This window comes from Roseibium sediminicola (genome assembly GCF_023156505.1).
GTDB classification, from domain to species: domain Bacteria; phylum Pseudomonadota; class Alphaproteobacteria; order Rhizobiales; family Stappiaceae; genus Roseibium; species Roseibium sediminicola.
The window spans coordinates 1-57379 of sequence record NZ_JALNMJ010000001.1 but is presented as its reverse complement, the minus strand read 5'-3'; the positions used below and the strand labels follow the sequence as shown (position 1 = coordinate 57379).

Annotated in this window: 50 protein-coding genes and 1 pseudogene (1 of these 51 cut by a window edge); 22 read left to right on the top strand and 29 right to left on the bottom strand. The window is 61.2% G+C overall.

The genetic code is table 11. The features are described from left to right. Positions 1-463, top strand: the final stretch of a protein-coding gene (locus tag M0H32_RS00255; RefSeq protein ID WP_248149260.1) for a DUF3369 domain-containing protein. Its footprint begins 1079 nt before the window's first position; the window shows 463 of its 1542 coding nt (coding positions 1080-1542); the start codon falls outside the window, past its left edge; it ends in the stop codon at positions 461-463. A gap of 9 nt (positions 464-472) precedes the next feature. On the opposite strand, the gene M0H32_RS00250 is transcribed toward M0H32_RS00255, so the two are convergent. The 5 genes from M0H32_RS00250 to cysG all read right to left on the bottom strand — a co-directional run bounded on the left by M0H32_RS00250 (position 473) and on the right by cysG (position 5304). Next, positions 473-1006: a DUF934 domain-containing protein gene (locus M0H32_RS00250; protein WP_248149257.1), complete on the bottom strand. Its 534-nt coding sequence runs from the start codon at positions 1004-1006 to the stop codon at positions 473-475. Positions 1007-1040: 34 nt separating this feature from the next. After that, positions 1041-1802 carry a phosphoadenylyl-sulfate reductase gene (locus M0H32_RS00245; RefSeq protein WP_248149254.1) on the bottom strand — a complete coding sequence of 254 codons (762 nt, stop codon included), beginning with the start codon at positions 1800-1802 and terminating at the stop codon, positions 1041-1043. Then, on the bottom strand, positions 1789-3447 hold the full coding sequence (locus M0H32_RS00240; RefSeq protein WP_248149251.1) for a nitrite/sulfite reductase: 1659 nt from the start codon (positions 3445-3447) through the stop codon (positions 1789-1791). Before M0H32_RS00240 ends, M0H32_RS00245 begins: the two co-directional genes overlap by 14 nt. Before the next feature lie 73 nt (positions 3448-3520). Then, positions 3521-3820 (bottom strand): DUF2849 domain-containing protein, encoded by a 300-nt coding sequence (locus tag M0H32_RS00235; RefSeq protein ID WP_248149249.1) that lies wholly within the window; start codon positions 3818-3820, stop codon positions 3521-3523. Between the two features lie 20 nt (positions 3821-3840). Then, a complete protein-coding gene (gene cysG / locus M0H32_RS00230; protein ID WP_248149247.1) occupies positions 3841-5304 on the bottom strand; it encodes a siroheme synthase CysG in 1464 nt (487 codons plus the stop codon). A gap of 280 nt (positions 5305-5584) precedes the next feature. Here cysG and M0H32_RS00225 point away from each other — a divergent pair, with 280 nt between their 5' ends. Both M0H32_RS00225 and M0H32_RS00220 read left to right on the top strand, forming a co-directional pair. Further along, positions 5585-6097, top strand: a complete 513-nt coding sequence (locus tag M0H32_RS00225; protein WP_248149244.1) for an invasion associated locus B family protein — start codon at positions 5585-5587, stop codon at positions 6095-6097. Positions 6098-6207: 110 nt separating this feature from the next. Beyond that, positions 6208-7302: a hypothetical protein gene (locus tag M0H32_RS00220; RefSeq protein WP_248149242.1), complete on the top strand. Its 1095-nt coding sequence runs from the start codon at positions 6208-6210 to the stop codon at positions 7300-7302. A gap of 641 nt (positions 7303-7943) precedes the next feature. Here the strand turns inward: M0H32_RS00220 and M0H32_RS00215 are convergent. Beyond that, positions 7944-9110 (bottom strand): acetyl-CoA acetyltransferase, encoded by a 1167-nt coding sequence (locus tag M0H32_RS00215; RefSeq protein WP_248149239.1) that lies wholly within the window; start codon positions 9108-9110, stop codon positions 7944-7946. Positions 9111-9682: 572 nt separating this feature from the next. On the opposite strand from M0H32_RS00215, the gene M0H32_RS00210 reads away from it, so the two are divergent. Both M0H32_RS00210 and M0H32_RS00205 read left to right on the top strand, forming a co-directional pair. Continuing rightward, complete coding sequence (locus M0H32_RS00210) at positions 9683-11353, top strand: alpha-glucosidase family protein (RefSeq protein WP_248149236.1); 1671 nt, start codon at positions 9683-9685, stop codon at positions 11351-11353. 94 nt (positions 11354-11447) lie between these two features. Continuing rightward, on the top strand, positions 11448-12236 hold the full coding sequence (locus M0H32_RS00205; RefSeq protein ID WP_248149235.1) for a glycosyltransferase family 2 protein: 789 nt from the start codon (positions 11448-11450) through the stop codon (positions 12234-12236). 89 nt (positions 12237-12325) lie between these two features. Here M0H32_RS00205 and M0H32_RS00200 read toward each other — a convergent pair whose 3' ends face one another. Next, positions 12326-13519: an HD domain-containing phosphohydrolase gene (locus M0H32_RS00200; RefSeq protein ID WP_248149233.1), complete on the bottom strand. Its 1194-nt coding sequence runs from the start codon at positions 13517-13519 to the stop codon at positions 12326-12328. A gap of 173 nt (positions 13520-13692) precedes the next feature. On the opposite strand from M0H32_RS00200, the gene M0H32_RS00195 reads away from it, so the two are divergent. Beyond that, on the top strand, positions 13693-14907 hold the full coding sequence (locus M0H32_RS00195) for a TIGR03862 family flavoprotein (RefSeq protein WP_248149231.1): 1215 nt from the start codon (positions 13693-13695) through the stop codon (positions 14905-14907). Next, positions 14907-15368 carry a YaiI/YqxD family protein gene (locus tag M0H32_RS00190; RefSeq protein ID WP_248149229.1) on the top strand — a complete coding sequence of 154 codons (462 nt, stop codon included), beginning with the start codon at positions 14907-14909 and terminating at the stop codon, positions 15366-15368. Before M0H32_RS00195 ends, M0H32_RS00190 begins: the two co-directional genes overlap by 1 nt. 457 nt (positions 15369-15825) lie before the next feature. On the opposite strand, the gene M0H32_RS00185 is transcribed toward M0H32_RS00190, so the two are convergent. Continuing rightward, positions 15826-16185, bottom strand: coding sequence for a BA14K family protein (locus M0H32_RS00185; RefSeq protein WP_425607278.1), 360 nt, complete (start codon positions 16183-16185; stop codon positions 15826-15828). A gap of 443 nt (positions 16186-16628) precedes the next feature. Here M0H32_RS00185 and M0H32_RS00180 point away from each other — a divergent pair, with 443 nt between their 5' ends. Continuing rightward, the gene (locus M0H32_RS00180) at positions 16629-16841 is read left to right on the top strand and encodes a cold-shock protein (RefSeq protein ID WP_006934329.1); all 213 of its coding nucleotides are present in this window, start codon (positions 16629-16631) and stop codon (positions 16839-16841) included. A gap of 372 nt (positions 16842-17213) precedes the next feature. On the opposite strand, the gene choV is transcribed toward M0H32_RS00180, so the two are convergent. The 3 genes from choV to M0H32_RS00165 form a co-directional block, all read right to left on the bottom strand. Continuing rightward, positions 17214-18257 (bottom strand): choline ABC transporter ATP-binding protein, encoded by a 1044-nt coding sequence (choV, locus tag M0H32_RS00175; RefSeq protein WP_248149225.1) that lies wholly within the window; start codon positions 18255-18257, stop codon positions 17214-17216. Beyond that, the gene (gene choW / locus M0H32_RS00170) at positions 18254-19096 is read right to left on the bottom strand and encodes a choline ABC transporter permease subunit (protein ID WP_248149223.1); all 843 of its coding nucleotides are present in this window, start codon (positions 19094-19096) and stop codon (positions 18254-18256) included. The genes choV and choW overlap by 4 nt, the downstream gene beginning before the upstream one ends. Before the next feature lie 80 nt (positions 19097-19176). After that, a complete protein-coding gene (locus tag M0H32_RS00165; RefSeq protein WP_248149220.1) occupies positions 19177-20121 on the bottom strand; it encodes a choline ABC transporter substrate-binding protein in 945 nt (314 codons plus the stop codon). 192 nt (positions 20122-20313) lie between these two features. Here M0H32_RS00165 and betI point away from each other — a divergent pair, with 192 nt between their 5' ends. The 4 genes from betI to M0H32_RS00145 all read left to right on the top strand — a co-directional run bounded on the left by betI (position 20314) and on the right by M0H32_RS00145 (position 25814). Further along, positions 20314-20916 carry a transcriptional regulator BetI gene (gene betI, locus M0H32_RS00160; RefSeq protein ID WP_248149218.1) on the top strand — a complete coding sequence of 201 codons (603 nt, stop codon included), beginning with the start codon at positions 20314-20316 and terminating at the stop codon, positions 20914-20916. A gap of 18 nt (positions 20917-20934) precedes the next feature. After that, positions 20935-22593, top strand: coding sequence for a choline dehydrogenase (betA, locus tag M0H32_RS00155; protein ID WP_248149214.1), 1659 nt, complete (start codon positions 20935-20937; stop codon positions 22591-22593). Positions 22594-22641: 48 nt separating this feature from the next. Then, positions 22642-24105, top strand: a complete 1464-nt coding sequence (betB, locus tag M0H32_RS00150; protein ID WP_248149211.1) for a betaine-aldehyde dehydrogenase — start codon at positions 22642-22644, stop codon at positions 24103-24105. A 425-nt stretch (positions 24106-24530) separates the two neighbouring features. Next, on the top strand, positions 24531-25814 hold the full coding sequence (locus M0H32_RS00145; protein WP_248149208.1) for an adenylate/guanylate cyclase domain-containing protein: 1284 nt from the start codon (positions 24531-24533) through the stop codon (positions 25812-25814). A 205-nt stretch (positions 25815-26019) separates the two neighbouring features. Here the strand turns inward: M0H32_RS00145 and hemP are convergent, their stop codons facing one another. The 11 genes from hemP to M0H32_RS00090 form a co-directional block, all read right to left on the bottom strand. Next, positions 26020-26235: a hemin uptake protein HemP gene (gene hemP / locus M0H32_RS00140; RefSeq protein WP_248149205.1), complete on the bottom strand. Its 216-nt coding sequence runs from the start codon at positions 26233-26235 to the stop codon at positions 26020-26022. Between the two features lie 535 nt (positions 26236-26770). Beyond that, positions 26771-27235, bottom strand: a complete 465-nt coding sequence (rirA, locus tag M0H32_RS00135) for an iron-responsive transcriptional regulator RirA (protein WP_248149201.1) — start codon at positions 27233-27235, stop codon at positions 26771-26773. 102 nt (positions 27236-27337) lie between these two features. Then, positions 27338-28951 carry a glycoside hydrolase family 43 protein gene (locus M0H32_RS00130; protein ID WP_248149198.1) on the bottom strand — a complete coding sequence of 538 codons (1614 nt, stop codon included), beginning with the start codon at positions 28949-28951 and terminating at the stop codon, positions 27338-27340. Between the two features lie 49 nt (positions 28952-29000). Beyond that, on the bottom strand, positions 29001-30056 hold the full coding sequence (locus M0H32_RS00125; protein ID WP_248149195.1) for a LacI family DNA-binding transcriptional regulator: 1056 nt from the start codon (positions 30054-30056) through the stop codon (positions 29001-29003). A 101-nt stretch (positions 30057-30157) separates the two neighbouring features. Further along, positions 30158-31336 carry a BaiN/RdsA family NAD(P)/FAD-dependent oxidoreductase gene (locus tag M0H32_RS00120; RefSeq protein WP_248149193.1) on the bottom strand — a complete coding sequence of 393 codons (1179 nt, stop codon included), beginning with the start codon at positions 31334-31336 and terminating at the stop codon, positions 30158-30160. Positions 31337-31647: 311 nt separating this feature from the next. Continuing rightward, the gene (locus tag M0H32_RS00115; RefSeq protein WP_248149190.1) at positions 31648-32853 is read right to left on the bottom strand and encodes an ABC transporter substrate-binding protein; all 1206 of its coding nucleotides are present in this window, start codon (positions 32851-32853) and stop codon (positions 31648-31650) included. Between the two features lie 95 nt (positions 32854-32948). Beyond that, on the bottom strand, positions 32949-33911 hold the full coding sequence (locus tag M0H32_RS00110; protein WP_248149186.1) for a branched-chain amino acid ABC transporter permease: 963 nt from the start codon (positions 33909-33911) through the stop codon (positions 32949-32951). Between the two features lie 11 nt (positions 33912-33922). Further along, positions 33923-34795, bottom strand: a complete 873-nt coding sequence (locus tag M0H32_RS00105) for a branched-chain amino acid ABC transporter permease (protein WP_248149183.1) — start codon at positions 34793-34795, stop codon at positions 33923-33925. 5 nt (positions 34796-34800) lie between these two features. After that, positions 34801-35508 carry an ABC transporter ATP-binding protein gene (locus tag M0H32_RS00100; RefSeq protein WP_248149179.1) on the bottom strand — a complete coding sequence of 236 codons (708 nt, stop codon included), beginning with the start codon at positions 35506-35508 and terminating at the stop codon, positions 34801-34803. Continuing rightward, the gene (locus M0H32_RS00095) at positions 35505-36275 is read right to left on the bottom strand and encodes an ABC transporter ATP-binding protein (RefSeq protein ID WP_248149175.1); all 771 of its coding nucleotides are present in this window, start codon (positions 36273-36275) and stop codon (positions 35505-35507) included. Before M0H32_RS00095 ends, M0H32_RS00100 begins: the two co-directional genes overlap by 4 nt. A 60-nt stretch (positions 36276-36335) precedes the next feature. Next, positions 36336-36839 carry a cyclase family protein gene (locus M0H32_RS00090; RefSeq protein ID WP_282448958.1) on the bottom strand — a complete coding sequence of 168 codons (504 nt, stop codon included), beginning with the start codon at positions 36837-36839 and terminating at the stop codon, positions 36336-36338. Between the two features lie 520 nt (positions 36840-37359). On the opposite strand from M0H32_RS00090, the gene M0H32_RS00085 reads away from it, so the two are divergent. Next, a complete protein-coding gene (locus tag M0H32_RS00085) occupies positions 37360-39438 on the top strand; it encodes a putative bifunctional diguanylate cyclase/phosphodiesterase (protein WP_248149168.1) in 2079 nt (692 codons plus the stop codon). On the opposite strand, the gene kynU is transcribed toward M0H32_RS00085, so the two are convergent. Then, a complete protein-coding gene (kynU, locus tag M0H32_RS00080) occupies positions 39431-40651 on the bottom strand; it encodes a kynureninase (protein ID WP_248149166.1) in 1221 nt (406 codons plus the stop codon). The genes M0H32_RS00085 and kynU overlap by 8 nt on opposite strands. A 251-nt stretch (positions 40652-40902) precedes the next feature. Between kynU and M0H32_RS00075 the strand changes: the two genes are divergently transcribed. After that, a complete protein-coding gene (locus M0H32_RS00075) occupies positions 40903-42297 on the top strand; it encodes an L-serine ammonia-lyase (RefSeq protein WP_248149164.1) in 1395 nt (464 codons plus the stop codon). 104 nt (positions 42298-42401) lie between these two features. On the opposite strand, the gene M0H32_RS00070 is transcribed toward M0H32_RS00075, so the two are convergent. Then, positions 42402-42686: a hypothetical protein gene (locus M0H32_RS00070; RefSeq protein WP_248149162.1), complete on the bottom strand. Its 285-nt coding sequence runs from the start codon at positions 42684-42686 to the stop codon at positions 42402-42404. 289 nt (positions 42687-42975) lie between these two features. Here M0H32_RS00070 and aspT point away from each other — a divergent pair, with 289 nt between their 5' ends. Together aspT and M0H32_RS00060 are read left to right on the top strand one after the other, a co-directional pair. Beyond that, positions 42976-44685 (top strand): aspartate-alanine antiporter, encoded by a 1710-nt coding sequence (gene aspT / locus M0H32_RS00065; RefSeq protein WP_248149161.1) that lies wholly within the window; start codon positions 42976-42978, stop codon positions 44683-44685. Between the two features lie 18 nt (positions 44686-44703). Beyond that, positions 44704-46299 carry a bifunctional aspartate transaminase/aspartate 4-decarboxylase gene (locus M0H32_RS00060; RefSeq protein WP_248149160.1) on the top strand — a complete coding sequence of 532 codons (1596 nt, stop codon included), beginning with the start codon at positions 44704-44706 and terminating at the stop codon, positions 46297-46299. Positions 46300-46320: 21 nt separating this feature from the next. Here the strand turns inward: M0H32_RS00060 and M0H32_RS00055 are convergent, their stop codons facing one another. After that, positions 46321-46938, bottom strand: coding sequence for a GntR family transcriptional regulator (locus tag M0H32_RS00055; protein WP_248149159.1), 618 nt, complete (start codon positions 46936-46938; stop codon positions 46321-46323). Positions 46939-47196: 258 nt separating this feature from the next. Here M0H32_RS00055 and M0H32_RS00050 point away from each other — a divergent pair, with 258 nt between their 5' ends. Continuing rightward, on the top strand, positions 47197-48354 hold the full coding sequence (locus tag M0H32_RS00050; protein WP_248149157.1) for a hypothetical protein: 1158 nt from the start codon (positions 47197-47199) through the stop codon (positions 48352-48354). 277 nt (positions 48355-48631) lie between these two features. After that, positions 48632-49426: pseudogene (locus M0H32_RS00045) on the top strand (substrate-binding domain-containing protein); the annotation flags it as partial. Positions 49427-49715: 289 nt separating this feature from the next. Here the strand turns inward: M0H32_RS00045 and M0H32_RS00040 are convergent. Then, positions 49716-50801, bottom strand: a complete 1086-nt coding sequence (locus M0H32_RS00040) for an anhydro-N-acetylmuramic acid kinase (RefSeq protein ID WP_248149155.1) — start codon at positions 50799-50801, stop codon at positions 49716-49718. Continuing rightward, the gene (locus tag M0H32_RS00035) at positions 50798-52150 is read right to left on the bottom strand and encodes an aspartate aminotransferase family protein (protein ID WP_248149153.1); all 1353 of its coding nucleotides are present in this window, start codon (positions 52148-52150) and stop codon (positions 50798-50800) included. The genes M0H32_RS00040 and M0H32_RS00035 overlap by 4 nt, the downstream gene beginning before the upstream one ends. Before the next feature lie 506 nt (positions 52151-52656). Between M0H32_RS00035 and M0H32_RS00030 the strand changes: the two genes are divergently transcribed. The 3 genes from M0H32_RS00030 (at position 52657) to M0H32_RS00020 (ending at position 54349) form a co-directional block, all read left to right on the top strand. Further along, the gene (locus M0H32_RS00030; protein ID WP_248149151.1) at positions 52657-52866 is read left to right on the top strand and encodes a cold-shock protein; all 210 of its coding nucleotides are present in this window, start codon (positions 52657-52659) and stop codon (positions 52864-52866) included. A 130-nt stretch (positions 52867-52996) separates the two neighbouring features. Further along, a complete protein-coding gene (locus tag M0H32_RS00025) occupies positions 52997-53230 on the top strand; it encodes a hypothetical protein (RefSeq protein WP_248149149.1) in 234 nt (77 codons plus the stop codon). A 90-nt stretch (positions 53231-53320) separates the two neighbouring features. Further along, entirely contained in the window at positions 53321-54349 is a 1029-nt protein-coding gene (locus M0H32_RS00020) for a fatty acid desaturase (protein WP_248149147.1), read from the top strand. Positions 54350-54432: 83 nt separating this feature from the next. Here the strand turns inward: M0H32_RS00020 and M0H32_RS00015 are convergent, their stop codons facing one another. Continuing rightward, a complete protein-coding gene (locus M0H32_RS00015) occupies positions 54433-54726 on the bottom strand; it encodes a hypothetical protein (RefSeq protein ID WP_248149146.1) in 294 nt (97 codons plus the stop codon). 563 nt (positions 54727-55289) lie between these two features. Beyond that, positions 55290-56186: a transglutaminase family protein gene (locus tag M0H32_RS00010; RefSeq protein WP_248149144.1), complete on the bottom strand. Its 897-nt coding sequence runs from the start codon at positions 56184-56186 to the stop codon at positions 55290-55292. Between the two features lie 99 nt (positions 56187-56285). On the opposite strand from M0H32_RS00010, the gene M0H32_RS00005 reads away from it, so the two are divergent. Then, positions 56286-57197 (top strand): transglutaminase-like domain-containing protein, encoded by a 912-nt coding sequence (locus tag M0H32_RS00005; RefSeq protein WP_248149142.1) that lies wholly within the window; start codon positions 56286-56288, stop codon positions 57195-57197. Positions 57198-57379: the final 182 nt, after the last annotated feature.

Genomic DNA, 57379 nt, shown 5'->3' with positions numbered 1-57379 from the left:
AGAGGAAGCGGAAGTCATCCGGCTGGCCTCGCCGCTCCACGACATCGGCAAGATCGGCATCCCCGACGCAATCCTGAACAAGCCGGCCAAGCTGACCCGCGACGAGTGGGAGATCATGAAGACCCACACGACGCTAGGCTACGACATGCTGAAATCGTCAAGCCGGAAAGTGCTTCAGGCCGGCGCGATCATCGCGCGCGACCATCACGAGAAATGGGCGGGTGGCGGGTATCCGGCCGACAAATGCGGCGAGGACATCCATCTCTACGGCCGCATCACGGCCGTAGCCGATGTCTTCGACGCACTCGGCAGCGAGCGCTGCTACAAAAATGCCTGGCCGCTCGAGCAGATCCTGGAACTGATGAGGACCGAACGCGGTCGCCATTTCCAGCCCGAACTGGTCGATATTCTGCTCGCCAATATCGACGCGGTGGTCGACATCTGCCGGCAGAACAGGGACTGAGCGTGCCGGCTACTCCGCAGCGACGGAGATGTCGCGCTGGGAGCGGCGTGCCCAGGGGCGGGTGCCTTCCGGAATCTCGTCGACCGTGCCAACCGGCTGCAGGTATTTGGTGACTTCCGGCCATTCACCGGCCTTCAGCGCCTTCAGCACTTCCGGCTTGGAAATGTCGAAGGAAGAGACGCCGCAGCGCCGTGCCAGAGGCACCTGGTCGAGAATGTATTTGCCGACGGCCCGGATATCGCCCTTGTAGCCGATCTGTTCACGCAGGACGCGGGCGGCGGAAAAGCCGCGGCCATCCGCAAAGCTCGGAAAGTCCACGGCAACCAAGGCCAGGCCGTCCAGATAGGGCACCAGCAATTCGACATCGTCGCCGGCCTCGACAAGGACCGCCGTCCTGCCGTCCTGGTCCAGCCAAGTGGCCGCCTCGGCCAGGAACAGTGTCTGCGGCACCAGCGCATCGCCTCGAACGGCCGTACCCGTTTCGGCGTCCACGCTGATCCAGCTTTCCTCGACGAACTCGCCGTCCTTGTAAATCGTTGCCATTCTTCGTGTCCTCAAACGTATCTGTCGGTGGCGGTCAGATACCGCTGCCGTCAATTTCCTTGCCATGGGTCGGCCAGTGAATGCCGCATTCGGTCTTGTCCTGACCGCGCCAGCGACCGGCGCGCGGGTCTTCGCCCGGCGCCACCTTACTGGTACAGGGCATGCAACCGATGGACGGGTAGCCCTGCGCGACCAGTGGATGCGGCGGCAGCTCGTGGGCCCTCGCATAATCCAGAACCTCGGTAGCTGTCCAGTCAGCCAGCGGGTTGACCTTCACCCGGCCCTCGTCGATCTCGAATTTCTCCAGACTGGCGCGGGTCGAACTCTGGTGGCGCTTGCGGCCAGAGATCCAGGCCTCGAAACCGTTAAGCGCCCGTTCCAGCGGCACGACCTTGCGGATGTGGCAGCAGGCATCGGTGTCGCTCATCCAGAGCATGCCGGCCGGATCCTGTTCGGCAAGGTCGTCCTTCGCCGGCTTGAAGGTACGCACGTCGGTCAGGCCGAGTTTTTCGATAAGCTCATCGCGGTAGAGAAGCGTTGCCGGAAACAGTTTCACCGTGTCGATGAAAAGAACCGGCGTCGTCGGATCGATCTGGGAAACCATGTGCAACAGCACCGCCGAGTCGGCCCCGAAACTGGAGACCATGGCAATGCCATCGGCAAACTGGTGCCGGATGGCTGCGCGCAGGATCTCGTCCGCGGTTGCATCCTCGAACTGGGCATTGAGAGCGGCGACTTCCGCCTGCAATCCCAGCTCCGGGTCAACGCCTAGGCTGAATGTCTCATGCAGCGCCATAAAGGGCCTCCTTGAAGGGTACCTCCCCGATCCGCCGATAGGCTTCCAGGAAAGTCTCTTCTTTGCCGACACGCAGGCCGAGATAGGTATCGACCAGCTTCTCGATTGCATCGACCACTTCCTCTGAAGAGAAGCCGCGGCCGATGATTTCACCGATGGACGCGTTTTCATTGGCGGAACCGCCAAGCGTCACCTGATAGAATTCCTCGCCCTTCTTCTCCAGGCCGAGAATGCCGATGTGACCCACATGGTGGTGGCCGCAGGCGTTGATGCAGCCGGAGATCTTGATCTTCAATTCGCCGATCTCCGCCTGACGTTCCGCCGTGCCGAAGCGCTCAGAAATGCGCTGCGCCACCGGAATGGAGCGGGCGGTTGCCAGGGCGCAATAATCCATGCCCGGGCAGGCGATGATGTCGGTAATGAGACCGGCATTGCCTTCGGCGATCTCGGCGGCGACCAGCCGGTCGAACAGCGCGGGCAGATCGTCCAGCTTCACATGCGGCAGAATGACGTTCTGCTCGTGGCTGATACGCAGTTCGTCATGGCCGAATTTCTCGGCCAGGTCCGCGATCACGTCCATCTGGTGGTCGGATGCATCGCCCGGAATACCGCCGATCGGTTTCATCGACAGGGTCACCGACGTATAGCCCGGCACCCGGTGCGGGTTGAGATTGTGCGCGACGAACTGGGCGAAAGCGGCATCGCTCGCCTTACGCGCCTCTACCGCGCCGGAGGTGGCGGCACCGACTTCCAGCGGCGGCGGCGCAAAGTAGGCTTCGATGCGGCGCACCTCCTCGTCCGGCAGACGCAGGACGCCGTAGCGGATCTTCTCGAATTCGGCCTCGATATCCGCCTTCAGTTCGTCAAGACCGGTCTCGTGGACCAGGATCTTGATGCGGGCCTTGTACTTGTTGTCGCGGCGGCCATAGCGGTTATAGACGCGCAGGATCGCTTCCGAATAGGCCAGGAGGTCTTCTTCCGGCAGGAAGTCACGCACCTTGCGGCCGATCATCGGCGTGCGGCCGAGACCACCGCCGACAAAGACTTCAAAGCCGATCTCGCCATTCTCGTTCCGCGTCAGCTGCAGGCCGATGTCATGGACCTGGACGGCGGCGCGGTCATTCGGGGCGCCGGTGATGGCGATCTTGAATTTGCGCGGCAGGAACGAAAATTCCGGGTGCAGCGACGACCACTGGCGCAGGATCTCGGCATAGGGACGCGGGTCGGCGATCTCGTCGGCGGCAGCGCCGGCGAAATGGTCCGCGGTCACGTTGCGGATGCAGTTGCCCGACGTCTGGATGGCGTGCATTTCGACTTCCGCCAGCTCTTCCAGGATCTTGGGCGTGTCTTCCAGCTTCGGCCAGTTGAACTGGATGTTCTGGCGCGTGGTGAAGTGACCATAGCCCTTGTCATAGGTGCGGGCGATATGGGCGAGCTTGCGCATCTGGCGGCCGTTGAGCGTGCCATAGGGGATGGCAACGCGCAGCATGTAGGCGTGGAGCTGCAGATAGAGCCCGTTCATCAGGCGCAGCGGCTTGAACTCGTCCTCGGAGAGTTCGCCTGCGAGCCGCCGGCGGACCTGGTCCTTGAACTGCTCGGTGCGCTGGTTGACGAAACTGGCGTCGAATTCATCGTAACGGTACATGTTCTGCTCCTTGCCGGGCGCTGCCATACGCATTTCTGCGTTTTGGGCGCTGCCCTGACCTTGCTTGTTCTGATCAGGCCGAGACGGCCTGGGCCTGCTTGCCGAATTGCGGATGGGTGGTCGGGCCCTTGGCGCGGATTTTTTCGCGCAGGCGCACCGGAACGATGACGCCATCCTCGACGGTGACATCCATCTCGTAGACGCCGACCACTTGCTGGTTCTTCTCGGCTTCAGCGCCTTCGGCAAGCCCTTCGGCGACGGCGTCCTTGCCGTCAAAGGTACTGGCCAGCGTGATCCGCTCGACCCAGGCGCCGCCTTCCGCGAGCCAGACAACATCGCCGTTCAAAAGGCGGTTGGCGGTGATGACTTTCATTGCGTCCACTCTCTTTAACTTCAGGCAGCCACGACCCGGGCCGCATCCAGCGGCGCCAGAGGTTCGGCCTTGTCCAGTGCGGCATGGCCGACGGCCTCGCCGATCACGATCAGAACCGGTCCATCGATCTCTTCGCGGTTCGACAGCACCGCGAGTTCGTTGAGGGTTCCGGCAAATTGACGTTCGTCCGGATGGGCGGCGTTTTCGATCACCGCCACCGGGGTCTCGGCCTTGAGGCCGGCGCCGATCATCTTTTCGGCAACGGCGGCGGCAACGGTCCGGCCCATATAGACGGCAACGGTCGCGCCTTTCAGTGCCAGACCGGCCCAGTCGGGCAGGGTTTCGGACTTGGCGTTGTGACCCGTTGCAAACACAAGGTTGGAGGCGACACCGCGAAGGGTCAGCGGGATCTGGGCAGAAGCGGCCGCGGCGAAGGCTGCTGTGACGCCGGGGACGATTTCGAAACCAACCCCGCCTTGGCGGAGTGCCTCCATTTCTTCCGCGGCCCGGCCGAAGATCATCGGATCCCCAGCCTTGAGGCGCACGACCTTCAGGCCCTTGCGGCCCAGCTCGACCAGCAGGTCAGAGATCTCCGACTGCGGCACGGAATGCGCGCCCTTGCGCTTGCCGACGGAGATCCGGTCCGCATCGCGCCGGCCCATGGCAACCACGCTTGCCGGCACCAGGGCGTCGTGGACGATGACATCGGCTTCCTGCAAAAGGCGCTGCGCGCGCAGGGTCAAGAGGTCTTCCGCGCCAGGACCGGCCCCGACCAGCCAGACAAAGCCCGGCTCGTCCGCCATGGAATTCAGCAGCCGCTGTGCCTCGGCGCGCGCGACATCGGCCTTGCCGGCGTAAAGATTGCTGGCGACGGCGCCGGAAAAGAACCGGGCCCAGAAATTGCGGCGCAGGGCACCGTCGCGAATGACCTTGGTGGCCGCATCACGAAAGCTCTCGGCCAGACGGGCCAGCTCGCCGGTGGCGCGCGGCAGCATCGCCTCGATGCGCGCGCGGATGTGGCGGGAGAGCACCGGCCCGACGCCGGTGGAGGTGATCGCAACCGCGATCGGCGCGCGGTTGACCAGCGCGCCTGTGTAGAAATCGCAGAGCTCGGGTTTGTCGACCGCGTTGACCGGCACACCGAAGATGCGGGCGGCATCGACAACGGCCTTGTCGAGATCCCAGTCTTCCTGCGCGGAGAAGACCAGGGCCGCGCCGTTCAGATGCGCCGGCTTGAACGCCTCGGCAACATGCTCTGCCTCGAACAGTTCGATCGCTTCCGCCAGATCCGCTTCGACGGTTTCCGCGACAACGACGATTTTCGCATTTGTTTCGCCGAGGAGACGCACCTTGGCGGCAGCCTCGCCGCCATGGCCGACCACCAGCACACGCTCGCCGGCCACCTTCATGAAGGCCGGAAACACGTCGAGCCGGTCCTGAGCCCGTTTCAGTGTTTTATGCGTGTCGCCACGGCGGGTTGCCATCTCAAGGGTCTCCAATCCCAGTTTGATGGACTTAATGTAATGAGATGCCGAGGAGAGCGCCGGGCACCGGTTTTCAAAGCTGATCGCCCGAGCGGAATAGTTTTTTCCAAAACAGACGGTTTGACCAATTCCAGTTCACGGCCGCTGCGCGAGGCAGGCGCCCCGCGTTTTGCCCGATTGGCGGCCAAGATGGAAAGAGCAATGCAAGGATTGCGGGTGACGAACGGCATGCGAACGGGTATGGCTTGCGCGGGGGCAGCAACTCAAAAAAGCAAGAGACATGGCATTTTTTAGAAAACAACTCATTCTCGCCGCGTCGATCGCGGCTCTCGTTCCGGCCGGCGGCGCCCTCGCGCAGGAAACCGCCCAGGAAAACGCACAGGAAGCGCTGTGGCAGACACGGTGCGGAGGCCCTGCGCGCGCGGCGGAAACGCTGATCTGCGAGGCCAGCCAGATCCTGCGCATCAAGGAAAACGGACAACTGCTGTTCAAGGTGGATGTCATCTATCCCGCCAACAAGGGCACGCCGGTTTTCCAGATGCAGGCGCCGCTCGGCTTCTACCTGCCCGGCAAGGTCAAGCTTGCCGTTGACGGCACGCCGCTCACCGAGCTTGAGGTCGGCACCTGCGACCAGCGCGGCTGCTACATCTCCGCCGATGCGACGCCCGAGATGATCGATGCCATGAAGGCCGGCACCAAGCTGCAGATCGATTTCGCTCCAGCCGCCGACCGCCGCCAATCGGTCGATGTGCCGCTGACCGGGTTTACCAAGGCCATGGACGCCATCCAGTAAGCCTGGGCTCAGCGCGCTTTTGACGCCGAGCTTTCTTGATGCCGCAACGGAATTCGCTTAGCCTTTCCAAATGACTGGCGGCTGGTCCGCCGCGGCATCAGGGGGGTACGATGCGTCTTGTTCAATTGCTGGCTGCGGCCGGTGTGGCACTGCTCATAAGTCTGGCATCGGCACAGGCTGCGATCGTCGAGAATTTCCGCCTTGGCGGCTGGAACGGCAGCGCCTTCACCGACGACCAGAGCGGCCGGTTTTCAACCTGCGTCGCCTCGGCCAGCTACAAGAGCGGCATCACCCTCTATGTCCAGGTCGACACCACCTACAGCTGGGCCATCGGCTTTTCCGCGCCGCACTGGAACATGGATGTCGGTTCGGACATTCCCCTGCAATACCGCATCGACCGGGGCGCCTGGCAAAGCGGCGTCGCCAAGGCGACCTCAAAGGACCTGGCGCGCATGCAGATGCCCCAGGGCGGCTATATCATCACCCGCTTCCGGCGCGGGCGCACACTCTATGTCTATGACGGCGCCTATAACTACCAGTTCCGCCTGACCGGCACCGCCAAATTGATGGCAAGGCTGGCCAAATGCGTTGAACGCAACATCGCTCGCTACGGTGCCGCGCCCGGCATGGGCGACGTTGCCGCCGCGCCCGTGCAGGGCGGTCTCGGCACCAACCCTCCGGCCAAGGCCACCACCACCCCGTCCACGTCCGCCAATGATCCGCAGCTTGCCGTCGAGGCCACCCAGGCCCTCTTCAACCTGATGGGCAGCGCCGGAATTTCCGGCCTGAAGCTGATCCCGGACGGCCAGCGCGCGGAGGATCTGAACGGCCTGCACGCGGTCGCCGCCAATGACTCGCGCACGCTGGTTGCCCATATCTTCCCGGCGGGCAGCTACACATCGGAAGAAGAGCTGATGTCGCTGGCGGTCGCCGACAGCCAGAAATCCTGCACCGAAGGCAGTTTTTCCTCCGGCACGGAACGGATCACCGAAGGCGGCAAGCAGCTCTATACCAGCTACGCCAATTGCGAGACCGGCGATCACCAGCTGATCGAGCGCATCGCCATTCTGAAGCGGAACGCCGGCGGTGTCTTCGTCTATGGCGTCGCGGACACTTATGTCGGCGAAGGCGGCGGCGCACCGGTCAGCCCGCCGGAACTGACTGATCCGGATTTTTATGCCGCTGCGGCAGGCGCGGCGCAGTAAGGCTGAGAGCTGCGCCACCTCGCAACTGTCATCCCCGCGACAGCGGATCCAGTAGCCTTCATCGGCCGCGGTTCTGCTCGGCGACCGGAAGCTCAACTCGTGTCGTTCAGTTACCGACTCCTTCACTCGTCATCCCATGGCTTGACCCACTGGTGTCCGGTTTAGACTTTCACACTTTCCTTAAGCAGTTGGGATCTTTTGACAATCAACAAATTCGTGCCTTTCGGACATGAAGCAGATATGCCGCTTTCTGCCGTCTCCCCCCTTGCGGGGGAGATGTCCGGAAACCGGACAGAGGGGGGTGAAGCGGGCACCGCGAATTCGGAAATGCCGAATGATATCGGGAGGTTGACACCCCCTCTGTCTCCTGACGGAGACATCTCCCCCGCAAGGGGGGAGACTGGAACAAGCCGCAAGGCCCGAGTAAGAACTGCGAACACTGCTTAAACCTGACACCAGTGGGCTTGACCATGGGATTCATGCCGTTTCCTTGCCGTCTGAGAGCAAGTTCCTTTGGGGCGCTGCCACGGCATGGATTGCAGGGGCAAGCCCTGCAATGACGAACCTGAGGAGGGATGAACGGTGAAAAACAAAAAAAGCCGGCGTTTCCGCCGGCTTTCTCACTTTTAAACGAACTGCGCTTACCGCATTGCCTGCATCACCGAGACGAAGTTCGCCACAGCGGCGCCGCCCATGTTGAAGATGCCGCCGATCTCGGCGTTCTTCACCTGGATGTCGCCGGCCGTGCCGGTGAGCTGCATGGCGGTGAGCACATGCATGGAAACGCCGGTGGCGCCGATCGGGTGACCCTTGGCTTTCAAACCGCCGGACGGGTTGACCGGCAGCTTGCCGCCCATCTCGGTCCAGCCTTCGAGCACGGCGCGGGCGCCCTCGCCTTCCCTGGTCAGGCCCATCGCCTCGTATTCGATCAGCTCGGCAATGGTGAAGCAGTCATGGGTCTCGACAAAGGAGAGATCCTCCAGCGCCAGGTTGGCGTCGCCGAGCGCCTCGCCCCAGGCCCTGGAGCAGCCCTCGAATTTGAGAATGTCGCGTTTCGACATGGGCAGGAAATCCTGCACATGGGCCAGGCCACGGAAGGCGACCGCCTTTTTCATGCCGAGCGCGGTGGCCGGATCGGTCAGGACCAGGGCGGCGGCACCGTCGGAAACCAGCGAGCAGTCGGTGCGTTTCAAAGGACCGGCGACAAACGGGTTCTTTTCGCTTTCCGCGCGGCAGAACTCGAAGCCGAGATCCTTGCGCATCTGGGCGTAAGGGTTACCGACGCCGTTCTTGTGGTTCTTGGCGGCGATCTTTGCCAGCGCGTCGGATTGGTCGCCGTGTTTCTGGAAATAGGCATCGGCGATCTTGCCGAAGACACCGGCGAAGCCGGCCGGCGTGTCGCCCTCCTCCTTCAGATAGGAGGCCTTCAGCAGGTTCCTGCCGATCTCCGGTCCCGGAGTGGTGGTCATCTGCTCGACGCCGACGACCAGCACGAAGCGGGCATCGCCGGAAGCGATGGCGCGCACGCCCTGGTGCACGGCGGCGGACCCGGTGGCGCAGGCGTTTTCAACCCGGGTCGCCGGTTTGAAGCGCAAGCCGGGATCGGCCTGAAGCACGAGGGACGCGGTAAAGTCCTGGGCAGAGAAGCCGGCATTGAAATGGCCGAGCAGGATCTCGTCGACATCTTCCGGCGCGATGCCGGCATCGTGAATGGCATCGACCGCGACCTTGACGATCATGCTTTCAACGGTTTCTTCCGAATGCTTGCCGAAGGGCATATGCGCCCATCCAACCATGGCTGCCGTCATGACATTTCCTCCAAGTTTACCCGGCAAGGTGGCGGTCTGGATCGGTTTGTCCAGGCCTGCGACATTTCACGAGGGATTGCCTTGCCGACGTTTCTGCGTGACGAGACAGTTCCAGCTTCCATGCTGCTTTGCAAGAGGAAATTGACCTTAACGTCATAACTTTATTTTTCCGACTTTTAATACAATAACTTATCTAAATCAACCAAACCTTGCTTTGTGCCGGCTCGAAGCCCGATTGTTCCACTGCCGCGCATGCTCCCTGCCATTGTTCACAGGCGTTAAAGGTGTGTTCACATATCTGTCACGCGCACGGTGTACAAAGACCTCGTTCCGGACAAAATCGTGTTTCGACACTTTTCAGTTGCTCCACCGGTCCTGCTTCTTGCAGGGCCGGTTTTTGCTTTGCGGACCCGCCTGGTCTTTGCAGTCGCGCATTCAGATTTCGTTGACGCCATCCACCGATCACATGACTTTTTCACGAAAGGTCTCTTGACCAAAGAGGCCGCGGGATATAGCCATTCAAAGCGCTTTGAAACCCATCACACCGCCATAGAAGCGGACGGAGACCGGCAATGTTCGAAGAAGCCGAAGCGGGCCTGGAGGCTGATGTGCCAGCAAACCTGATCAAAGACCCGGACTGGTGGAAGGGCGCGGTGATCTATCAGATCTATCCGCGTTCCTTCAACGACAGCAATAACGACGGCATCGGCGACCTGAACGGGGTCACCGAGCGCATGGACTACATCGCATCGCTCGGCGTCGACGCGATCTGGCTGTCGCCGTTCTTCACGTCGCCCATGGACGATTTCGGCTATGATGTCTCCGATTACGAGGATGTCGATCCGATGTTCGGCTCGCTGGCCGATTTCGACCGCATGCTGGCAGCCGCCCATGGCCGCGGACTGAAGGTGATCATCGACCTGGTGATCTCGCACACGTCCGACCAGCATCCCTGGTTCGTGGAAAGCCGCTCCTCAAAAGACAACGCCAAGGCCGACTGGTTCGTCTGGGCCGACGCCAAGCCGGACGGCACAGTGCCGAACAACTGGCTGTCGATCTTCGGCGGCGCTGCCTGGGAATGGGACAGCCGCCGCTGCCAGTATTACATGCATAATTTCCTGGCCAGCCAGCCGGACCTCAACTTCCACAACGAGGAAGTCCAGGACGCCGTGCTCGGCGCCGCGAAGTTCTGGCTCGACCGGGGCGTCGACGGGTTCCGTCTCGACACGGTGAATTTCTATGTTCACGACAAGCAGCTTCGGGACAACCCGCCGCTCAGTGCCGACGAAGCGCCCTCGACCGTCGATCCGACCAATCCTTATGGCTATCAGGATCATGTCTATGACAAGACCCAGCCGGAAAACTTGGTCTTTCTGGAAAAACTGCGTGATCTGCTCGACAAATATCCCGGCACCACCTCCGTCGGTGAAATCGGCCATGACGGCCTCGCCGTTGAGCTGACCCGGTCCTATACGGAAACCGGCAAGCGCATTCACATGGCCTACAGCTTCGATCTGCTGACGCCGCAGCATTCGGCCCGCTATATCCGCCGCATCGTCGAGGAGATGAATGCCGGCATCGGCTCGGGCTGGGCCAGCTGGGCGCTGTCCAACCACGACGTCAAACGCGTCGGCAGCCGCTGGGGCGACGGCAAGGATCTGCAGAAATTCGCGCCGCTCGAGACCGCGCTTTGTGCGTCGCTGCGCGGCACACCCTGCCTCTACCAGGGCGAGGAACTGGGCCTGACCCAGGCCGATGTGCCTTTTGAAAAACTGCAAGACCCCTATGGCATCCGCTTCTGGCCGGAATACAAGGGCCGCGACGGTTGCCGCACGCCGATGCCCTGGACCAAGGACGCGGCAAACGGCGGTTTCTCAGACGCCGAACCTTGGTTGCCGGTGGCGGAGGACCATCTGGCGATGGCCGCTTTCGAGCAGGACAAGGACGACACCTCAATCTTGAACCGCAACCGCGCCTTCTACGCCTGGCGGCAGCAGCATGAACCTTTGAAAAAGGGTGATATGGCTTTTCTCGACAGCGACGGCGAGACACTGGTCTTCACCCGCAGCCACAATGGCGAGACGATCCTGTGCGCGTTCAATCTCGGCGCGGAACCGGCCACGATCACTGTCCCGGATCTTGACCTGTCGGACCTGAAGGCACCCGGGTTCACCGGGGCTGTCGAAGGCTCCACGATCACGCTTCTGGGCCTCGATGCGGTCTTTGCCCGTGTAAAATCCTGACCGCGGCGCTTCAAAACACGCGCCGGCGCGGCTAATACGAGTTGGTATCTGCTGCGCCGGTCCGTTCCGGCCTCACCTTCTGACCGGACATTCCATGACCGACCGCCTGCCCCTTTCCGCTTTCATCATTGCCAAGGACGAGGCCGACCGGATTGCCCGGCCGATCGAAAGCGTCATCGGCTGGGTGGACGAAGTGATCGTCATCGACAGCGGTTCTTCCGACGACACGGTCGCGGTTGCCAAAGATCTTGGCGCTCGCGTTGTCAAAAACGACTGGCCCGGTTACGGCCCGCAAAAGCGCTTCGGCGAGGACCAGTGCCGCAACGACTGGCTGCTCAATCTGGATGCCGACGAAGAGGTGACACCGGAGCTGGCGGCGGAAATCCAGGCCCGCTTCGCGGACGGCAGCTACACCGATGCCGACGGCTGGCGCATCATGATCCGGGACATGTACGCCCACGAAACCGCGCCGGCCTCCTGGGCCTATGGCTATCACCAGATCCGGCTCTACGACCGGCGCAAGGGACGGTTTTCAGAGTCCATAGTTCATGACACGGTGCGCCCGGAACCCGGAGCCCGGATCGACAATCTGGACGGCATCATGGCGCACCGCTCGATCCGTTCGCTTGAATTCCAGGTCGGCAAATACAACCGCTATTCGGACATGCAGGTCGCCGACATGCGCGCCCGTGGCCGCAAGCTGCCGAGATCCCGTCTTCTGACCGAATTTCCAGTCAGCTTCTTCAAGGCCTATTTCGTGCGCAAATACCGCAAATACGGCTGGTGGGGCTTCATTCTCTCGATGAACTACGCCCACGCCCGTTTCCTGCGTGTGGCAAAAGCCTACGAGGCGGAGCTGGCGGAGAAATCGGGCAAGGACTGAATCCAACGGATCCCCCACCCCTCCCCCTTGTAGGAAGGGTTATGGTTGGGGTCGACGGTGCAGCCGTCGTTTCCAAATTGCCTTTCGCCTCACGCCGTATCTATCATCACCTCTTCCGGCACCTCGTGCCGTTCAACGCGGATCGGCTGGCGGACGCCGGAGGTCTGGTGGAAATGCTCCAGGCGGCGGATGGTGGTCGGGGTCAGCATGTGTCCGCGTGAGAGCACCAGTTCGTGGCTGCTTTCGGTGAGCGCGTCATCGACCAGGACGTCCCCCGGCCGCAAAGAGCGGATGTAGCACTGGGCAATATGTTTCTTGCGGGCTTCCGGCAGATCGTCCATCAGAACGGTCTTGGCAAGCTCGAGCAGTTTCGGATCGTATTTGCGCCAATTGATGGTCAGGGCTTCGAAGGAGGCAGCATCCGGCCCGTTTTCCGGGCTGGCGTACCAAAGATCCGTCAAAAGCTTCAGGATCCGCGAGACCAGCGGAATGTCCTGGCCAACCGGTCCGTCTTTCGGAAAACCGGAGCCATCGTAACCGCGCGCCGACAGGAACAGGTAATCGGACACCTTTTCCAGCTGGGGGATATTCTTCAAGAGCTCACGGGACTGGGCTGGCGCGCGGTCGAGCACGTCGCGCTCCTGTTCGGTCAGGCTGCGGGCTGCCCGGTAGCGGGCCAGGATCTGTTTCGGCAGCAGCGCCTCACCAAGCGGCGACAGCATGGCCGCCATCTCCAGCTCCCAGGTCTTTTTCATGCCCAGCTGCCGAGCGAGTTTCAGGGCCTGCTTGCGCACGGTCGCGGTACGCCGGAAGGCTTCCGGATGAAACAGCGCCAGCATGTCGATCAGCAGTTTGACGGAGCCGGCCAGCGTACGCTCCAGCAAGGCCCGTTCCTTGGCAAGTTGCCGATGATGGGCAAGCGCGGTTTCCATGGCGGAAACCAGATCCTTCGACTGGCAGGGCTTTTCCAGATACAGGAAAGCATGGCCTTCATTGAGCGTCTTCTTGATAGCCTCGGCGGACTTTTCCCGTGTCAACATCACCCGGGTTGCCTGCGGCACGATCGTTTCCGCCGCGCGCAGGAAAGCCGTGCCGCCACGGCCTGGCAGATTGAAACAGGAAAATACAACCGCGGTGTTGTGGTTTTGCTTCAGGAAGACCAGAGCCGGATCGGACTCGGAAAAGCAGACAACCTTCATATGTCCGCCAAACAGGCGCTGGAAACCTGTCTGAACGTCCTTGTCCGGATCGGCGATAACAATCAGGTCCGTGGTTTTCTCCATTCACGGCTCCTTTCCGAAGATCAGCTTCCGCGAACTTTCGCCGGTGCTCAACTTCAACGTGATCTTCCCACAAGACCGATAACAAATACTTGCGGAATTCGTTGGAATTTTGTTTCCGCTGTTTGCCAGATTCAGCTGTGGTCTTTTGACGCCCGGCTGAACTATAAGGCCGCATGCGCGATGTCCTGATCATTGGAGCCGGTCCGGCCGGTCTGTTTGCCGCGGAGCGATTGTCCGCAAAGGGGTTTTCGGTGACCGTTGCGGACCGCATGCCGTCGCCGGCGCGCAAGTTCCTGATGGCCGGCCGCGGCGGTCTCAACCTCACCCACGGTGAAAACCTGGACCGGTTTCTGAAAAGGTACCGGGAAGCCGAACCGTTTCTGGCTCCACTGATCCGGGATTTCCCGCCGCAGGCGCTGCGCGACTGGTGCCGCGGTCTCGGCGAGGAAACGTTTGTCGGCAGCAGCGGCCGGGTGTTCCCGACCTCCATGAAAGCCTCGCCTCTTCTGAGAGCCTGGCTGCGGCGCCTGGACCAAAATGGCGTCGAGCTATTGCCCCGGCGGACATGGACCGGCTTCGGCGCGGATGGCACCGTCCAGTTGCAGGGTGCCGATGGCGAGACATCTGTCTTTCCTGCCCGTGCCGTGCTTCTGGCCCTTGGCGGCGCCAGCTGGCCGAGGCTTGGTTCCAATGCAACCTGGGTGCCGTTGCTTGAAAACGAAGGCATTCACGTGCACCGGTTCCAGCCCGCCAATTGCGGTTTCCAGATTGCCTGGAGCGCATTTCTGAAAGACCGATTTGCGGGTTCGCCGCTCAAACGGATCGCACTCCACCATCAGGGCCAGCAAGTTGCCGGCGAAGCTGTGCTGTCGGCCCAGGGGATCGAGGGTGGCGCGGTCTATGCCCTGTCGGCGGAGCTGCGCGAGGCCCTCAACAGGGACGGCAGCGCCACGCTGACAATCGACCTGCGCCCGGACATGAGCGAAGACGATCTCGCGCGCAAACTTGCGCGGCCGCGCGGCAAACAATCCGCGGCGACCTTTCTGAAAAAGGTGCTCAAGCTGAAGCCGGAAGAACAGGCGCTCCTGCGCGAGGCCGGCGCCCTGCCCGCCGAACCGCTTGACCTGGCCCGGCGGATCAAGGCCGTTCCGCTGACCTGCCTTGCCCCCTACGCGATCGACCGGGCGATTTCCTCAGCGGGCGGCATCGCACTTTCGGAACTGATAGACGGGCTGATGCTGGCAAAACGCCCAGGCCTGTTTGCCGCCGGGGAAATGCTGGACTGGGAAGCGCCCACCGGCGGTTATCTGCTGCAGGCCTGTTTTGCCACGGGCGCGCGGGCGGCCGAAGGCATTGCTGCCCATCTGGCTCAATCTGGAGACAAATGATGACAGTGCTTTACGTGGATGCGGACGCCTGTCCCGTGAAAGACGAGGCCATCCGGGTCGGAGAGCGGCACAAGGTGATGATCAAGTTCGTCTCCAACAGCTGGATGCGCCTGCCCGAGGGCGACCTGATCGAACGGGTGATCGTGCCCGAAGGCCCGGACGAGGCCGACAACTGGATCGCGGAACGGGCCCAGCCCGGCGATGTGGTGGTGACCGCCGACGTGCCCCTGGCATCGCGCTGCGTCAAAGCCGGCGCCCTGGTGATCGGCCCGACCGGCAAACCCTTCAGCGAGGAGGCCATCGGCATGCGCCTCGCCATGCGCGATCTGAAAACACATTTGCGGGAAATCGGCGAGATCCGCGAAGGCGGTCCGTCCTTCGGCAAACAGGACCGGTCGCGGTTTCTCAACCAGCTGGAAACGATCATGCGCGCCGCCAAGCGGATCACGGACCAGGGTTAGGGCAGCTCCAGATACCGTGAATACATTTGGTGCTTGCACCAGCGGCTGCGCCGTTCACCCCTACCCTTAATCCCTCCACACAAGGGGGAGGGAGGCGCAAGCGGCGGACGCCTGAAAAGGAAACGAAGTTATCGAATGCCATTTCGCTCCGTCTGTAGTGAGCTGGCACAGCCTGATCCCCCTCCCCCTTGTGGGTGTACAGACCGGGGAGGGGTTAGGGGTGGGGGCCACGGCACCAGCCGTACGAAAGTCAACGGTTAGCCAGAAGACGCGGCCGCGCTCACCCGGCCTTGCAGGCCGACCTCTCCCTGAGTGCGATGGAACTGGCGGCAGATGAGGTGCAGCGCGGCCAGCACAAACAAAAACTCCCTGCAAGGCGGGGAGGAGCACCTTGCAGGGAGTGTGGCCGGATACCCTATTGAGGGGATTGCGCCCCGGCTCTGAGCGCGTTTGCCGATTAGCGGCAGAACGTATATTGGCCGGAATAGGCCAGGAAATACCCAGTGTTCGGGTTGAAGGACCGGTACTTGCGGCTGCAGTAGTCGTACCAGGCCGGGGTCCACGGCGCCGGGCGGTAGACCACCACCGGGGCCGGAGCCGGATAGTATGCAGGCGGCGGGGCGTAGTAGCGCGGCTGCGACAGGGCGGAGCCGAGGATCGCACCGGCGGCAAGGCCACCTGCAATGCCGACGCCGACCTGCCAGCCTTGCGCGGCGTTTGCGGATTGGGTCTGCGTGGTCAGGGCGGCACCGGCAACAAGAGCCAGCGCGACGGTGGTGGTAGCGACTTTCTTCAACATGACGGTGTCCCTTCTCATCTACGAGGCGTGTCCTGACCGCCTCCTTTCATGACACCAACATAGGGAGAGTGTGGCGATGCCGCTGTGACCCGGGTCACAGGCATGCGGGTTTGCAGAAACGCTGTCATTCCGGCCGGAAAGGCGCGTTCAGCAGACAGATCCAGAGGAAGAAAGGCGGACAAAAGGGAGGCAACTTCCGGTTCCAAAGCGCCGGAACCTGGGCGTTTTGAGCTAGAATACAAGTTTCACTTGCCGGAAGACGCAGAGGCACCTACATTACGCACCATCGGTACGCGTTGTGCCGTACGGGACTGAAGAAAGACCCGGTAAGACTGACTTCGGCGGTGGCTCCATCAAGCTCCGCTCTGAATTTCCGAGCTTTCCGTTTCTTATTGACTTCTCGTTTATCCGCGCCTTGCCGGAAACGGGACGGCGCATTCTATCTACGGAAAGGCTTCTCCATGCGTGAGAATGGCACCATCAAATTCTTCAACCACGACCGCGGCTTCGGCTTCATCACGCCGGAAAACGGCTCCAAGGACGTGTTTGTTCACATCACCGCTTTCGAGCAGGCCGGTATCGGTACGCCCGTTGAAGGCGCGAAGATCTCCTTCGTTGCCGAAGACGACCGCCGCGGCCGCGGCAAGCAGGCTGCTCAGCTCGAGCTGCTCTAAGTCTCCGATCGCTGCCGCCGTCCTCAGGATGGCAGGCGCGGAAGACTTGAAGGAAAACGGGGCCTCACGGCCCCGTTTTTTGTTGGGATAATACTGTCCCTCAGACGTCATCCCGGACATGCGCAGCGCCGATCCGGGACCGGGGTGCCGAGGCTTGTCTGGAAGCGTCCGGCACCAGAAGACGTCTGAAGCTCCCCGGTCCCGGCTCGCACTGCGTTTGGCCGGGATGACGACGGAGAGGATTGTTTGGAGCCGGGCTTGACGCCGTCGCCTTCACAGCAACCGCAAAAACAAAAACCTCATCCTGCGGAGAACCGAAGGCCGGTCTCGAAGGATGAGGTCTGCATTTTTATTCGGTGCGCGGAAACCCGCTCAAATCATGCAGTCGAGCAGCTCGTTTTCGCCGATGACGCCGACAATGGCGCCATCCTTTTGAACGACAACCGGTTCCGGACTGGACTTCTTCAGCCTGGCGACTTCCCGGATCGGCGTGTTGGCGTCGCAGCTCATGCCATTGGCGAACGACCCCGACAGGCTGCCCGGAGGCACCATGATGTCGCGCGCGCGAAGCACGTTCAGCGGGTTCATGTGGCTGACAAAGTCAGCGACATAGTCCGTTGCCGGTGTCTTGACGATCTCCTGCGACGTGCCGAGCTGGATCACCCTTCCGCCTTCCATGATCGCGATCCGCGAGCCGATCTTGGCCGCTTCATCCAGGTCGTGGCTGACGAAGATGATGGTCCGGTTGAGCTCTTTCTGCAGGTCGAGCAACTCGTCCTGCAGCTTGTCCCGGATCAGCGGATCGAGCGCGGAGAACGGCTCGTCCATCAGAAGGATCGGCGCGTCCGTGGCGAAAGCCCGGGCCAGGCCGACACGCTGCTGCATGCCACCGGAGAGTTCGTGCACGTATTTTTCGCCCCAGCCGGTGAGGCCAACCAGCTTGAGCTGGGTTTCCACCTTGGCGGCCCGTTCCTTGGCCGGCATGCCGGCCAGCTCCAGGCCGAAGCCGACATTCTCGGCCACCGTGCGCCAGGGCAGAAGACCGAATTGCTGGAACACCATGCCGATGCGGTGGCGGCGCAATTCGCGCAGCTCGTTGTCCGAACAGGTTTCCGGATTGACATAGCGGCTGCCGTCATGGACCTGCACCTCGCCCCGGATAACCGGGTTGAGGCCGTTGACCGCGCGCAGCAAAGTCGACTTGCCGGAGCCGGACAGGCCCATCAGCACGATGACCTCACCCTCGTAGATATCGAAGGAAGCGCCGGCGACACCCAGGATCTGGCCCGTTTCGGCCTGGATCTCCTGACGGGTCTTTCCCGCGTCGATCAGGGGCAAGGCCGTTTCCGGCTTTTCGCCGAAGACGATGTCGACATCCTTGAAGGAAACGACGGGGCTGGAGTTGGCACCGCTCATTTCTTGCCTCCTGCCGGTACACGGAAGAACCGGTCGAGCACGATCGCGATCAGAACGATGCAGACGCCGGCTTCAAAACCGAGCGCGACATTGGCGGTGTTGAGCGCGCGCAGCACCGGCACGCCGAGACCGTCCGCGGCAACCAGCGCCGCAATCACCACCATCGACAGGGACAACATGATCGTCTGGGTCAGTCCGGCCATGATCTGAGGAAGCGCATAGGGCAATTCGATTTTCCACAGCAGCTGGGACTTCGTTGCGCCGAAGGCCTGGCCCGCTTCCAGCAGGGCCTGCGGTGTCGACGAGACACCGAGCTGCGTCAGGCGGATCGGGGCCGGAATGGCGAAGATCACCGTCGCGATCAGGCCGGGCACCATGCCGAGGCCGAACAGGATCAGCGCCGGGATCAGGTAGACGAAGGTCGGCAGCGTCTGCATCAGGTCGAGGATCGGACGCAGGAAGGCATAAAAGCGCGGATTATGCGCCGCCACAACGCCGACCGGCACGCCGATGACCATACAGACAAGCGTGGCGGCCATGACCAGGGCAAGGGTTTCCGTCGTCTCTTCCCAATAGCCCTGATTGATGATGAGCAGCAGTGAGATCGCCACCAGCGCCGCAAAGGTGAAGGTGCGGTGAACGAAATAGGCCAGTCCGGTGAACAGGGCGACCATCACAAGGGGATGCGGTGCCTGCAGCAGCCACAAGATCCCGTCGATGATGCTCAGCAGGAAGGCGGAAATGCCGTCGAACAACCAGTATGCGTTGTCGGTCAGCCAATCGACGCCGGCTTTCGCCCATTTGCCGATCGGGATCTTGTGTTCAGTCAGCCACTCCAACGTCAGCCCCTTTGTGAAAACGTGTTGCCTCTAAAAAACGGACGCCGTCGCAAGCAACGGCGTCCGTTCCGTAGGAGATCTTAAAGGCCAAGAGCGCCTTTTACGGCCGCAAAACTGTCGCCACCGTCAAAGGTTTTCACCCCGACGAGCCAGTTTTCGAACGTTGCCGGATGCTCTTTCAGCCAGGCGGCGGCAGCCTTGTTCGGGTCTTCGCCGTCGATCAGGATCGCACCCATGATCTCGTTTTCCATCGGCAGGGAGAATTCCAGGTTCTCCAGCAGTTTGCCGACATTCGGGCATTCCTTGGTGTAGCCCGCACGCACGTTGGTGTAGACGGTCGCACCGCCGAAGTTCGGGCCGAAGATGTCGTCGCCGCCTTCAAGATATTTCATCTTGAAGTTGGCGTTCATCGGATGCGGTTCCCAGCCGAGGAAGACGACGTCGTTCTCGCGGCGGTTGGCGCGTGCCACCTGTGCCAGCATGCCCTGCTCGGAGGACTCGACCACTTCGAAGCCTTCCAGGCCAAAGAGGTTCTCGTCGATCATGCCGATGATCAGGCGGTTGCCGTCATTGCCTGGCTCGATGCCGTAGATCTTGCCGTCCAGGTCGTCCTTGAACTTGGCAATGTCCTGGAAGCTCTTCAGGCCTTTTTCGTAGGTGTAGTCCGGCACGGCCAGGGTGTATTTGGCACCTTCCAGATTGGCCCGGACGGTTTCGACGGAGCCGTCTTCGCGATAATTCTTGATATCGCCTTCCATGGTCGGCATCCAGTTGCCGAGGAAGATGTCGATGTCCTTGTTCTTCAGCGACGCATAGGTCACCGGCACGGACAGAAGCTTGACGTCCGGCTCATAGCCGAGCGCTTCCAGGACAACAGAAGTTGCTGCGGTGGTGGCAGTGATGTCGGTCCAGCCGACGTCGGAGAAGCGGACGGTCTTGCAGCTTTCCGGATCGTTGGCGAGTGCCGTTCCGGTGAGCAAAAGCCCGAGCACAATGCCTCCAGCGAGTTTCGCTGCTACTTTCATGGTAATACCTCCTAAGGAAAGTCGATCTTCTTGATTTTTTTGCAGGGCGTGGATGTGACGTTTTAAAGCCTTCCATTTGCGCTTCCCACAGCCTGCCCAATCCCGATCCAAACATCCACCGCAAAAATTTGCAAGTTTTCATTGATTGATTGATCAATTAAAAATAAGACCAAGGGAGGAATGGAGGTCGAGATGCCCAAGGTCGGAATGGAAGCAGAGCGCCGCCGCAGCCTGATTGACGCAACTGTGGATGCAATCCACGAGCGCGGATACTCGGACGTGACCATGGCGCAGATCGCCAAGCGCGCCGGTGTCTCCGGCGGACTGGTGCATCACTATTTCGGCTCGAAGGATCAATTACTTGCGGCAACCATGCGGCACCTCCTGACCGAGCTCGGCCGGGCGATCCGCGATGGGCTGGTCCGGGCTGAGACACCGCGGGAGCGCATCACCGCGATCATCGCGGGCAACTTCGCCGTCGATCAGTTCAAGCCTGCCGTGATTGCCGCCTGGCTGGCCTTCTATGTGCAATCGCGCACCACCGACAGCAACAGCCGCCTGCTTCGAATCTACGCCGCGAGGCTCGCCTCCAACCTGACCCACAACCTCCGGGCCTTCATGCCGCAATCGGAAGCCCGTCGGGTGGCCGAAGGCACGGCCTCAATGATTGACGGCGTCTGGATCCGCCAGGCGCTGTCCGGAACCAAGACCGACCGGGACGCGGCGATCGCCATGGTCGAGGACTATGTTGAAACCCAGATTGCCGCGCATCTCGCGCGTGACGCGAAACGCTGACCGGCGCGGAGATTTTTCATGACCGACCAATTCGATTTCATCATCGTGGGCGCCGGATCCGCCGGCTGCGCGATGGCCTACCGGCTTTCCGAAGACCCGGCCAACAAGGTCCTGCTGCTGGAATTCGGCGGCACCGATATCGGCCCGCTGATCCAGATGCCCGCGGCCCTCTCCTACCCGATGAACATGCCGCTCTATGACTGGGGCTTTCAGAGCGAGCCGGAACCGCATCTCGGTGGCCGGCGCCTGGCGACCCCGCGCGGCAAGGTGATCGGCGGCTCGTCCTCCATTAACGGCATGGTCTATGTGCGCGGCCATGCCTGCGACTTCGACACCTGGGAAGAGATGGGCGCGACCGGCTGGGGCTACCGCCACGTGCTGCCCTATTACAAGCGTATGGAACACAGCCATGGTGGCCAGAGCGGCTGGCGCGGCACCAACGGCCCCCTGCATGTGCAGCGCGGCACCAAGTGGAACCCGCTGTTCCATGCCTTCCGCGATGCCGGTGCGCAGGCGGGTTATGGCGTCACCGAGGACTATAATGGCGAGCGCCAGGAGGGCTTCGGCGACATGGAAATGACGGTCCACCGGGGCCGCCGCTGGTCCGCCGCCAATGCCTATCTGAAACCGGCGCTGAAACGCGGAAACCTGAGCCTGATCAAGGGTGCCCTGGTGCGCAAGGTCCTGATCGAGGACATGCGCGCGACGGGCGTCGAATTCGAGACCGGCGGCGAGATCCGCGTGGCCGGAGCCAACCGCGAGGTTATCCTCGCGGCCTCCTCGATCAACTCACCGAAGATCCTGATGCAGTCCGGCATCGGCCCGGCAGGTGATCTCGGTGCCCTCGGCATCGACGTTGTCGCCGACCGGCCGGGTGTCGGCGCCAACCTTCAGGACCATCTGGAGCTTTACCTGCAGCAGGCCTGCACCCAGCCGATCACGCTCTACAAGCATTGGAACCTTTTCTCCAAGGCCCTGATCGGCGCGCAGTGGCTGTTCTTCAAGCAGGGTCTCGGCGCGTCCAACCAGTTCGAGAGCGCCGCTTTCATCCGCTCCAAGGCCGGGGTCAAATACCCGGACATTCAGTATCACTTCCTGCCCTTCGCCGTGCGCTATGACGGCCAGGCGGCTGCGGAAGGCCACGGCTTCCAGGCCCATGTCGGGCCGATGCGGTCCAAGTCGCGAGGCCGGATCAAACTCACGTCCAGCGATCCGAAAGACAAACCGTCGATCCTGTTCAACTACATGTCCCACGAAGAGGACTGGGTGGATTTCCGGACCTGCATCCGCCTGACCCGGGAAATCTTCGGCCAGGAAGCCTTTGCCGACTATCGCGGCAAGGAGATCCAGCCGGGCGACCATGTCCAGAGTGACGAGGACCTCAACGACTTCATTCGAGAGCATGTTGAGAGCGCCTACCATCCGTGCGGCACCTGCCGCATGGGCGCCAAGGACGACAAGATGGCCGTTGTCGATCCGGACTGCCGGGTGATCGGCGTTGACGGCCTGCGCGTCGCCGACAGCTCGATTTTCCCGCAAATCACCAATGGCAATCTCAACGCGCCGTCGATTATGGTGGGCGAAAAGGCCTCGGACCATATTCTCGGCAAGGACCCGCTGCCGGCCTCCAATCAGGAGCCGTGGATCCACCCGGACTGGGAATCCAGCCAGCGCTGAATTTAGCCGGCGAACCACCGGCTGTAGATATTACCAAGGAGCCCTTCCATGCGCGCCCAACCGCAAGCGTCCCACTATGTCGGCGGATCCTATCTGGAAAGCCAGAGCGGCACCCCGTTCGACAGCCTTTATCCCGCCACCGGTGAGGTGATCGCCCAGATCAAGGCCGCGGACGATGCCGTCATCGATGCCGCCATCGCCTCGGCACAGGCCGGCCAGAAGGTTTGGGCGGCGACCTCTCCGGCCGAGCGCGGCCGGGTGTTGCGCCGCGCTGCCGAAATCCTGCGCGCGAAGAACCATGAGCTCTCCGTTCTGGAAACGCTCGACACCGGCAAACCCTTGCAGGAAACGCTTGTCGCGGACGCAGCCTCCGGCGCGGATTGCCTGGAATATTTCGGCGGACTGGCCGCGACGCTGACCGGCGAGCACATCGATCTCGGCGGCTCCTTCGCCTATACCAAGCGCGAGCCGCTCGGCATCTGCTTCGGCATCGGCGCCTGGAACTACCCGATCCAGATCGCCTGCTGGAAATCGGCCCCGGCGCTCGTCTGCGGCAATTCCATGATCTTCAAGCCGTCAGAGGTGACGCCGCTCAGCGCGTTGAAACTGGCCGAGGCGTTCACCGAAGCCGGTCTGCCGGACGGTGTCTTCAACGTCATCCAGGGCTTTGGCGATGTCGGTGCCAAACTGGTCGCCCACCCGGCGATTGCCAAGGTCTCCCTGACCGGTTCGGTGCCGACCGGCGCCAAGGTCGCGGCCCTTGCCGGCGAGCATCTGAAGAAGACCACGCTGGAACTCGGCGGCAAGTCGCCGCTGATCATCTTCGACGATGCCGATGTCGAAAACGCGGTGTCCGCCGCAATCAACGCCAATTTCTATTCCACCGGCCAGATCTGCTCCAACGGCACCCGTGTCTTTGTCCAGAAGGGCATCAAGGAAGCCTTCCTGGCGCGTCTGGCGGAACGCACCGGCAATGCGGTGCTCGGTGATCCGCTCGACGAGACCACCTCGATCGGCCCGCTGGTCTCCCGGCAGCAATTCGACAAGGTGATGCACTACATGCAGATCGGCGCGCGTGAAGGCGCCCGGCTTGTCTGCGGTGGCGGCGCGGCCACCGTCGAAAGCTTCCCGGACGGCTATTTCGTGCAGCCGACGGTGTTTGCCGACGTCACCGACGACATGACCATCGCCCGCGAGGAGATCTTCGGCCCGGTGCTAAGCGTGCTCGATTTCGCCGATGAGGACGAAGTTGTCGCCCGCGCCAATGACACCGAATTCGGCCTCGCCGCCGGCGTCTTCACCAGGGACATCCAGCGTGCCCACCGGGTGATCGACGGCCTGCAGGCCGGCACCTGCTGGATCAACACCTATAATCTGACCCCGATCGAGATGCCCTTCGGCGGCTACAAGAAATCCGGTATCGGCCGCGAGAACGGTCATGCCGCGATCGAGTATTACAGCCAAACCAAGAGCGTCTACGTGGAAATGGGCGGCGTCGAAGCCGCGTTCTAGTGTGGTGAATTTGAAATTCGCCTCATTGTTGCAGCGACCATCGAAGCGAATTTCAAATTCGAAAACCACACTAGAAACATATGCTTGCTAGTCACCCTTTTGAATCTGAAGCTCGTTCCGAGTGTGCCGGGAAATAAGACGAACTTCAGATTCGGGTGACTAGGGATTGTTGGCGTTAAGTGGCCGATCCTTCGAGACACGCGCAAGCGCGCTCCTCAGGATGACGCTGTGGGTGTGGCTTGGCTTGTAGAGCCTCACCACACAGTTAGCGTCATCCTGAGGAGCCGCGTAGCGGCGTCTCGAAGGATCTGCCGCCTGCCTTTTTCGGTGCGCTTGTGCCCTTTCTGACTTCAATTCTTCTTTTGGATTGAACTTTGGGGTGACACGCCCGAGATAATAGCGCGTGACAGACATTCGGAGCCCGCATGACCAGACCCGCGCTTGATCCCGCGCCGCGCAGCTATCCAGACCATGTGCATCTGATCAACCGATCTTGCCGCGGACCTTCTTGCGCGCCTTCGGAACAGACACTTGACGACATCCACGACTGGCTGCTGCACGATGCCACGCGCATCGACAATGTCATGCTGATGTTCGAGGAATTCATGTGGCGCTGCCAGGCCACAGACCTCAGCGTCGACCGCTGTACATTGCATATCGGCACTTTGCATCCCCGGGTGATCGGCTTTTCCTGGTTCTGGAATTCCGAAGACCAGATCTGCGACGAGATCGCCGCCGATGCGGGAGCGGTCACCGCGGACGCGTTCACGCGCAATCCCCTCTATAACGTCATCATCGAAGGCAAGATGATTATCCTGGACCTGGAAACGGAGGAAGGCAGACAGTCCGCTCCCCTGATGCAGGAACTGGCCGACCAGGGCTACACCGCCTATGTCGCCCTGCCACTCAGCGCCTCGGGCGACACCTTCAATGCCATGACCTTCGCAACAAAGCGGCCGGGCGGCTTTCCGGGCCGCGAGAAAGAGCGGATCCGCGACCTGATCGATCTCCTGGCCCTGCATGTCGAACGCCACGTCCTGCAGCGCATCGCCCGCAATGTCGCTGACACCTATCTGGGGCCCATCGCCGGCCAGCGCGTCCTGAAAGGTGAAATCAAGCGCGGCGACGGCGAGGCCATCGACGCGATCGTCTTCATGTCAGACATGCGCGGTTTCACCCAGCTGGCCGACCGGCTCTCAGGCCCTGAAGTGACCGCTATTCTCAACGCGTATTTCGACCGGATCTCCGACGCCGTGCTCGGTCATGGCGGCGACATCCTGAAATTCATGGGCGACGGCATCCTGGCGGTGTTCGACCAGAAGGCACTCGGCGAAGGCGCCGCCGCCAACGCGGCGGTAAAAGCCGCCCGGGCAGCGCTTGCCGCCATCGAGACGCTCAATCAGTCGCCGCCTGATGCCCTGCCGGACCCGGCGCTGTGGCACCCGCTCAAGATCGGCATCGGGCTGCACCGGGGCGAAGTTTTCTTCGGCAATGTCGGCGGCGAGGAACGGCTTGATTTCACCGTGATCGGCCGCGCCGTCAACGAGACCAGCCGCGTGGAATCCTTGTGCAAGCCGCTCGAACGGGACCTTCTCCTGACCGAACCGGTGCGCAACGCGCTCACCGGCGACCTGCGGATCAATCTCAACGCAATGGGCGAACACGCCCTGCGCGGTGTCGGCAAACCGGTGGCGATCTTCTCGGCCTGAGGGTGGACCGCTAGTCGCATAACCCTGTATCGTCATCCCGGACGAAGCGAAGCGGAGATCCGGGACCGGGCAGCCCCCGGCACTCGCCATGTGGGATTGAAAGTCCGGTGGCCCTCCGATCCCGGAGCGCGTTGCGCTTGGCCGGGATGACGATGGTTGGAAGTGGGGGGTGACGTGTCGTGCCGCAAACGCGGCTGCGAAACCTTCACTTCGTCAGAATCAGCTTGCCCTGTTTGGTGATCGACAGGCGGTAGGTCTCGTCGTTGTGGTGGATCTCGATCTGGCGCTGGCCGTGAAACAGCTCGCGGGTCGTATAGTCCGATTTCTGTGCCCGCACGGGGGCGCCGGCCAGTGCCGGACGGGCCCGCCCGGTGGCGCCCAGAGTAAGACGGTTTTTCTGGCTGTTGGCTGTCAAAGTCATGGCGCGCAATCGGTCCTTGGCCTTTTCCGGAGTGCCCCGACCAGCTGAAATCCTTGCCGGCAGGGACATATGTGAGGGTCGAAATTTAAAGCGGAGTTTCAAACTCAACTTTATACTTGACACTCATACTCAAGTTTTCCTATCAAGGCAATGCCTGATCGAAACGGAACCGGAAATCGCGTCCTCTGGTTTTGAAAAGACAGGACCTTCCGGGCAACCGGAGGTGAAAATGCCAGGCCAGCCAACCGCCCTCTCCTCTCCCTCAGCGGCCAGCCAGCCCGGCCTTTCCCGGCAACAGCAGCCGGCGTATCCCAAAAACTTTCCCATCTTCGTCATGCCATGGCTCGACCATGGCATCCATGCCGTTGCCCTGCCGCACGACAGGACACGCCTTGTGGCACGGTCATGGTTTGGATTGCCGGATCAAGTCCGGCACCGACGAATGGAGAGGTTCGGAATTCCAGAATGGACTGGCGGCAAATCAAAAAGGCGCCAACCGGATGGTGGCGCCTTTGACAAAACGAACAGGACGCTGTTAGGCGTTGGCCGCGATCGGGGTCTTGGCAACGTCGATCTTCAGGAGATCGCGCATGCCGAAGCGGTCTTCGGAGAGATCCGCGATTGACTTGGTGTTCAGCACGTCCATGAAGGCTTCGAGCGCTTCGTGCAGAAGGCCGTTGAAGCCACAGGACAGGATCAGCGGGCAATCCTTGCGGCCACTATCGAAACATTCGGCCAGCAGGAAGCTTTCCTCGGCGGCGCGCACCACTTCGCCCACTGTGATGTCTTCAGCCGGACGGGCCAGCATGACGCCGCCGTTGCGGCCACGGATGGTCTTGATCAGATTGGCGTCGACCAGGACCTTCATGATCTTGAACAGGTGGGTTTCGGACATGTCGAAACTGGCCGCGATGTCTGCGACCTTGCTCGGCTTGTCCGGGTTGACGGCGCAGTACATCAGCGCGCGCACGGCATAGTTTGTCTGTTGTGTCAAACGCATGCACTAGATATGCGATGCGCCCTCCCAAAGGTCAATTCAAAATTTGAGTATTTCAGGCCAGTTTTCGGAAAAACCGGCCCTTCATCTTCTGTCACGCGGGTTTCAGGCCAGGTTCTGGTAGCTGAAATAGTCGAAATCGGCCGGTCTTGCCTGCCCGCTCGTATCCATGGCATGCATGCCGACAAAGGCGCCGGTGAAGTTGCCATGGGCTCCGCGTCCCGCGGCCTCGTCCGACAGGATCGTTGCGTCGAACGCCGGGCCGATGCGCTCCCAGTCCGCCTCTTCCGTCTTGTACCAGAAGCGGAGCGCCAGTCCCTCGACAGTCACCTTCATGGCAACGGGCCCCTTTTTGGGCAACAGGACCGGGGCCTCCAGCGGCGCCTGCAGGTCACCGTCCGGCGTGTTCCCCGGACAGGTCAGCAGCGTCAGCACGCGGCCGAGGTCACGGTCCTCGGTGACGGCCAGATAGAAGAATTGGCAGCGGCCATAATAGGCGATCAGGCCCGCCGTCTGCTGTCTGTTTTCCGGCTGGAAGTCGAGCAGCGTTTCGGCCTCGTAGTCGTAGGCGGTCTGGCGCCGGGCCACGAGCGCCTGCTCGAACCAGCTGCCAACGGATTCGCGGCCGAAGAGCCGGAGATGGCCGGGCCTTTCGGTCAGCGAGAACAGCCGTTCCGGATAAGGCGTTCTGAGCCACTGGAACACGAGCGGCAGGTCAGGTTCGTCGAAATCATGCCGGGCGGGCTCGTCCGGAAAGGGATGCGCGGGCAGGTCGGGCGCCGTCACCAGCTGCTCCGGTGCAAGGCCGCCGGCTTCCAGCCGCAGCCAGCCGTCCGCGCCCCAGACGCATTTCTGGATTGCCGTCTCCCGGCCCATCTGGCAGCGGTTCTGTCCGGGACGCGGGCGTCCCATCAGATGCACCAGATAGGTCTCGCCGTTCTGGGTCTCGACAAGGTCGCCATGTCCGGACCGCTGGATCGGATTGTCCGGATCGAAGCGCGACGTCACCACATGTGTGTCCGGATGAAGCTCGTAGGGCCCGTCAATCTGCTTTGAGCGCGCCAGCGTCACCGCATGGTCGTAACCCGTGCCGCCTTCCGCGGTCAGCAGGTAATACCAGCCGTCCCGCTTGTAGAGATGCGGGCCCTCGACAAGGCCGAGCGGTGTGCCCGCGAAGATGTTGCGGATCGGGCCGGTGAGACGTCCGGCGACCGGATCAAATTCCTGAAGGGCGATTCCGGCGAAGGAATTGTGACCCACCCGGTGGTCCCAGATCATGTTGAGCTGCCACTTGCGGCCGTCGTCATCGTGAAAGAGGGACGGATCGAAACCGGAGGAATTGGTATAGACCGGATCGGACCAGGGGCCCTCGATCGCGGACGCGGTGACGATGTAATTATGCGCGTCCTTGAACGAGCCGTCCTTGCGTTTGACATCCGTATAGACCAGCCAGAACTTGCCGTCCGCATGGGTCAGGCACGGCGCCCAGATACCACAGGAGTCCGGATTGCCGCGCATGTCGAGCTGCGCCGGACGTGTCAGCGGCCGTGTCACCAGCCGCCAGTTTTTCAGGTCTCTCGAATGATGGATCTGGACACCCGGAAACCACTCGAAGGTGGAGGTGGCGATATAATAGTCATCCCCCACCCGGCAGATCGACGGATCCGGATTGAAGCCCGGCAATATGGGGTTCGCGATTTTCTGAGGTGCGTTACTCATTCCAGGCCTCCCAAGAGTTTCCTCACCAATTATTTGTCTTTTTGTCTCGTTATTCCGTGCTTGCCGGGCCGATGCTCTCCGGCAGGTTGTCCTTCAGGAACACGTCGATGCCGATGCGCTCCTGGCCCTCGATGATCGGCGCCTTGTCGCAGAGCGCCTTCAGGACACGGATGGCGCTGCGGATCTCGTGGCCGGGATCCTGTGCAATGATCGCATCGAGCACATCGTTCTGAAGCGCTTCATGGGTGTAAGGCGTCAGTTCGTGGCCGACAAAGACGATGTCGGATGCCTTGCCCGAGGCCGTCAGCGCCGCAATCGTGCCGCGGTTGCCGGCACCGATATTATAGAGCCCGGCAAGATCGGGATGCTCGGCCAGGATCTTTTTGACGAGTTCCCCATTGCGCTGATTGTCGTCCCGCCCCTCCCGGACTTTCAGCAGCGTCAGATGCGGGAAATCGGCTTCGATCACCTCCCGGCAGCCGGCATAGCGGTCGGCATGATCGCGCAGGCCCAGAGACCCGGCGATCAGGGCAATCTTTGCTGGGCTTTTCGGCAGGAACCGGCTGAGCAGACGGCCCGCCGTGCGTCCCGCCGCGAGATTGTCGATGCCGACAAAGTGCTGGCGCGTGGAGGACGGATGATCGGAGACCAGTGTCACCACCGGCACGCCTCGGTCCTGCAACCGGTCGATCGCCGCGCGCACTTCCGGAAAGGCTGGAGCAACCACGGCAACGCCGTCGCAGACGGACCCGTCGAGCACCGCCAGGGTGCCGGCCACTCGGTGGCCGTCGAAGGCGTCGATCGGCTCGACATGAACATGCATGCGGTCGCCGCTCAGGGTCTCGGCATGGGACAGGGCCTCCCTGGTCAGGTCTTCCATGAACGCGTTCGGGCCGTTGGGCAGCAGGAAGTGAAACCGGTAGAGGCGTTTTTTGGCGAGACCGGCGGCAAAAACGTCCGGCTTGTAATTCAGCGTCTCAACCGCCTGGTTGACCTTCTCGATGGTGATCTTGCGCACACCCGGACGCCCGTTCAGCACCCGGTCGACCGTCGCGAGGCTGACCCCGGCCGCCGCCGCAACATCGTGAATGGTAACACGCTTCATTCCGTTCCCCCGATTTGGCGCCAGTATAACGACGAATGAGGAACGATCATCAAAAAATGTTGCGGCGCCCAAACCGCGCCATGCAAAGAGGAAATTCGATCCTACGCAAATTGCCCGGCCGCATGGCCGGACGACCAGGCCCACTGGAAATTGAAGCCGCCGAGATGGCCGGTGACGTCGACCACCTCGCCGATGAAATAGAGCCCCGGCACCTTACTGCTTTCCATGGTCTTGGAGGAAAGCTCCCTGGTATCGACCCCGCCCAGCGTGACCTCCGCCGTGCGGTAGCCTTCCGTGCCGACCGGGGTCAGCTGCCAGCGGTCAAGCTGCTCGGCCGCCCGTCGCAGGACCTTGTCGGACTGGTCGGCAAGGCGGCCCTTCAGCGAGAAGGTGCCGGAGAGTTCTTCCGCCAGCCGGTTGGGCAGCAGCAGGCCGAGCGCGGTTTTCAGCTCCTGTTTCGGCGTTTCCTGGCGGGCCTGGCGCAACACCTCGAAGACATCGGCTTCCGGCACCAGATTGACCGAGATCGGCTGGCCTTCCTGCCAATAGGACGAGATCTGCAGGATCGACGGACCGGACAGCCCCCGGTGGGTGAAGAGCAGGCCTTCGCGAAACGCTGTCTTGCCGAACGAGACCTTGGCATCCACCGAGACACCGGACAGGCGGCCGCACAGTTCCTTGTTGGCATCGGAAAAGGTCAGCGGCACCAGAGCCGCACGTGGGGCGATGACCTCAAGGCCAAACTGTCTGGCAAGCTCATAGCCGAAGCCTGTCGCGCCCATTTTCGGGATCGAGGGCCCGCCGGTCGCGACCACAAGCGAATGGGCACGCAAGGGCCCCTTGGAGGTTGCGACAGAAAACCGGTCGTCGGGTTTCGAGACCGCCCTGATCTCCGTCTCCAGTTGCAGCGTACTGCCGGCCGCCTCCAGCTCGTCGAGCAGCATGCGGATGATGTCCCGGGCACTGTCATCGCAAAAGAGCTGGCCTAGGGTTTTCTCGTGCCAGGGAATGCGGTGCTTTTCGACCAGCGACAGAAAATCGTGCTGGCTGTAGCGTTTCAACGCCGAGACGCAGAAGCGCGGGTTCCGGGACAGAAAATTCGCCGGCGCGCAGTGAATATTGGTGAAGTTGCAGCGCCCGCCACCGGAAATGCGAATCTTTTCGGCGGGCTTTTTGGCATGGTCGATCACCAGCACCTTGCGCCCGCGTTTTGCCGCCTCAATCGCACACATCAGACCGGCGGCGCCGCCGCCAAGCACAAGAACATCCAGATCACGCATGGCGGCGTGTATAGCTGGAAATTCTGGAGGAGGTAAGGGATGAAAGCACTCACTTCCCTCATTCCGGACAAGTGCAGCACAGCTGCGCGCCGATCCGGGATCGAGCGGGTCAGCGTGAGCGCAGCGAACACTTCTGAAACAAGAATTCGGCCGCGCTTGCAGCGCGACATATGTCTGGGTTCCGGATCGGCGTTCGGCTTTGCCTCACTTGTCCGGAATGACGGTGGGGAGGGAGGTGTTCCCTTCCCCAAAACAAAACCGGCGGCCCTTTCGAGCCGCCGGTCCCATAACATCTCTTCTTTCGAAGAGACTTACTTCATTTCGGTGACAACCTCGAAGCCGTCGGCACCGACTTCCCAGAGGGCATAGGTGCCCGGAACGTCGCCCTTGGCGTCGAAGTTCAGATCGCCAGCGGCGCCCTTGTAGTCGATGGCGGTGCCGGCTGCGATCAGCTCTTTCGCCTTCTTCCACTCACCCGGAAGGATGGTTTCGCCTTCGCCGTTGGAGACTTCAGCCACGGCTGCCGCAACACCGGCCTTGTCGCCGCCGGCCTTTTCGATGGCCAGAGCCAGCAGGAAGGCAGCGTCATAGGAGGTGGTCACGAAGATCGCATCCGGATCGCCGCCAACACCCTTGAAGGCTTCGTTGAAGATGTCGAGCGCTTCGGACTTTTCACCGACCGGAGAGGACGACACGAAGGTGGTGAGGTTTTCCGTGCCCAGTTCCTTGATGACCGCGTCGGACTTCATACCGTCGCCGCCGACATACTTTTCGAAGAAGCCGTTTTCCAGCGCCTGACGCAGGATGGTCAGGCCGGTGCCGTCGCCATAGTCGAAGATGACCAGCGTGTCAGCGCCGCCCTTGGCCAGCTCGGCCAGGTTGGAGCGGTAGGACGCCTTGCCTTCTTCATGGGCCGCGAAGGCGGTGATTTCGCCGCCGAGCTCATCGACATATTCGGACTTGAAGGCGTTGGCGAGGCCGGTGCCGTAGTCGTTGTTGAGGTAAGCAACAGCGACCTTGCCGTAGCCCCGGTCCTTCATGGTACGCGCCAGCGCGCGGCCCTGATAGTCATCGGACGGCACGGTGCGGTAGACGGTGCCGTTGTCTTCCAGGTTGGTGATTTCCGGAGACGTGCCGGACGGCGTGATCATGGTGATGCCGGCCGGGATGGTCACGGAACCGGCAGCTGCCAGAACGGCGCCCGAGCAATGCGGACCGACGACGCCGACGACGCCTTCGATGTTGACCGCCTTGGTGGCGGCGTCGGTGCCGTTCTGCGGGTTACAGGCACTGTCGCCAACCACGCCGACCAGCTTTTCGCCGTCGCCGATGCCACCCTGCTCGTTGACCTGCTGGACCGCCAGCTGGGCTGCGTCGATCATGGCAGGCGCCATGGCCGCGATCGGGCCGGACACGCCGCCGAGCAGGCCGATCTTGACGTCAGCATGTGCCGGGACGGATGCCAGCGCGGTTGCCGTCATCAGGCCGGCCGCGAGCGCGAGAATCTTGGTTTTCATAATTAGTACCTCCTCAATTATCCGGTCTTTGCCGGGTCTTTGAATTTTCAAGGCAATGCACTCAGTAAGGCGAGCATGGCCCAGAAGGAACGGGCCTAGCGGTCCGCCCCCGGTTTCGTACTCCGCAGGTCTCCTCTCAGAGGCTCCGGAAGGAGCCCTTCCGGCCGGAAGCGCAGCACAAGCTGCAGCATCAGGCCGATCAAAAACAAGCGAATGTATTTTGCCTGAACCGCATATTCATGCGGAAGGCGATCAGTTGCAATCTCTGAAACGGACCAAATGATCCAAACCACCGCGGCGCCCAATATCGCGCCCCGGTTGTTGCCGGATCCGCCCAGGATCAGCATGATCCAGACCAGGAAGGTGGCCACCATCGGATCGATGGCCTCCGGTGTGATCGAGCGGTTGAAATGCGCGAAAAGCGCGCCGCCGAGCCCCATCAGGGCCGCGCCGAAGATGAAGGCCTCCAGGCGGCGGAACTCGACATCCTTGCCCATTGCCTTGGCCGCGCCCTCATTGTCGCGGATCGCGCGCATCATCCGGCCCCAGGGCGCGTTGAACTGCCGTTCGACCAGAATATAGGCGGCGATCAGGACAACCAGCACGATCGCCAGATAGGCGATCTGCGATTCCATGTAGCCGATGTCACCCGCGGGCCGCGGAATGCTGGCAATGCCGCGCGCGCCGTTGGTCAGCGCCGGCTCCGACTTGATCACCAGGCGGATGATCTCGGCGATGCCGATCGACGCAATGGCGAGATAGTCGGAGCGGAAGCGCAGACAGATCTTTCCGATCGGCCAGGCGACCAGCGCGGCCGCCAGCATCGCCCCGATCCAGCCGACGATGAAATGCAGGTCGAAGCCGCCGATGCGGTCCGGATCCATGGCTGTCGTCAGGATGGCCGAGGTGTAGGCGCCGACGGCGAAAAATCCGGCGATGCCTGCGTTGAAGAGGCCGGCAAAGCCCCACTGAATGTTCAGCCCCAGCGCCAGCAGCGCATAGATGCAGATGAAGATCGCCATGAAGAGGGCGTAGTTGACGAGACCGAGAAGTTCCATCTTTTCCCCCTTTACAGAACCTTGCCCTTGAGCAGCCCGGTCGGGCGCACAAGCAGCATGAACAGCAAAATGACGAACGCCATTGCGGCCTTGTATTCGCTCGGGATCACCAGCACCGACAGTTCCTCGGCGATGCCGACGATCAACCCGCCGAGAACGGCGCCTTCGACCCGGCCGACACCGCCCAGGATGGCGGCGGCAAACATGGGCAGCAGCATGTACCAGCCCATCATCGATTTCAGTTCGGTGTTGAGCCCCAGGAAGAAACCGGACGCAGCACAGAGCCCGCCAGCGATCACCCAGGTCAGCATGACGACCTTCTTGTTGTCGATGCCCGAGAGCAGCGCCAGGTTCGGGTTGTCGGACATGGCGCGCATGGCCTTGCCCCATTTGGAGCGTGTCAGGAACAGCTGCAGGCCGCCGACCAGCACGATCAGCGCGACCACCGTGTAGATCTCACGGTCGCGGATGCGCAGGCCGAAATAGTCTTCAGGCCGGACGATGCCGCGGGAATAGGTCTCCGTGTCGACGCCCCAGACCACCTGGATCACGGAACGCACCATCAGCGCGATGCCGAGCGAGGCCATCACGGTGACGATCTTCGGCCGCTCGCGCAGATGCTCGTAAAACACCTTGTCGATGCCGACGGCCACGGCGGCCGTCGCCAGGATTGCCACCGGCAGGGCCACCAGCGGTGACACGCCAAGACCGGTGACGACGGCAAGCGCGATGAAAGCGCCAAGGGTCGCCAGATCGCCATGGGCAAGGTGGGCATAACGCAGGATGGCAAAGATCAGCGTGATGCCGACCGCGCCGAGCGCATAGATGGAGCCGAGCACGATGCCCGGAATGACGTAGAAATTCAGAAGTTCAAACAGTTCCATACCGGTCAGCCCCCCAGGAACATTTCGGCGACTTCACGGTCGGCAAGCAGCTCGGCGCCCGTGCCTTCGTGGCGGTTCTTGCCGGCGGCGAGCACATAGCCCCGGTCGGCAAAGGCCAGCGCCTGTTTGGCGTGCTGTTCCACCAGCAGGATGGCAACGCCCGTGTCGCGCACGTCCCGGCAGATCTGGAAGATCTGTTCCATGTATTTCGGCGACAGGCCGGCGGTCGGCTCGTCCAGCAGCAGCAGCTTCGGATCGAGCATCAGTGCCCGGCCCATGGCCACCATCTGGCGCTGGCCGCCCGACAGGCTGCCGGCCAGCGTCTTGCGGCGTTCCTTCAGATCCGGAAACAGGGTGTAGACCCGGTCATAGGAAGCGGAAAGATCGCCCTTTTTCAGGAAGCCGCCCATTTCCAGATTCTCGTGGATCGACATTTCCCGGAAGATGTTGTCGACCTGCGGCACATAACAAATGCCCCGCTGAACGATCCGGTTCGGCGTCCACTTGGTGATGTCGTCGCCATCGAACAGCATGCGGCCGCCGCGGATGGTCAGCATGCCGAAGACCGATTTCATGGCCGTCGACTTGCCGGCGCCGTTCGGGCCGACAATGGCGACGATCTCGTCCGGGGCCACATGCATGGAGACATCCTGCAGGATGTCCGCGTCGCCATATCCGCCGGTCAGGTTTTCCATCGACAGAAGCGCACTCATGCCGCGTCTCCCGTGGTTTCGCCGAGATAGGCTTCGAGCACCTGCGGATTGGAACGCACGGTCTGGAAATCGCCCTCGATCAGCACCCTTCCCTCGGCCATGCAGACCACGGGATCGCAGAGCTTCTCGATCATTTCCATGTCGTGTTCGATCAGGATGAACGTATAGCCGCGTTCCTTGTTGAGGATCTCGATCTTGGTTTCGAGCTTGCGCAGCAGTGTGCGGTTGACGCCGGCGGCCGGCTCGTCGAGCAGCACCAGCCTGGCGTCCGTCATCATGGTGCGGCCGAGCTCCAGGAGTTTCTTCTGGCCGCCGGAGAGGTTGCCGGCGCGCTGGTGCGCGACATGGCTCAGCTCGAGAAACTCGAGCGTCTCATAAGCCTTGCGCTCGACCTCCGTTTCGGCCGACTTCACCTTGCTCCAGGAGAACCAGTTGGAAAACAGGCTCTCGCCCGGCTGCGACGGCGGCACCATCATCAGGTTTTCCAGGGCAGTCAATTTGTGGAATTCGTGCGGGATCTGGAAGGTTCTCACAAGCCCCTTGTGAAACAGCTGGTGGCTGGCCAGCGTTGTGACATCTTCTCCCAGAAACCGGATCCTGCCGCTGGTCGGCTGCAACGCCCCGGCGATCAGGTTGAAAAGAGTGGTCTTTCCGGCCCCGTTCGGGCCGATCAATCCGGTAACACTGCCTTCTTCGACACGGAACGAGCAGCCATTCACCGCACGGAATCCGCCAAAGTCCATTACGAGCTCATCAAGCTCCAGCATTCACGCTCCTCGCCGCCCCCACGGTCATTCTTCTTGCCTTTGGCCGCGCCCCTCCCGTTTTCAGGATGTCCTGAACGGGCGCAAAATGGCCCGCACCGGCGCAGCGTCCAGTCCTTCTAACTTCATTGGCAGAGCAATCAACTCATAATCTCCGGGTTCCACCGCAGAAAGGGCAAGATTTTCCAAAATTCTTAAATCACGGGAACGTGCAATCTCATGTGAGGGGAGGTTTTCGGAACTTTCTGGGTCCACCGAGGGAACGTCGACCCCAACAAGCCGAACACCGGAATCGGCGAGCAGCGTCATCGTTTCCGGCGCAAGGGACCGAAAGCCTGCCGGCCAGACCATCGGGTCGGTCGTGTCGGCAAGGCGCAGCAATACCCGTGGCGGGCAGGCTTCAAGATGCGACGCCAGAACGCCGGGCGGACATAACGCCTCGGGCCCACGCACGTCAATCACTCTGGCCGGACCGACAAAATCACCGAGATCCAGCTGGCCAATCGCAAGCCCTGCCCGGTCATAATGCAACGGAGCATCCGCGTGGGCACCGCAATGGCACGACATGGAAAATTCAGCGACATTGACAGGGCAGGTGTCCTAGATTTCCAGGGTCCGGGCTGTCCGGCAGGGCGCATCTCCCGGAAAAACGGCCATCCCCGCGCGGATGGCGGGCGTGATATCAATAATCTGCGGCATAGGCGATCCGAAGCTGAGTGTGACTGGCGCAATCATTGTCACCAGCTCCAGTCTGCCGCAAATCGAACCCACTGTCTTCAAGGCGGGTCAAGCGGTCGCAATGGCCAACCTGCCTGCCAAGATCCTACGTTTCCGAATGGTCGATGTAAAAATCTCATGGTAAAATTACATGAAATTTTTATCTATTATCAATATTCAAACTTCAGAATTTAGCCTCACCTACAGGTCTCATTAAGTTTTCCAGCTGATTTTCTGATTTTAAATTGATCGGCAATTTCACGCTCATTACACTCGACAGTCGTTAATTTGGTACGATCACAGGATCAGCTACAGGGCTGTCTCGCATGGGAGACAGCCAGTTTTCGTCGTGGGGAATGCACTGACAACAATGCCGGATATTGCGGAGACAAATGGCAGCGTGGAGGGCAAGACGGCCTCTGCGGCCGTCGATCTTGCCGACGGTAAAGTGGATCAGGAACTGATCTTTTCCCTGCTCGATCGCCTGGACACTGGTGTCTGGATCTTCGACTTTGATCACAAGCATATTCTGTGGGCCAATCGAAAAGCCCTGGAAATCACTGACGCCAGCTCCCTGGAGGAGCTGAAGTCCCGGGACATGGCCGCCGATATGTCGCACTCCGTCGACCAGCGGCTGCGCCAATACCAGCAGGATTTCAATCGCCACGATGTGAGTTTTTCAGAAATCTGGACGCTCTATCCAAAGGGCAAGGCGCAAGTCCTGCAAGTGGTCATGAGCGGCGTCCGGCTGAAAGACGGCCGCATGGCCCTCATGTGCGAAGGGCGACCTCATCATGAGCAACAGCCGGAGACGCTGCGCAGCGCCGAAGCGCTGATGCACACCACGGTGATGATCTCGCTGTTCGCGCAGGACGGTACACCGCTTTACCGCAACACGGCTTCGCGGGCGGCGTGCCCCGCGCTGGACACGTCCTTTGAGGACCAATTTGTCGATCCTTGCGAGGCCCGCCGTCTCCTCACTCTTGTCGAGCGTGAAAAGACCTCACGGCTGGTGGCCAATATTCATACCAATTCCGGGACGCGCTGGCACGAACTCACCATCCGCGCCAGCCACGACGCGGTCACCGGCCAGCCGGCCTATCTGGTCAGCGAAATCGACGTCACGGAGCTGCACGAAACCAAGGAACGGGCGCAATATCTGGCCAGCCATGACACGCTGACGGGCCTGTCCAACCGCACCTATCTGAAGGAGCGCCTCACCCAGGTGCTGCAGACGGCCGCCGACACCAAGCAGCAGGCGACGCTCTATCTGGTTGATCTCGATGACTTCAAGATGGTCAACGACTCGCTCGGACACGCCGCCGGCGACGTCCTGTTGCAGCTGGTTGCGCGAAAGCTGAAAGAGTTGGCCGGGCCAGGCGATATTGTCGCCAGACTGGGTGGCGACGAGTTTCTGATCTGCCATCTTGAAATTCCCGGACAACACAGTCCGGACTGGTTTGGCCAGGCACTTCTGGCGGGTTTCGCCAATCCGCAAATCATTGACGGCAAGCCCCGGCAGGTGGGTCTCAGCATAGGCTACGCTCACTATCCGGAGGATGGCGCCGGCATCGACCAACTGATGCGCCATGCCGATCTGGCTCTCTATCAAGCCAAATCCGATTCCAAACACAAATGCGTGCGGTTCCGCGAACGCATGCGGCGCCTGCGCGACGAAACGCAAACCATCAAAAAAGACCTGGAACGCGCCATCCGCGAACAGCAGTTTGTTCTGCACTATCAGCCGATCGCCTGCACCCGCACTGATCGCGTTGTGGCCGCTGAGGCACTGATCCGCTGGCAACATCCTGAAAAAGGCCTGATCCGTCCGGACGAATTTGTGGCCATCGCCGAAGAAACAGGTCTGATCAACGAGATCGGCACCTGGGTCAGCCGGAAGGTCGGCGAAATGCAGGCGGAACTGGCTGCCCTCGACCTGGACATTCCGCTGTCGATGAACGTCTCGCCCCGACAGATGTCTGATCCGCAGTTCGTGTCGTGGATGCAGTCCCTGGCTGAACTGACGGGCTGTTGCCCGGGCAGGATCTCGCTGGAAATCACCGAGAGCGTGCTGCTCGGCGACATTCCCAATGCCTTTGAAGTCCTGTCCGTGCTGAAACAGGCCGGCTACCGCATCGTTATCGACGATTTCGGCACCGGCTATTCGAACCTGGCCTATCTGCACAATTATCCGATTGACGGCATCAAGATCGACCGGATGTTCATGGAAGACATCGCCACCGGCGGGGCCATCGTCAAGCTGATCCTGTCGCTGGCTTCGGCGCTCGGCGCCGAGGTTGTAGCGGAAGGCGTCGAGACCCTGGATCAGCGCATCTGGCTGTCGGAAAACGGCTGCAACCGGTTCCAGGGGTTTCTTTATTCCAAGCCGGTTCCGGAAGACCGGTTCCTGTCCATGCTGACGACCCAGCTCAGGATCGCGGCTATGTGACCTTGGCGCGGGTCTTGAATTCAGGCCGGTTCCAGCTTTCCGTCTCCAGAATGTCGCGAAGGATCTCGACCGCGTCGACGATGTCCTGATGCGACAGATAAAGCGGCGTGAAACCGAAACGCATCACGTCCGGTGCCCGGAAGTCGCCGATCACCCCCCGGTCGATCAAAGCCTGCATGACCGCGTAGCCTTCGGCGAACCGGAACGACACCTGGCTGCCGCGGGCCTCCGGATCACGCGGACTGGCCAACTCCAGCTGCGGGCACTTGGCCTCGACCTCGGCAATGAACAGCTCGGAGAGCGACACGGACTTGCGCCGGATGTCGGCCATGTCGACATCCTCGAACACTTCCAGCGCTGCATGGAGGCTGGAGAGCGCCAGGATCGCCGGCGTGCCGACGGTCATCCGGCTGATGCCGGTGACCGGCCGGTAGTCGAGATCGAAGGCGAACGGCGCCTCGTGGCCCATCCAGCCGGTCAGCGGCGAGGTCACCTTGTCCTGATGCTCCGGCGCCACATACAGAAACGCCGGGGCACCCGGACCGCCGTTCAGATATTTGTACCCGCAACCAACGGCAAAGTCGGCCCCGGCACCTGACAGATCGACCGGAATGGCGCCCGCGGAATGGGCCAGGTCCCAGATGGCGATCGCCCCCGCGTCATGCGCCACCTGTGTCAGATCCGCCATGTCGTGGACGCGACCGGTCCGGTAGTCGACCTGCGTCAGCATGACAGCGGCAACCTCTTCGGTGATGGCGTCCCGAACAGCCTCCGGATCGACGACCTTCAGTTGATGGCCCTTGTCGAGCAGCTGCTTCAGGCCGGAAGCGACATAAAGGTCAGTCGGGAAATTGCCGTTGTCCGACAGGATGACCTTGCGCTCCGGACGCAGGGAGAGCGCCGCCGACAGGACCTTGAAGACATTGACCGAGGTGCTGTCGCAGGCGACGACCGTGCCTTTTTCGGCGCCGATCAGGCGGGCAATGCGGTCGCCGGTGCGTGCCGGAAGGTCGATCCAGCTGTGGGTGTTCCAGGCGCGGATGAGGCTGGTGCCCCATTCCTCACGCACCACATCGGCAATCCGGTCAGGCACATTCTTCGGCAGCACGCCAAGCGAATTGCCATCCAGATAGATGACCCCGTCCGGAATCGAAAACGCGTCCTTCTTGGACTTGAGGACATCGGTCAGGTCGGACGGGTGCTGCGAAGTCATTCTTGGCTCGTTTTTAAAGATAGTTGCAAATGAAAGGAAGGCGCACGCTATCAAAGCCCCTCGCCCCAAACAACTGTTTCCGAAACCGCTCCCCTTCTTCGGAACCGGGCTTTGCCATGCAAATTGGCCCCCATGTCGCAAATGGCACAAAATTGCGCGTTTGAACGGAGGTGTGGTGAGCGCTATCTGTTAGCTTGGCACCAAATCGCTGACCGGGGTCAGCGCGGCAATGACATGTGGTCCAGATAAAGATGTTCATCAGCGTCTTCGACATTTTCAAAATCGGCATCGGTCCCTCCAGCTCGCACACGGTCGGGCCCATGGTGGCTGTTCACCGCTATCTCGACCGGCTGCGCGGCCTTGCCGGCGCGGAACAGCGCTCCGCCCGCCTGACCGTCACCCTGCACGGCTCGCTGGCTTTCACCGGCAAAGGCCACGCGACCGACAAGGCCGTCTGCCTCGGCTTGCTGGGCGCAAGGCCCGACACGCTCGACCCGGACCAGGTCGATCCGATGCTGGAAGCCCTGCAGCAGTCTCAGAAACTCAGCATAGACGGCCTGCCGGAATTGACGTTCAACCCGGAAAAAGACGTCATCTTTGACTACGGACCGCCGCTGCCTCTGCACGCCAATGGCATGACGTTTCACCTTCTGGACGCGTCCGGCGGGTTGATCGACACCTTCGTCTATTATTCAATCGGCGGCGGCTTCGTGGTCAGCGAATCCGAATTGCGCAAGACCTCCAACGAGCCGGTCAACGAGCTCGCCAAGCAGGACGTGCCCTTTCCTTTCGCCAACGCCAAGCAGATGCTGGAAATGGGCCGGGAGGCGGAACTCTCGATTGCCGAGATGAAGCTGCAGAACGAATGCGCAGACCAGACCCGGGAAGAGGTCGAGGCCGGCATCGACCGGGTGTGGTCGGCCATGGACAGCTGCATCAACCGGGGCATCAGCCAGAGCGGCATCCTGCCCGGCGGGCTCAAGGTCAAGCGCCGGGCGGCCGACATCTACCAGAAACTGATCCGCGAAGGCCGCTCCAATCCGCCGTTCGAACACAATGTGGTCGACTGGCTCGGCGTTTATGCCATGGCCGTCAACGAGGAAAACGCGGCCGGCGGCCGTGTCGTGACCGCGCCGACCAACGGCGCGGCCGGCGTCATTCCCGCTGTCACCCGTTATTACCTCGACCATTGTCCGGGCGCGGATCAGGCCGGCATCCGCACTTTCCTCCTGACGGCGGCTGCGGTCGGCGGCATCATCAAGGCCAATGCCTCGATCTCCGGCGCCGAAGTTGGCTGCCAGGGCGAAGTCGGCTCGGCCTCGGCCATGGCGGCCGCGGGCCTGTGCGCCGCTCTTGGCGGTACCAACGAGCAGATCGAGAACGCGGCCGAGATCGCCCTGGAACACCATCTCGGCATGACCTGCGATCCGATCGCCGGCCTCGTCCAGGTGCCCTGCATCGAACGCAACGCGCTCGGCGCGGTCAAGGCCGTGACGGCAGCTTCCCTCGCTCTACGCGGTGACGGTTCCCATTTCGTGCCCCTCGACGGCTGCATCGAGACCATGCGCCAGACCGGCATGGACATGATGGAGCAATACAAGGAGACGTCGAAGGGCGGCCTCGCGGTCAACATCGTCGAGTGCTGAGCAGAAGCGCGCAAGACTGCCCTCTCATTCCGAAAAAGCGAGCGGGCAGGACACTCTTTCATGCGCTTGTTGCCTATCCTTCGAGACGGACCTGACGGTCCTCCTCAGGATGACGCAGTGGGGGGCAAGGCTGTCGTACCGCTCAACAACGCGTCGACACCGGGTGCATTCCGTCGGCAAGCCAGCTCTCCAATCTGCAAATTGGAGTGCTCAGCTTCAAAAGCATCCGCACCCAACAGCGTCATCCTCAGAGACTGGCCCATAAATGAAGCTGAAATGGTTTGAAGCGAATTGGTTTTCATCCAGGAGCGAAAGCGCAGGAAATGTGGTTCATTTTCAAGCTTTTCGCGACGCAGAGGAAGACCAATTCGGTCAAATCCGAAGGACATGGAAATGGCTTCACCCCGTATCGTCAGCGCGCTTGACCGGCAATAAGCCCGCTCCGCGCACACTTCCTATCGGTGTTTCGCCATTTCTCATGCCATTTCGACTTCATTTATGGGCCAGACTCTGAGAAGGCGCGTTCGCGCCGTCTCGAAGGATCGGCCGCTTGCAAGCCATCCGCACCCCATCCGTAGAAACCCGACCCTGCTTGTCTGGCTAGCCATAAGACGCAATAGTTTCCGCGTTTCAGTGTGTGTTGCCTGAAAACTCCACCCAAGGATCGGGAGGTCACGGATGGACGTTTTGACCTGGCTGGCCGGCCATGCGCCGCTGGTGTTTCTGTTTGTCGCCGTCGCCCTCGGCTATTTCGCCGGCAAGCTCAAGATCGGAAATTTCGTGCTGGGCGGCATCGCCGGGACGCTGATCGTCGGCGTCATCCTCGGCCAGGCCGGCGTCACCATCGATGCGGCCATCAAGGACATTTTCTTTGCCCTGTTCATCTATGCGGTCGGTTATCAGGGCGGACCACAATTCTTCCGGGCGCTGTCGCTCAAATCCCTCAACCAGCTCCTGTCGGCGGGCGTCATGTGCGTGCTCGGCCTCCTCACTGTGCTCGCCTTCGCCTGGGGCTTTGGGCTGGATCGCGGCACCGCAGCCGGGTTGGCCGCAGGTGGCCTCACCCAGTCGGCGATCATCGGAACCGCCGGGGAAACCATCCAGAAGCTGAGCGTCTCTGCCGACCTCAAGTCGGTCATGCAAACCAATATCGCGGTCGGCTATGCCGTCTGTTACATCTTCGGCTCGATCGGGCCGATCATCATGATCACCTGGTTCTTCCCGACGATCATGCGTTGGGATATCCGGGCCGAAGCGATCAAGCTGGCCGAGAAGATGTCCGGTGGCGCGGCGACCCTGGAGCCCGGCCAATTCGACGCCGCGCAGCGGATTGACACAAGGTTCTATCAACTTGACCCCGGAACAGACTGGATCGGCCAGCCAGCGCAAAAGATGGACGTCTTCTACAAGGATTTCGCCGTGGAAGCGGTGCTTCGCGCCGGGCAGGAAATCGACACCGACAAGGTGACCAGCCTGCAGGAAGGCGATGTCCTGGCGCTCACCGGAATGGTCGACGCCCTGGAGACGACACCCCAGAGCTTTGCCAGGGAAGTCCCCGCGCCCGCGGGCTACCGGCTGGTTCTGGAAAACCGTCATATCGTTCTGACCAGCCCGGAATTCTCCGACCACACGCTGCAGGACATTCACGATCTGACACAGTCCCGGGCGATGCGCGACGTTTTCCTCACCGGTGTCAAACGCATGGGGCGGGACCTGCCGCTGTTGCCCAATCTCGAGCTCCACAAGGGTGACGAATTACAGGTGACCGGCAACCCGCGCGACCTGAACGCGGTCCAGAAAGCCATCGGCTACCCGATCAGCGCGGCCGCGGTCACCGACTTCATCTTTTTCGGCATCGGCATGTCGCTCGGCCTGCTGCTCGGCCTGATCGAATTCAGGATCGGCGGCGTGCCGGTCTCGATCGGCAGCGGCGGCGGCTGCCTGTTGTCGGGCCTTTTGTTCGGTTGGCTGCGCGGCACCCATCCGCGCTATGCCGCCCTGCCGACCGGCGCCGTCAATTTCCTGCGCGATTTCGGCCTGGCGGTCTTTGTCGGTGTGGTCGGCATCAGCGCCGGGCCACAGGTGCTGACCACGCTGCAAGAGCAGGGCGTGAGCCTGTTCCTGTTCGGCATCGGCGTGACGCTGATACCGCAACTGATCGGCTTCTTCTTTTCCTATTATGTGCTGCGCATTCAGAGCCCGATCGAAGCACTCGCCTGTGTTGCCGGCGGACGCAGCGCCAATCCGGGTTTCGCCGCCCTCATGGGCAAGGCCGAAAATGCAACCCCCGTCGTCACTTTCACAGTGACCTATGCCGTCGCCAACGTGCTGCTCACCCTTTGGGGTCCGCTGATCGTCGGCCTCGTGTCCACCAATCCGTCACCGTGACAGAGCTGGAGTGATTTCATGAGCGATCGAGACTATTCCGAATTCGAGGATCTCAGCCCGTTCGAGCTGAAGGACAAGCTCATTGAAATCGCGTCCTCCTCGGCTGACCGGATGATGCTGAATGCCGGTCGCGGCAACCCCAACTTTCTCGCGACCCATCCCCGGCGCGCGTTTCTGCGCCTGGGCGACTTCGCTGTTGAAGAGGCCGAGCGCTCCTATTCCTATCTCGACAGCGGCTTCGGCGGCCTGCCGGAGAAGGACGGCCTGCTGCAGCGCTTCGAAAATTTCCTGCACCGTCATGAGGATGTCGAGGGCACGACCTTCCTGAAAGCCGCCCTGTCCTATGCCAAGGACCAGCTCAGCATTCACCGGCACGAGCTGATCCATGAAATGGTCGCCGGTTTTCTCGGCTGCAACTATCCGGTGCCGCCGCGCATGCTGACCCATGCAGAGACCATTGTCGGCGCCTATCTTGCCGAGGAGATGTTCAACGGCGAACCGCGCCAGGGTCCCTTTTCCGTCTTTGCGACCGAAGGCGGCACCGCGGCGATGACCTATATCTTCCAGACATTGAAGGCCAATGGCCTCGTCAGGAAAGGCGACAAGGTCGCGCTCGGAACGCCGATCTTCTCGCCTTACCTCGAAATCCCGCCGCTGCCCGACTACGACATGCCTGTGGTCGACATCCGCATGGAGGAAGGCACCGACTGGCAATTCTCCGACGCGGAACTGGCCAAGCTGGAGGATCCGGCGATCAAGGTGTTCTGCATCGTCAACCCGAGCAACCCACCTTCGGTGAAACTGTCGCCCGAGGACCTGGACAGGGTCGCCGCCGTCATCAACGACAAGCGTCCGGACCTTTTTGTCGTGACCGACGATGTCTACGGCACCTTTGCCGATAATTTCGTGTCGCTGTTCGCCAAGGCACCGCGGAATACCCTGTGCGTCTATTCCTTCTCGAAATATTTTGGCGCTACGGGCTGGCGGCTCGGGGTGATCGCCCTTCATGAGGACAATGTCTTCGATGAGGCTCTCGCCGCGCTGCCCGAAGAGACCAAAACCATTCTGGACAAGCGCTATTCCTCGCTGACCACCACGCCGCGCGAGATCAGGATGATCGACCGGCTGGTTGCCGACAGCCGCGCGGTGGCGCTCAACCACACCGCAGGTGCGTCGACGCCACAGCAGATCCAGATGATGCTTTTTGCGTTTGCCGGTCTGCTCGACCGGGACGACCGCTACAAGAATGCCGCCAAGAGCCTGATCCGAAAGCGTTTCTGCACCCTGGAACTCAATATGGGCGTCAAACCGCACCGCGAACCCAATGACGTCAACTACTACACGCTGATCAACCTGCAGCACCTGAGCGGCCGTCTCTATGGCGACGCGTTCGCCGACTGGTTCGTCGCCAACAAGAAGGGTTACGACTTCCTGTTCCGCCTGGCGGAGGAAACCGGGGTCGTGCTCTTGCCCGGCAAGGGATTTGAGGTGGTCGATGCCTCGGCCCGCGTCTCGCTGGCCAACCTGACAGAGGCCGACTATGCCAGCATCGGCGCCTTCGCCCGGCAGGTGATCACCGAGTATTACGAGCAATATTCCGGCAAACCGGCCTGAGCCTGACAGAAGTCTCCAAAGTCAGATCTGCTGCAGCCGCGTCTTGTGCGCATGGGCGATGTGCAGCCGTGCTGCGGCTTCCGCCGCCTCTGAATCGCCCCTGGCAATGGCGTTGACGATGGCCGCGTGTTCCTCGACCGCCGTCTCGCGCCGTTCGGGCGTGTCCAGCGTGGTGCCGGCCATCAGGATCAGCGACAGGCGCAGATGATCAATCTGGTCGACCAGGTACCGGTTGTGCGAAGCCAGGCACAGGCGCCGGTGAAACTCCCGGTTGGAGCGCACCAGGCTGTCCTTGTCGGCGATGCGTTTTCGGTCGGCGGTCACCAGGTCCTGCAGGATCTCGATTTCAGGTTTCGAGGCATGTTTGGCGGCCAGGCCCGCGGCGGTGCCTTCCAGCACCTCCCGCATGAAATAGACTTCGTTGATCTGACCGTGATCCAGAGTCGGTATGACCATGCCCCGGTTGGGCTCGTGCACCGCCAGGCCCTGCGCCTCAAGACGTTTCAGCCCTTCCCGGATCGGCGTTCTGGACACGCCGAATTCCTCTGCAAGGTCTGCTTCCCGCAGCCGGTCTCCGGGTTTCAGCACCCGCTCCTCGATCAGACCGATCAGCCGACGATAGATTTCAGATCCATTCATGCATTCTGGTTAGCCGCAAGCGGGGATCCGCGCAAGAGAGCCGGCGCCTTCATGAGACCCGCTGGCAGAAGAGATCCATCGGCTGCCGCCCTCAAAACCACGCCTTGTGGCCGGAAACGGCCCGAGTGTGACGTTGAAAGGCGTTCGGCGTGATCTTCAGCACACCGAGAGAGCCTCACCGCCCCCACTTTCTGACGAGATGCACCAGACCTGGCTGCGCACCTGCCCGCGCACCCGAAACAGACGGAGTATGTCACGATGAAAACCGCGGTTTCGTTCGCCTGCGCCCTGTTCACGCTTGCCGCATTCGCCGCACCGGCCCAGGCGCAAACAGCGTTTCCGGAGCAGGACGCGGATTTCAGCGCCTTTTGCCGCGAAGCCTTTCCGGGCAGCGCCTATCTCAAGCGCAATCAGAGCTGGGGCGCGGGCCATTATTGCGGCCAGGCCGGTGTCCTGCAGGGGATTGACCTGGACCGGGCCTGCGAGCTGACGACGGGATCGTCCGGCTACCGTCTTCTGGGAGACCGGATCATCTGTGCGGCGGGCCCAGGCCCCGTAGCGGCCAATGATACGCTCGTTGAAACGGAGACCTTTGTCGACTATTGCCGGTCCAGGTTTGCGAACGGAAGCTATCAGTTCGTTGCCGAAACCCCGGACAACCCGCATCACTGCCGGCAACCCGGCGCAACGGGCGGATTTACCTTGGCACCGATCGATCTCTCGGCGGTCTGCGGGAGCGAATCCGGCGCGCCTTTCTACAAGGTGAGAAACGGACAGGTCTCCTGCACGACGCCTCGGCCGACAGTGGTCGGCGACCGCCGTGCCAATGCTGCTTCGGAATCCGGCGGCCCGCGTCCGCCGCGCGATCAGGCCTCCCCCCGCCCGACCGACACCGGATCGGAGGAAACAGCTTCAAACAAGACATCAACCGACGGCAAATCAACGAGCGCTGCAAGCAACGCACCCCGGTTCTGGATCGTAGAGGTCGGTAGCCTGAAAGGCGCCACGCTGCGTGTCGACGAGCAGAACGGCAAGGTGACCGGCCGGCTCGAACGGGTACCGGCCGACCTGTTGGACTATTTTCAGAAATGGACAACCCTGGAACTTGGCGACGTCGTCTTCACTGGCCAGCGCTCTGGCGAGTCGGTCACCGGCCGGACTATCCTGGGCATCACCACCCCCCGTCAACAACCTCCCGGCCCGGCGGGCTGCGCAGGCCTGCGGACCAGCCTGCTGGCCTCTCCCGCTAGTTGGCCGGAGCTGACGGCAACGCTGACGAACGGACGGATGGAAGCCCGGTACCGCGGTATCAATGTCTGGTACCAGAACGGCGCTTGCGGGCAGCACGCTTTCATCGATTACCCGCCGCTGGTCAAGGATGGCTGGGTCCGGTTTGAACTCGTACAGGCCCGTTGAAGCATTTCCTGTTTCGGATCGATGTTTGAAGGGGAGCATGGCTGGGCGCGCTCCCCTCAGTTCTTTTTGCATGGGCGCCTGACAGGCATCTTGGTATTTTTCACACTGGGGGCAAGATCGAGTCAGGCGAAAAATCTTCAATATTCTGAAGTTTCCCGCTTACTCAAAGAAACAATTCAACTTTTCCTCACCCAAAGAGTTGTATCCACGCAGTAACATCTGCGACGATAGCGGAACCTCAACGATTTTTATTTTGCATCGCAGCAAAACCGAAAAGATGTATCTTCGCTTTATTGCAATTTTTCTGATCTTATTGAGTTCCTGTCTGACCGGACAGGCCGCCTGCATCGCTGTCGTTCCCGCCGGTGCGGAACACATGTTCCGGCTGGAGGTCATTCGGGGAGCCAGGACGGCCGCGATGGAAAAGGGATACGAGACTTACGTGCGTTCGCCCAACACGGAGCGCAACGAAGACGGGCAGATCCTGATCATCAAGTCGGCGCTGGAAGAAGGCTGCAAGGGCATCATGGTTGCGCCGAATTCCGCCGATCTCCTGTCGAAAGTTCCGGAGGTCGCCTCCCGGAAAATGCCTGTCGTCTTTTTCGACCGGGACATGGGCGGCACACCGCCCTCCAGCACTGTGAAGACGGACAATTTTCAGGCCGGGTATCTTGCGGGACGCGCCATGGTCAAACGGCTAAACGGCAAGGGACGCGTCGCGCTTTTGCGCATGCATATCAAGGTAACCTCGACCACCGAGCGGTAGGCAGGATTCCTGAAGGCGCTGGAAGGCACGGACCTGGAAGTGGTGCATGAGCAATATATAGGCTCGACCGTCGAGGAAGCCCGCGAAAGCACGACCCTGATCTTTCTGTCCAGACCGAATTTCGATGCCATTTTCACGCCGAATGAATCCACGACCGTCGGCACGCTGCTCACGCTCAAGCATATGGGGATCGCGGGCAACTATCTCCATATCGGCTTTGATTTCGCACCGGTCCTGTTGGGCGCTCTCAGGGCCGGCGAGATCTCCGGTCTTGTCGTTCAGCATCCCTACCTGATGGGATATACCAGCGCAAACGCTCTTCCAGGTGATGGAAGGCAAGGAAGTTCCCGCGCTGATCGACATTCCGGCCTATTACGTCGACGCGGACAATCTCGAGACGCCGGACATCCAGGACATTGTCGATGTGGGTTATGAGTGAAGGGGAGCCGTCTCCTCGAGATCAAAGCTGATGAACACCACTTTCAGCGCGCGAACGCTCTCACCACCATACGGACCGTAGACAGGATGGGTCCCTTCGACAGCCGATCATGCGGTTGCGCTGGGTATGAACCGGGTAGATCCCTGACAGCTCCAATCACCCTACCGGCAGATAGAGTTTGCCGCCGACCACCGGACTGGCGCTTCCCGTTGTCTCCGGGAAGGTCGTCGGCAGTCCGGCCTTCAACCGCGCGCCCAGAAATGCCATGGCCTGGGCTTCAAGCGCATCGCCGTCAATCTCGAACGCATCCGCCGACACCACCTCGCCGGCAAGCCGGTCGGACAGGGCCGTCATCAGCACCGGATTGTGCCGGCCGCCGCCGCAGACGAGCCAGAGGGTCGGCCGTGACGGCAGCAGCAGTTCCGCCTTGGCGATGGCTTCGGCGGTGAAGGCGAGCAGGGTCGCAGCGCCGTCCTCCAGGCCGAGGTCGTCAACGAAGTCGCCGGAAAAGCTATAGCGGTCGAGGGATTTCGGGCCGGGCGCGGAGAGAAATGGATGGGACAGCGCCTGGGTCAGCCGGGCTTCATCCACCTGCCCTCTGGCGGAGATTGCACCGCCGGCGTCAAAATCGCCGGCGCCGTGCCGGCGGATCCAGTCGTCAAGGAGCGCGTTGCCGGGGCCGATGTCGAAGGCCAGCAGGCGGTCGCCATCGATATAGGTCAGGTTGGAGACGCCACCGATATTGAGAAAGCAGAGCGGTTCGCGGTCCTCGCCGACCAGCGTCTTGGCAAGCGCCCGGTGATAGACCGGCACCAGCGGTGCCCCCTCGCCGCCTTCCGCCATATCCGCAAGCCTGACATCACCGATCACCGGCAACCCCAGTTCATTGGCCAGCGCCTGCGGATCGCCCAGCTGCACCGTCTCACCTGCTTCCGGGTCGTGCCAGACCGTCTGGCCGTGAAAGACGACGGCATCCGGCGCGAGGCTGCGCGTTTCCAGGAACGTGCGGATCGCCGTCGCGTGGTCTTCTGTCACGGCCGCCGCGATCGCTGGCCAGGCGTCCCGTCCCCTGCCCTTGCCGGCCGCAGCTTCCAGCACCCGGCGCCTGGTGTCCGCGCGGTAACTTGCCGTTTCCGCCGGACCGAAGCGGCTGACCGTCTCGCCGTCGGTCTCGATCTCGGCCAGATCGATGCCGTCGGCGGAAGTGCCGCTGATGGTGCCGACGATCGACCAGGAGGTCACAGGCTCTCCCGGATCGACTTCAGGCTGGCCTCGGCGATGTCGAACATCTTGTTGACCTCTGCCTCCGTGATGATCAGCGGCGGGCAGAAGGCCATGGCGTCGAGCATGTTGCGCGAGATCAGGCCGTTTTCATGAAAGACGGCGTTGGTCTTGGCCCCGAGCGCGCCCGGTGTTGCCGCCAGCGCCTCGTGATGCAGTTCCGCCGCGCCGATCAGGCCGATGCCGCGGGTCTCGATCACCAACGGGTTGTCCGCCAGGCCCGCCAGGCGCTTCTGGAAGACCGGCGCTATTGCCTTCACATGGCCGACCAGATCGCGCTCCTCGATGATCTTCAGGTTTTCCAGCGCGACGGCGGCCGCAACCGGATGGCCGCTGCCGGTATAACCATGGCCGAGCACGCCGATCTTGTGGCTCTCGTCGGCAATCGGCTGGTAGACATCGTCGTTGATCAGCAGCGCGGAGATCGGCTGATAGGAGGACGACAGCGCCTTGGACAGCGTCATGATGTCCGGCTGGAGATTGTAGGTCTCGGTGCCGAACATGTTGCCGGTGCGGCCGAAGCCGCAGATGACCTCGTCGGCAACAAACAGGATGCCGTATTTCTTAAGGATCGGCTGGACTGCTTCCCAATAACCAATCGGCGGCACCACGACACCGCCGGCGCCCATCACAGGCTCGGCGAAGAAGGCGGCGATGGTCTCTGGGCCCTCGGCCAGGATCAGGTCTTCCAGATCCTGGGCGCAGCGTCTCGCGAAATCGGCCTCGCTCTCGCCGTCCTTCTTCATGGTGCGGTAATGCGGACAGGTGGTGTGCAGCACCTGGGGCAGCGGCAGGTCGAAGGAACGGTGGTTGTTGGGCAGGCCGGTCAGGCTGGCGGAGGCCACCGTGACGCCGTGATAGCCGCGCACCCGCGAAATGATCTTCTTGCGCTCCGGCTGGCCAAGCGCGTTGGAGCGATACCAGATCAGCTTGACCGCGGTGTCGTTGGCCTCCGAGCCGGAATTGGTGAAATAGACCTTCGACATCGGCACCGGCGCCATCTCGATCAGTTTCTCGGCAAGTTCGATCGACGGTCCGTGGGTCTTGTAGGTGAAGGTATGGTAATAGGGCAGCTTCTCCATCTGTCGCGTGGCGGCATCCACCAGCCGCTTCTCGCCGAACCCGACTGCAACGCTCCACAGGCCCGCCATGCCTTCGATATAGCGCTTGCCGTTGATGTCCTCGACATAGATGCCCTCACCCTTGTCGATCACCAGCGCGCCCATTTCCTCCTGGCGGCGGGCATCGGCATAGGAATGGAGCTGCACCGCGCTGTCGCGGGCTTCGAGCGAATTCGGCAACTGTGCCATCGAGGGCCTCTTTTGAAAAACATCGGATAAAGATCCCGCGCGCGACTCGGCACGCGGAACCAGCAGCGCACACGCTAATCCTGACAAGGAATGCGGGCAAGCGGCACCTGTTGCGGTTTTTACATCCGGACCGGCAGGCCAACTCGCTTGGGCTGAGAGCCTCCGTTGCAGCAGGCAAAGAATTTGTGTCAGCTCGGGCTCAACGAGAACGAGCCGTATAAAAAATGGCTGACTTCAGCCGCATTTTGCAAAAACCACCTCAAAAAAATGTCTCATTTATTAAAAAATATTTAGCCATGAAGAGTAGATACAAAAATACTTTCGACGGCAGCCTTGTTTCAGACACGATCTTCATCTAAATACGCAGCATCGATATTGTTTGATGAACTTTGTGACTGCGCAGTTTTCTGCGGCCTGAACGATCTTCCCTATCAATCTCGACTATTTGGACCGCTCCGCATGCCGCGTGGCGGGCTACTCTCATGACCGATTGAAAGGTAATCGTTATGACCATTGGCACCGTTAAGTTCTTCAACTCCACCAAAGGCTTCGGCTTCATTCAGCCGGAAGACGGCGCAGCTGACGTGTTCGTTCACATCACCGCTGTCGAGCGCGCCGGCATGCCGCCGCTCGTCGAAGGCCAGAAGGTGAGCTTTGAAGTTGTCCAGGACCGCCGCACCGGCAAGTCCAGCGCAGACAACCTGCAGGCAGCTTAAGGTCTCGTCCTGGTCCCTGACCACGGATGTACTGGCAGGGACAAGACGGACGAGACGAAAGGTCGGGTTTACAGCCCGGCCTTTTTTGTCGTTGGACCTTGTATCAATGCCGTAGGAAGGAATTGAGGCCATGACCTCGATGAAAGACGAAGCCGAACGGATGAAACCGCGGCGAGAAACTGCAGAGACCAAGGCGGAAACAACCCGGCGCGTCGCCCGGGAAATCAATCAGGCCGAAGCGGATGTTCGAGATGCCAAAACCGCACGGTTGAAAGCGGCCCGCCTTGCTCAGGAGGCCGCAGCGACCAGTTCTGTCGGCAAACCGGGCGCCCGCGCACCCAGAAAAACGCGTGCCAAGAGCTAAGTTAGCCTGATCGGGATATGCTCTAGTCGGTTTTGCGACGCGCGCGCAGTGACCTGAACCAATTCACCAGAAAACAAGACTGGAAATCAGGTGACATCAAGTGCCGCCGAAACCTCCCTTTCCAATTCGGAAATACGCTCCTGGACACAAGCGCTGGCCGAGTACAGGCAGCCGCGTCCTCTGCGCAGCATCTTTGAAATCCTGATAACAGTCGCGCCCTTCACACTGCTCTGGGCGTTCGCCGCTTATGCAGCCATGAACGGCCATTGGTGGGGCTTGCTGGCAACCGTGCCCGCAGCCGGATTTCTGGTGAGGCTGTTCATTCTCCAGCACGATTGCGGTCACGGTTCGCTGTTCTCACAGCGCCCGCTCAACGACTGGATCGGGCGCCTGATCGGTGTGTTCACGCTGACACCCTATGACTACTGGCGCCGGACCCATGCCGTTCACCATGCCTCTGCCGGCAATCTGGACCGGCGCGGCGTCGGCGACATCGATACGCTCACTGTCGCGGAATATCGCGCCCGATCACGCTGGCAGCGCCTGCGCTACAAGCTTTACCGTCACCCTCTGGTCATGTTCGGATTTGGGCCCGCCTGGCTGTTTGTCTGTCAGTACAGGTTGCCTGTGGGGCTCATGAATGCGGGCGCACGGCCCTGGGTTTCAACGCTTGCCACCAATCTGGCCATCTGCCTGCCGGTCGCACTCATGATCTGGACGGTCGGCCTGGTGCCGTTTTTGCTGGTACAGATCCCGATCACTCTGATGGCGGCGACGGGCGGCGTCTGGCTGTTTTATGTCCAGCATCAGTTCGAGGACACCCACTGGGCCGAAAACAGCGACTGGAATTTCCAGCACGCGGCCCTGCATGGCAGTTCACACTATGACCTTCCCCGCCCGCTGCGCTGGCTGTCCGGCAATATCGGCATTCATCATGTGCATCATCTGGCGGCCAGGATTCCCTTCTACCGCCTGCCGGAAGTGCTTGAAGATTTCCCGGAGCTGAAAGGCATCAGCCGGATCACGTTCCTTGAAAGCCTGAAATGCGTGAACCTGGTGCTTTGGGATGAGACGATGCTGCGCCTGGTGTCCTTCCGCGAGGAAAGGGCGACGCGCTAGGCTATCCGCAAATCGCAGTTCTTGTGGCGAGACGCTGTGCGCCGGTCAGGCATACCGGCAGAGGACAGCCGGTGCCATAGATCCTAGCCGAACGTCTTGTCGATAAGGCTCTGATTGGAACCGTCCGTGCGGTTGCCGACGGCCTCGATCCGGTCCTGGGTCACCATCCGCTCATAGGCTTCCTTGTCGCCACGAATGCGATATTGCGGCAAACCACCCTCGGATGGCAGCCGGCCCGTGATGTGAAACATGTCACTGGACAACTGGTTTCTACCGAAACCTTCGCGCAGATAGACTGCCTGGCCGATATCAAAGCTATGCCTGGAGTTGTCGCCTGAAGGCGTGGTGCCGTGGCTACGGACAATCTTGCCGGTCATGAGATTTTGGTCCCTTCTATTCCTGTTGAAACGGATCTGAATTTATTACCGTGCTGCAACCCGATGCGATGCGGCCGCCTTGCAAGAAAGCGAACGCTTGTCGGTTTGCCAGCATCGCAGATGCATTGAGCAATCGGCTGATGTGGCGCGTTGACAGTTCTGTTTTCTCGAATAGTCGTCTGGATTTCCTGAAATGCACATCAGGTTGCGGTGAAGCGCCCAAACGATTTTTTCGATGGAACTCACGAATAAAATAATTACGGACCCAAGATATATATTTCTCAAATAATTTCAACTGTAAAAGCATCAAGCAATCCAAATAAAAGGAATTCGATATTCCTATAAATCATGATGATCAACGATCTTTCTTGAAAAATATTCCCCCAAATACAAACGACAGACCGTAAAACCGCCTCTACAAATGTCCAAATGGCCATCCGTTTTGGGGAACGGTCTTACGAACGCGATGAAAAGAACGGAATTGGAGCATTCGCAGGGGGGGGCATGTTGCCCGGTTCAAGTGCACGGCAAAAGCTAGACAGGTTCCAATTCGCTATTGTCCTTCAAACCGCGACTGCGGCGTCATATTTCTCCAAGCCCACCTCGACATCGACTTCCATTCCGAAGAACTGTGTCCCGGCGCGCTGCTCATATGTTCCGCTGACCGGGAGCGCCTGATAAGGCGTTCGCGTAACCGCTACACGGATCAGATTCGGACTGGCGACGATCCGATTGGTCGGATCAAACTCGATCCAGCCTTCATCGGGCAGAAACACCTCGGCCCAGGCATGTGTCGCTCCGCCGCCGACATGCTCCTGGTCGTTGTCCGATGCCAGGTTCAGGTAGCCGGTCACGAATCTGGCGGCAAAACCGTAATAGCGCGCCGCCTCCATGAAGAGCAGGGCAAAATCCCGGCAGCTCCCCGACCCGGCTTCTATGGTTTCCGCGGCCGTTTGCGTTCCGCTGCTGTCCCTGCGCACATAATCGACGGCCCCATTGATCGTGTCGGCGAGAGCGCGCAGAAACGCAAGAACTTCCGTTGCTTCCGAAACGGCCTGACGCTTGAGCCAGCCGGCGAGAACGGCTTCCTCATCCGGATTTTCCAGCCTCATAAAGGGGGCCAGATCGATCTGGTCCTCCTTGGCATACCGGAACGGATACCGGCTTCCAACGCGGTCCGGAGAAACCAGGAAATCGACATGCGAGAAGCGGCGCAACAAGAGTTCGCTTCGGATTTCCAGCATATCGGCGGCCTCGGAAAAATCTGCCCTGACGACGGAATTGCCGAATGTGTCGAAATGCCAGCGCAACCGCGCCTCCGGTCTGATGGTGAGCGCCGAAGAGATCACCCTCATGTCATGACCGTCCCGTGGCCGCAACAAAAGCTCATGCGTACCGAATTTAACGGGCTGGCTATAGCGATATCGTGTAGTGTGCACGATGCGAATGGCGTTTGTCATTGAGACCTTTAATGCCACCGCTTGCAGCAATTGGATGTCCGTCGCTCCGGAAGCGCTTCAGCTTGGACCCAATCCCCTCCTCAAGCAAGGACATTCCCAGTGCTCATTCGTATCGGCTTCGAAATCACGGTGACCTGTCCGGCACCGGTACCCATGTTGCTGGCCCTGTCCGTTCACAACAGCTTTGCGGGCCGGCGGATCGGCGAAGACAGGGTGCGCAATTCCAGCATAGACACCCTTTGCGAATATACGGATCTCTTTGGCAATCGCGTTACCCGCGCCACGGCACCACAAGGAACTTCAACCTTCTGGTCGGACAGCATCGTGGAGGTTGACGGAGTGGCCGACGAAGCCCGACCCGAGGCCCGGCAATTGCCGCTGGAGGCCCTGCCTCACGAGACGCTCACCTATCTCGTCGCCAGCCGCTATTGCGAAAGTGACCTTATGGGGGAGTTTGCGTGGAAACAGTTCGGTCAGACCGAGGCGGGCTGGCCCAGGGTGCAGGCCATTTGCGACTTCGTCCATAACCACGTCACGTTCGACTACAAGTTCGGCCGGCCGGACAAGACCGCAAGCAATGTGCTGTCGGAGAAGACCGGCGTCTGCCGCGACTTTGCCCATCTGGCGATCAGCCTGTGCCGGGCCATGAACATTCCGGCGCGCTACGCCAGCGGCTACCTTGGAGACATCGGTGTTCCAGATGCCGGCTTCGACGACTTTTGCGCGTGGTTCGAAGTCTATCTTGATGACCGCTGGTACACTTTCGATGCGCGTTACAATGTTCCCAGAATCGGCCGGATCCTGATGGTTCGAGGTCACGACGCATCGGACGTCGCCATGCTAACGTCCTTCGGTGCCTATGAACTGACGGATTTCCGCGTCTGGAGCCTGGAATTGGCGGACGACCAGAATGAGGTCGATCTGCTTCAATCGCTGACCTTGCGGCCTCATCCGCAACAACGCGGCCTTGGCGGACAGGTGGTCACGGCGGCCTATCTGACGACAGCCTGAAGTCGGCGCAAACCACACGCGTATCCCTAGCGCGGGCAAGCTCTTTTCGTCGGGTAACTTTGCCCGACCTGAGACATAGGTGACAGAACGTTCCGGACACATGGGTAACACTTTCCGTTTTTCGGGAGGTGTAGATGCCGTGGCAAGAGGTGTCCAAAATGGAGGAACGTCTTCGTTTCGTC

Excerpts from the sequence above, each read along its gene's own strand:
- aspT (WP_248149161.1), top strand. The coding sequence starts at position 42,976 with ATGGACGTTTTGACCTGGCTGGCCGGCCATGCGCCGCTGGTGTTTCTG.
- choV (WP_248149225.1), bottom strand. The coding sequence starts at position 18,257 with ATGAGCGGTGCCAACTCCAGCCCCGTCGTTTCCTTCAAGGATGTCGAC.
- cysG (WP_248149247.1), bottom strand. The coding sequence starts at position 5,304 with ATGGCAACCCGCCGTGGCGACACGCATAAAACACTGAAACGGGCTCAG.
- M0H32_RS00120 (WP_248149193.1), bottom strand. The coding sequence starts at position 31,336 with ATGCGTGATCTGGATGTTCTTGTGCTTGGCGGCGGCGCCGCCGGTCTG.
- rirA (WP_248149201.1), bottom strand. The coding sequence starts at position 27,235 with ATGCGTTTGACACAACAGACAAACTATGCCGTGCGCGCGCTGATGTAC.
- M0H32_RS00130 (WP_248149198.1), bottom strand. The coding sequence starts at position 28,951 with ATGAGTAACGCACCTCAGAAAATCGCGAACCCCATATTGCCGGGCTTC.
- M0H32_RS00190 (WP_248149229.1), top strand. The coding sequence starts at position 14,907 with ATGACAGTGCTTTACGTGGATGCGGACGCCTGTCCCGTGAAAGACGAG.
- M0H32_RS00060 (WP_248149160.1), top strand. The coding sequence starts at position 44,704 with ATGAGCGATCGAGACTATTCCGAATTCGAGGATCTCAGCCCGTTCGAG.
- M0H32_RS00165 (WP_248149220.1), bottom strand. The coding sequence starts at position 20,121 with ATGAAAGTAGCAGCGAAACTCGCTGGAGGCATTGTGCTCGGGCTTTTG.
- M0H32_RS00070 (WP_248149162.1), bottom strand. The coding sequence starts at position 42,686 with ATGTCCTTCGGATTTGACCGAATTGGTCTTCCTCTGCGTCGCGAAAAG.
- M0H32_RS00245 (WP_248149254.1), bottom strand. The coding sequence starts at position 1,802 with ATGGCGCTGCATGAGACATTCAGCCTAGGCGTTGACCCGGAGCTGGGA.
- betI (WP_248149218.1), top strand. The coding sequence starts at position 20,314 with ATGCCCAAGGTCGGAATGGAAGCAGAGCGCCGCCGCAGCCTGATTGAC.
- M0H32_RS00035 (WP_248149153.1), bottom strand. The coding sequence starts at position 52,150 with ATGGCACAGTTGCCGAATTCGCTCGAAGCCCGCGACAGCGCGGTGCAG.
- M0H32_RS00250 (WP_248149257.1), bottom strand. The coding sequence starts at position 1,006 with ATGGCAACGATTTACAAGGACGGCGAGTTCGTCGAGGAAAGCTGGATC.
- M0H32_RS00010 (WP_248149144.1), bottom strand. The coding sequence starts at position 56,186 with ATGACAAACGCCATTCGCATCGTGCACACTACACGATATCGCTATAGC.
- M0H32_RS00205 (WP_248149235.1), top strand. The coding sequence starts at position 11,448 with ATGACCGACCGCCTGCCCCTTTCCGCTTTCATCATTGCCAAGGACGAG.
- M0H32_RS00125 (WP_248149195.1), bottom strand. The coding sequence starts at position 30,056 with ATGAAGCGTGTTACCATTCACGATGTTGCGGCGGCGGCCGGGGTCAGC.
- M0H32_RS00050 (WP_248149157.1), top strand. The coding sequence starts at position 47,197 with ATGAAAACCGCGGTTTCGTTCGCCTGCGCCCTGTTCACGCTTGCCGCA.
- M0H32_RS00180 (WP_006934329.1), top strand. The coding sequence starts at position 16,629 with ATGCGTGAGAATGGCACCATCAAATTCTTCAACCACGACCGCGGCTTC.
- M0H32_RS00185 (WP_425607278.1), bottom strand. The coding sequence starts at position 16,185 with ATGAGAAGGGACACCGTCATGTTGAAGAAAGTCGCTACCACCACCGTC.
- M0H32_RS00030 (WP_248149151.1), top strand. The coding sequence starts at position 52,657 with ATGACCATTGGCACCGTTAAGTTCTTCAACTCCACCAAAGGCTTCGGC.
- M0H32_RS00055 (WP_248149159.1), bottom strand. The coding sequence starts at position 46,938 with ATGAATGGATCTGAAATCTATCGTCGGCTGATCGGTCTGATCGAGGAG.
- M0H32_RS00095 (WP_248149175.1), bottom strand. The coding sequence starts at position 36,275 with ATGCTGGAGCTTGATGAGCTCGTAATGGACTTTGGCGGATTCCGTGCG.
- M0H32_RS00075 (WP_248149164.1), top strand. The coding sequence starts at position 40,903 with ATGTTCATCAGCGTCTTCGACATTTTCAAAATCGGCATCGGTCCCTCC.
- M0H32_RS00145 (WP_248149208.1), top strand. The coding sequence starts at position 24,531 with ATGACCAGACCCGCGCTTGATCCCGCGCCGCGCAGCTATCCAGACCAT.
- M0H32_RS00235 (WP_248149249.1), bottom strand. The coding sequence starts at position 3,820 with ATGAAAGTCATCACCGCCAACCGCCTTTTGAACGGCGATGTTGTCTGG.
- M0H32_RS00225 (WP_248149244.1), top strand. The coding sequence starts at position 5,585 with ATGGCATTTTTTAGAAAACAACTCATTCTCGCCGCGTCGATCGCGGCT.
- kynU (WP_248149166.1), bottom strand. The coding sequence starts at position 40,651 with ATGACTTCGCAGCACCCGTCCGACCTGACCGATGTCCTCAAGTCCAAG.
- M0H32_RS00210 (WP_248149236.1), top strand. The coding sequence starts at position 9,683 with ATGTTCGAAGAAGCCGAAGCGGGCCTGGAGGCTGATGTGCCAGCAAAC.
- M0H32_RS00105 (WP_248149183.1), bottom strand. The coding sequence starts at position 34,795 with ATGGAACTGTTTGAACTTCTGAATTTCTACGTCATTCCGGGCATCGTG.
- M0H32_RS00215 (WP_248149239.1), bottom strand. The coding sequence starts at position 9,110 with ATGACGGCAGCCATGGTTGGATGGGCGCATATGCCCTTCGGCAAGCAT.
- M0H32_RS00200 (WP_248149233.1), bottom strand. The coding sequence starts at position 13,519 with ATGGAGAAAACCACGGACCTGATTGTTATCGCCGATCCGGACAAGGAC.
- M0H32_RS00115 (WP_248149190.1), bottom strand. The coding sequence starts at position 32,853 with ATGAAAACCAAGATTCTCGCGCTCGCGGCCGGCCTGATGACGGCAACC.
- M0H32_RS00110 (WP_248149186.1), bottom strand. The coding sequence starts at position 33,911 with ATGGAACTTCTCGGTCTCGTCAACTACGCCCTCTTCATGGCGATCTTC.
- M0H32_RS00220 (WP_248149242.1), top strand. The coding sequence starts at position 6,208 with ATGCGTCTTGTTCAATTGCTGGCTGCGGCCGGTGTGGCACTGCTCATA.
- M0H32_RS00015 (WP_248149146.1), bottom strand. The coding sequence starts at position 54,726 with ATGACCGGCAAGATTGTCCGTAGCCACGGCACCACGCCTTCAGGCGAC.
- M0H32_RS00240 (WP_248149251.1), bottom strand. The coding sequence starts at position 3,447 with ATGTACCGTTACGATGAATTCGACGCCAGTTTCGTCAACCAGCGCACC.
- betB (WP_248149211.1), top strand. The coding sequence starts at position 22,642 with ATGCGCGCCCAACCGCAAGCGTCCCACTATGTCGGCGGATCCTATCTG.
- betA (WP_248149214.1), top strand. The coding sequence starts at position 20,935 with ATGACCGACCAATTCGATTTCATCATCGTGGGCGCCGGATCCGCCGGC.
- M0H32_RS00090 (WP_282448958.1), bottom strand. The coding sequence starts at position 36,839 with ATGTCGTGCCATTGCGGTGCCCACGCGGATGCTCCGTTGCATTATGAC.
- M0H32_RS00025 (WP_248149149.1), top strand. The coding sequence starts at position 52,997 with ATGACCTCGATGAAAGACGAAGCCGAACGGATGAAACCGCGGCGAGAA.
- M0H32_RS00195 (WP_248149231.1), top strand. The coding sequence starts at position 13,693 with ATGCGCGATGTCCTGATCATTGGAGCCGGTCCGGCCGGTCTGTTTGCC.
- hemP (WP_248149205.1), bottom strand. The coding sequence starts at position 26,235 with ATGACTTTGACAGCCAACAGCCAGAAAAACCGTCTTACTCTGGGCGCC.
- M0H32_RS00100 (WP_248149179.1), bottom strand. The coding sequence starts at position 35,508 with ATGAGTGCGCTTCTGTCGATGGAAAACCTGACCGGCGGATATGGCGAC.
- M0H32_RS00085 (WP_248149168.1), top strand. The coding sequence starts at position 37,360 with ATGCCGGATATTGCGGAGACAAATGGCAGCGTGGAGGGCAAGACGGCC.